Consider the following 53290-nt stretch of genomic DNA (forward strand, 5'->3'; position numbering starts at 1 on the left):
ATGAACGAATCGAGGGCAGCGGCGTGGGCACCGGTCATCCATGATCGGAGCGCCGTGGAAGCGGCGCGACGGCAAGGCATGTGCCCGGCGGGAAGGCCGGAAATCAGGCATGCGCTCATGCTTTTAGCCCTTGGTTCTTGTCGGCTGAGGGGGCTGTCCCGGCGAAGCAGAAAGCACTTGGCGGCGGGTCGATGGGTGTGAGTATATGTAGGCATCCATCCACTAAAGAACAGACAAATAATCCTGATGGACATGCAAAAAAGTTCCAGTCCCGAGCCGGTCAAATGGGACGATCTTCGATTTTTCCTGGAAGTCGCCCGTACTCGCACGGCAACCGGTGCCGCGCGACGCCTCGGTGTCGACTACACCACGGTATCGCGGCGCGTCCGCGCCCTGGAGCAGGCGCTGGGTGCGTTGCTGTTCGAGAAGTCGCGAGCGGCGGGTTTCGTTCTCACGGTGGAAGGCCAGCGTCTGCTGGGCCACGCCGAGACCCTGGAAAGCACATTGCAGGCGGCCTGCGAGCAGGTGTCGGGCACGCGCCTGGGGCTCTCCGGCCATGTGCGTATCGGCTGTACCGAGGGTTTCGGGTCCTATTTCGTGACGGCGCAGATGAGCCGCTTCCTCGAGCACTATCCGCACATCTCCGCGGATATCCTGCCCGTGCCGCACTTCGTCAGCCTGTCCCGCCGCGAAGCGGATATCGCCATCACCCTGGAACGCCCCGAGCGCGGGCCCTATGTCTGTTCCAAGCTCGCCGATTACCGCCTGCGCCTTTACGCATCGCCGGAATACCTGGCCAAGCATCCGCCAATCGAGACGCGCGAGGACCTGGCCGGGCACCCGTTCATCACCTACGTCGAAGACCTGGCGTTCAGCCCCAAGCTGCTCTATCTGAACGACCTGCTGCCAGGTGCCATGAGCCAGTTGCGCAGCACCAGCGTCATCGCTCAGTACCAGGCTGCGTTGCAGGGGCAGGCGCTGGCCATCCTGCCGTGTTTCCTGGTTGCAGGTGACCCCAGGTTGCAGGCCGTGCTGCCGGGCGAGGTGGAAGTGACTCGGCAGTTCTGGATCTACTACAGCGAGGATTTGCGGCGCCTCAAGCGCATTACGCTGATTGCCGAGTACCTGCATGCCTGCGCCGACCTCAACGCCGAATGGCTGATGGGCGAAACCCGTTCGTTGCGCTTCCCGTCGCTCGATTAGCGCGTGGCGGGATTTCCCTGGGGCTATCAGGTCCGTCCCGCTTTTCCGTTCACCCAGAGCATCAGCCCGCCCGGTTGCTCATCAACTGCCGGTACTGGCGTGTGCGGCGCAGGGTACTCCACTGCTCCTGCAGCAATGCGCGCAGTGGCGAGGCGTTCGGTTCCGGCTGGCTGCCGCTTGCCAGGCGGCGCATCTGGAGCTTCACCAGGGACATGTAGGCCAGCGCGGCCAGGGCTTTGCGTTTCCAGCGGATCGGCGGCAGTTCAGCGCTGGCCTGGGCCTGGCCGGCTTGCCAGAGGCCCGGCAGCGACGGATTGACCGCCAGCGCGGTAGCGATGCCGGCCATGGCCACGCCACCGGACAGCACCTGTTCCACCACCGGCAGGCGGCGGATACCGCCGGTGACCATCACCGGCATGGGCGCGACGCTGGCGATCTCCTGGGCGAACTCGAGGAAGTAGGCTTCGCGGGCCAGGGTACGGCCATCACGAGCATCGCCCTGCATGGCCGGTGCTTCGTAGCTGCCGCCGGACAGCTCCACCAGGTCTACGGCCAGTTCGCCGAGCCAGAGCACCACCTGGCGTGCGTCGCTCGGCTCGAAGCCGCCGCGCTGGAAGTCGGCCGAGTTCAGCTTCACGGCCACGCAGAAGCTCGGCGATACCTGGGCGCGCACTGCCTTGACCACCTCGAGCAGCAGGCGCGCGCGGTTCTCGATGGGGCCGCCCCAGCGGTCCTCGCGGCGGTTGCTCAGGGGCGAGAGGAACTGGCTCAGCAGGTAGCCGTGGGCGGCATGCACCTGCACCCCGCTGAAACCGGCCTGTTCGGCCAGCGCCGCAGTGCGGGCGAAGCGCTCGATCAGTTCGGCGATCTCTGCCTCGTCCAGCGCCTTGGGCAGCGGGAACAGCTTCGACAGACCGCCCATGTCCAGCGCTACGGCGGAGGGGGCGACAGTGGGCTGGCCGAGGTTGGCCTGCATCTGCCGGCCAGGGTGGTTGATCTGCATCCAGAATTGCGCCCCGTGCGCACGGCCGATGCGCGCCCATTCGCGGAAACGCTCCAACGGTTGCCCCTCCTCCAGCACCACGCCGCCTGGGCCGGTCATGGCGCGGGCGTCCACCATCACGTTGCCGGTCAGCAACAGCCCGGCGCCACCCTTGGCCCAGGCCTGGTAGAGGCGCAGCAGCGGGTCCGAAGGGGTCTGGTCCTGATTGGCGAGGTTCTCCTCCATCGCCGCCTTGGCGATGCGGTTGGGAATGACGGCGCCATTGGGCAACTGCAGAGTTTGGAAGGGCGACATGGGGCTCTCCGGGAGGTGGGCGCCGTGCGTCGGTTGGTGGATCATCCGACGACGGCGGGGCTGTGTCGCGGCAAAGCCTAAGGTTAAAGTCAGCCTTAAGGTCAATAGGGGAGATCCACTCAATGAAAATCGGCGAACTCGCCCGGCGTAGCGGCTTGACCGCTTCGCGCATCCGTTTCTATGAAGCCAGTGGACTCATCAACGCCCAGCGCCTGGGCAATGGCTATCGCGATTATCCCGAGCAGGCCTTGCACACGCTGGAAATCATCACCTGCGGGCAGCAGGCCGGCTTCAGCCTGGAGGAAATGCGCAACCTCATGCCTGATCCGACCCTGCGGGCCGGCCACCACGACCGCCTGCTGGAAAGCCTTCAGCGCAAGGTCACCGAAATCGACGCCATGCAACAGCGGCTGGCACAGAACCGTGCGCAACTGCTGGCAATCATCGCCGGTATCGAAGGCAAGCCCGAGGGGATGGGCTGCGAGGAAAACGCCCAGCGCATGCTCGCCGGGTGGCGGGAGCGGGGAGGGGCGGGGGCGAACGGGGTCGACCCAACACTTGACCGTGCGACGAAGCCGGCCAGGTAGGGTGCGCCGCGCACACCAGCGGTTGTGCGCAAGGGCTTGGAACGTGGATGTTTACCCAACCGACGACCAGGGGCGTTCCATGCTGTGCCTTACCGATTCGAGCTGACGAAACCTGCTGGTGGTGAACCGCGCGAAACTATAGTCTGCGCGCCTTGGCCCTTACCCGATTGACCGCTATGGATGATCTTGACCTCCCCGAACCCGAGCACGATCACCTGCTCGACAACGACGACGATCTGGACGACGAGTTCTTCGACGATGAGGACGCCGACCCGCTCGATGCGCCCGAGGGGGCGTGTGATTACTGCGGCGAGCTGACCGAGCGGACGGACCGTCGCGGTCAGTTCGTGTGCGGGGATTGCGCTGAGTTCGACTGAGCTCAGGCGAACTCAGCGGCCTGGTCGAGCACGGCCAGGGCCCATGCCTCCTGCCCGGGTTCCACCAGTTCGGCTACGCGCCAGGTCCTGACACGACCGACGTCGATGTGGATGAAACCCTTCGACGGATAGAACCCCACGCCGCCTGCGCCGATGGCGCGGACCAGTTTCCCCAGTCGTTCGACACTGACGCCAGGAATCCGGATGTCGGCAGCCATGCCGCGGATGTGCAGGGACTGTCGGGCGGCGCCTTCCAGGGTGGCGTTGTGTTTCGGGGTGCGGTAGCCACTGTTGACGAGGATGCGCGTGGGCAACTGGTTGATGCGCAGCCAGGCCTGGATGAGGAAGAGCAGGTCCAGCAGCTTGACGTTGATCTTCACCGTGCTCTTGTACTTCACGTCGCGGAGTATGCGGCAGCCCTGGCGATAGCCTTCGAGGTCCCAACCCTTGCCTTTGCGGAAGTAGCAGAAGGTGGCGACTTCACCGGATGCCGGGCGTTCCAGGCGCAGGTAGCGGTCGCGATTGAGGAGGCGGGCGTGGAGGTTGCGCGGCCGCAGGGTCACTTCGATCCGGTTGGCGGCGGCTTCGCCCGTGACCAGGACGGCGGCAAGGGCAGCGAATGCCTTGAGCACCTGGCGTCTGGACAGGCCGGGGGTGGAAGCTGCCATGGATCACCGCTCTTCGGGGGCGGGCCTTCGACTATACACCTGGCAGCGGGCTTCTCATGCGTTGTTCAGCGCACCTCGCAGCCCGGCAGGAATCCGGGAGCAGCGGTTGGACTCTCCCCCGGATTTCATCCGGGCTACCAAGCTGAAGGCCCCGTAGGAGGGATAGATGCCTCGGACAAACAGCTTTTGATGATGCAAAACCAAACACGCCGCCCTCCTGCTGACGGAAAGGCGGCGTTTTTTCTTATGTGAACAGCATTAGGATCAGGCTTCCGGCTTTTCCAGGCGCCGGGCGATCTGCTCGAGCAGGATGAGGTCCTGTTCGACCAGGCGGCCCTGGCTGGCCGCCAGGGTGATTCGATCGAGCACCTGACGCGAGCGGGCGCTGAGCTTCTGGTCGGTGGCGTAACGGCCATCTTTGGATTCGGCGATCTGCATAACGGGGTTCAGCAGGTCGTTGAGCGTCACGCTCAATGCCTTGGCGATTCGGCGAAGGTCCTCGAACGAGGGTTCGCGCGTGTCCCGCTCGTAGTTGCCGATGCGGGACTGCGATTCCCAACCGCACTCACTGGCCAGGGCCTGCTGTGAGAGTCCTTTCAGTTTTCTGTAATGCGCAATGCGCGATCCAAGCGTATTCATGCCGCGAATCTTAATGACGGAATGAATCGTCCTTGGTTCACTTATCGTGTTTGCATATCGTGCAAAGCGTGATTATGGTAGTCGACAATCGACGGATTGCCAAGCGTATTCAAGGACGATGAGGAAGACCTGCATGGCCGAGCTGGATTCGCTGCCAACGGGAAGGTCGAGACACTGGAAGGTTCCAGGCCGGGTTTCTTGCGGGCGTGGCGCCGCATGTCGCGATGCGGCGTGGCGGGTCTGGCGATTGGGGTGTGACTGGTGGGGGCCACGAGCCAATGGGCCGCCGCCGTGATACCGCTGTCCTGTCTTTGGTTGGCCCCTGTCCGCGCGAGTGGACAGGGGGTCTCTACGTTCAGGCCAGGCGAAAGCGATTGACCTCGGTCTGCAGTTCGCCCCCGAGCCGTGCGAGGTCGACACTGGCGGTGGAGGTTTCTTCCGTGGCGGCAGCGGACTGTTCGGCGACATCGCGGATGCTGGTGACGCTGCGATTGATCTCTTCGGCCACGGCGCTCTGCTGCTCGGCAGCGGTGGCGATCTGCTGATTGAGCTGCTGGATGCTGGAGACCGAGCTGTTGATGGCCTGGAGCGCGTCGCCGGCCTCCTTGGCTGCGTCGACGGTGTGGCCCGCCTCGTTGCGACTGCGGCCCATCATGTCGACTGCGCCCTGGGCGCCCTCCTGCAGGGTGCTGACCAATTGCTCGATCTGTGTCGTGGATTCCTGGGTGCGGCGGGCGAGGGCGCGTACTTCGTCTGCGACGACTGCGAAGCCGCGTCCCGCATCGCCTGCCCGCGCCGCCTCGATGGCCGCATTGAGGGCAAGCAGGTTGGTCTGCTCGGCGATGCTCTTGATCACGTCCAGCACGGTGCCGATGTTGGTGCTGTCGTGCTTGAGGCGTTCGATGGCACCGGCGGACTGTTCGATGGCGTGGGCCAGGCTTTCGATGCGTTCGATGGCCTGCTGGACAACGGCGGTGCCCTGTTGCGCCTGCCGGTCGGCTTCGCCAGCGGAATCGGCGGCAGACTCGGCGTTGCGGGCGACGTCCTGCACGGTGGCGACCATTTCGTTCATGGCCGTGGCCACCTGCTCGGTTTCCATTTTCTGCTGGTTGACGCCGGCGCTGGTCTGCTCGGTGACAGCGGACATTTCTTCGGCTGCGGTGGCCAGTTGCTCGATGCCACTGCTCAAGCGCCTGAGCAGGCTGCGTAGGCTTTCGGTCATGTCCTGCATGGCCTGCATCAGTTGGCCCAGTTCATCCTTGCGCTCGCTGCGGATATCCGCAGAGAGGTCCCCGGCCGCTACCTTGCGGGCCTGATGTACGGCCAGGCGCAATGGCGTCACGATCAGTTGGGCGATCAGCAGGGCCGAAACCAGTCCCACCACGAAACCGATGGCGGCGGCGACGGCTAACAGGGTCTTGGCCTGGCTGGCCTCGGCTTCCAGCAGCTGCAGTTGCACGTTGAGGGCGTCGGTGGAGGCGGCGGAAATGCCCGAAGCACGGCTGGACATATCGGCCTCCGATCGCGCGTGAAGCTGGATGCTCTGGCGCAGATTGGAGAACTCGTTGCGGTAGCGCTCGATCTGTCGGCGCGCGGAATCCAGATCTTCGCGGGCGCCGGCGTCGTCGATCCGGTTGGTCAGTTCCCGGGTTTCGCGGTCAAGGTGCTCGAACAGACTGGTCAACTGGTCGGCATACTGCTGCTCGCCGCGCATGATGAAGTCCTTCTCGCGACGCCGTGCGTTGAGTACGTCCTTGGCCATCTCGGAGGCATGGTTGGCATTTTCCAGGGCGCGGATACCGGCTTCATCGCCGGTGGCGCGGATCTGTTCCACCGCTGCCTGGTTGAGGCGCTGTTCCAGTTCGTCGAACTGCTTGAGCGCCTCGCGGGCCGCCTGCTCCATGTTCTGCTGGGTGGCGCGCTTGTTCTTCTCGGTTTCCCCAAGGCCCACCAGGTTGTCCCGGTACTGGCCGAGGTCGGCCTGGATCTGCTTCATCAGATCGATGGTTTTCGGAATGGTCATCACCTTCAGCGTGTCGCTGGCGATGCCTTCGATCTCGCTGATGATGTCCAGGGCTTCGCGGATGGACTGCTCATCGCCGCGGATGACGAAATCCTTCTCGTGCTGGCGGACCTGATAGAGCTTGGTGTCGATGTCATTGACCCGTAGCAGGATGTCGAAGCGGTGCAGGGTGCCTTCCAGCGCACCCCAGCTGGTCCAGGCCACCAGCAGGGTGATGGCCAGAACGAGGCCGAAGCCGGTGAGGAGTTTTTGCCGAACGCTGAGGTCATTGAGGAAGCGTGTGATTGGGCCGTTCATGAGGACGACCTCGCAGCGTGCGGGCGTGGCGTTTCGGGTGCGGCTGATCGGGAGGGGAGGGGCATGGGAAGACTTCCTGTCAGGATGCCATCAACACTGATGGCTATGGGCCATAGGTTATAGCTGCACGACTTCGGTGCTGTCCAGCCTGGTGACGGACAGTCGATTAGTGAAACGGATAGCCACTATTGACCGAACTGATTTCTATTGATCGGGCCCGATCCATAGTCTTGCACCCATGCAAAGCGATGGAGGTGAGGCCATGACCCACGTTGATGTCGTGTCCCTGGTCGGGACCGCGGTTCCGGAAGCGCTCCGTGCGAATGGTCATATGGCCTGCTGGTTCGTGGTGGTGGAAGGCGTGATGCGCTCCGGCCCTTTCACCTCCCGGGAAGCCGCCGGCGCCAGCCAGGCGATCTGGCTACTGGAACTGGCCCGCCGTCAGCGTTCCCCCCACAGTCTGGTGGCCTGAGGCACCTCGTTCACCGCTCAACCTGTTCTGCTCCATGCTCCCTTGGCCCGCCTTCATGGCGGGCATTTTGTTTCTGCATTCGGTGTCTTGGGTAAACTGCGTTTTTTACCGGGAAGCCGCATCGTGAAGTGGGACATTTTCTGCAACGTCGTCGATAACTTCGGCGACATCGGCGTGACCTGGCGCCTGGCCCGCCAACTGGTGGCCGAGCACGGCCAGGCGGTACGTCTCTGGGTGGACGAGCCGGCGATGTTTGCGCCGCTTTGCCCGCAGGCAGACCCCGAAGCGGAACGCCAGTGGCAGCACGGCGTGGAAATCCGCCATTGGCGCCAGGACTGGCAGCCCGTTGAAGCGGCGGATGTGGTGATCGAGGCCTTCGCCTGCCAACTGCCGGAACACTACCTGGGCGCCATGGCGGCGCGGGCCGACAAGCCCTTCTGGCTCAATCTGGAATACCTCAGTGCTGAGGATTGGGTGGCGGGCTGCCATGGCCTGCCGTCCTTCCAGCCCAACGGCTTGCAGAAGTCGTTTTTCTTTCCCGGTTTCACCGATGGCACGGGTGGCCTGTTGCGGGAGGGCGCCCTGATGTCGCGGCGCCTGGCCTTCCAGGCCGATCCTGACGCGCGCCAGGCGTTCTTCGATGACCTGGGCGTCGACCTGGAGGCGGGCGCACTGCTGATCTCCCTCTTCGCCTACGAGAACGCTGCGCTGGCCGGTTGGCTTGATGCCCTGGCGGCCAGCCCCACGACCGTGCAACTGTTGGTGCCGGTCGGCCGGGTGCTGCCCGACCTGGCTCGCTGGTTGGGCGCGGACAGGCTCACGGCGGGAGCCCGACTGCGCCGGGGCAACCTGGTGATCCAGATGCTGCCATTCGTCAGCCAGGACGACTATGACCGGATTCTCTGGAGCTGCGATTTCAACGCGGTGCGCGGTGAGGACTCGTTCATCCGCGCCCAGTGGGCCGGGCGGCCATTGCTCTGGCATATCTATCAGCAGGAGGAAGAGGCGCATTGGGATAAGCTCGAGGCGTTTCTCGCCCTCTACTGCCAGGCGCTATCCCCGGCTGCAGCGGCTGCGCTGGCCGAAAGCTGGCGGGCCTGGAACCGTGGCGAAGGCATGGACGCTGCCTGGCCAGCGCTCACCGAGCACTGGGCGGAGTTGAAAGCGCATGCCGAGCGCTGGTGCGAGGTCCAGGCCGGTCGAACCGACCTTGCGACGGGTCTGGTGCAGTTTTGTACAAAACCGCTATGATACGCGGCCTGTTTTTTGTCACCCATCCACATCGGATATTCGTATGAAAACCGCTCAAGAGTTCCGCGCCGGCCAAGTCGCCAACATCAATGGCGCTCCCTGGGTCATCCAAAAGGCCGAGTTCAACAAATCCGGCCGTAACAGCGCTGTCGTCAAGATGAAGCTGAAGAACCTGCTGACCGGCGCCGGCACCGAGACTGTGTTCAAGGCCGACGACAAGCTGGAGCCGATCATCCTTGAACGCAAGGAAGTGACCTACTCCTACTTCGCCGATCCGCTGTACGTGTTCATGGACCCCGAGTTCAACCAGTACGAGATCGAAAAGGCTGACCTGGAAGGCGTCCTGACCTTCATCGAAGACGGCATGACCGACGTTTGCGAAGCTGTGTTCTACAACGATCGCGTGATCTCCGTCGAACTGCCGACCACCATCGTTCGCCAGATCGCCTACACCGAGCCGTCCGTCCGTGGCGACACTTCCGGCAAGGTGATGAAGACTGCTCGTCTGAACAACGGTGCCGAGCTGCAAGTATCCGCCTTCTGCGAAATCGGTGACTCCATCGAGATCGACACCCGTACCGGCGAGTACAAGTCCCGCGTCAAGGCCTGAGCCTTTTAGCGAGACAGGAAAAAGCCCGCGAAAGCGGGCTTTTTCGTTTCTGTCGTTCTTACTTCAGGTGCTCTTTCAGCGCCTCCCCCGCTTGCTGCATCGCGGCGCGGGTGCCCGGAACCCTGGCCAGCACATTGAGCAGGCCGAAGTCGTGGATCATGCCGTTGAAGCGTACCGCGGTGACCTCCACGCCGGCGGCGTCCAGCTTGCGGGCGTAGGCTTCGCCTTCGTCACGCAGTACGTCGAACTCTGCGGTCTGCACCAGGGCCGGTGGCAGGCCTTTGAGCTGTTCGGTCGAGGCTTGCAGCGGGGAGGCGTAGATCTCTGCACGCTGGCGCGGGTCGGTGGTGTAGCTGTCCCAGAACCACTTCATCATGTTGCGGGTGAGGAAGTGGCCATTCTCGAACTGGTTGTAGGACGCGTTGTTGAAGTTGGCGTCCGTTACCGGCCAGAGCAGGGCCTGGAAGCGGATCTTCGGCGTGCCCTTGTCCTTGGCCATCAGGCTGACTACCGCCGCCATGTTGCCGCCGACGCTGTTGCCGGCCACTGCCAGGCGCTTGCCGTCCACACCGATTTCCTTGCCATGTTCGGCCACCCACTGGGTGGCGGCGTAAGCCTGGTTGATGGCGGTCGGGTACCTGGCTTCCGGGGAAGGCGTGTAGTTCACATAGACCGCGACGGCACCGGAATTGGCCACCAGGTCGCGGATCAGGCGCTCGTGAGTCGGGTAGTCACCCAGCACCCAGCCGCCACCGTGGAAGAACATGAAGACCGGCAGCGTGCCTTTCACGTCGGCCGGGCGGACGATGGTCAGGTCGATTTTCTGGCCGTTGGCGTCGATGGTCTTCTGGCTCACTTCGGCTTTCGGCAGTTCCAGTTTCACACCCGCCTGGGCGCCCACAAGCACCGCACGGGCATCCTTGGGAGCCAGGGTTTCAAGTGGCTTGCCGCCACCAGCGGCCAGGGCTTCGAGGAAGGCCTGGGTGTTGCGTTCGACGCCGGGGCTGCCCGCGGCGAAGGCCTGGCCAACGGAAAGGGCGAGCAAGCTGCTGGCGACAAAGGTGCTGATCGGTTTCATGGCGGGTTCCTCTATCTGGTATCTGTTTGCTGTCTAAAATATTGCGCGCTAACTAAGTGCGTGGAGCAGACATTAGGCATGTTTTATTTAGCGCGCAAGATATTTGTTGGAGAGATTTGAAATAGCGCTCAGAGGGTTAGGGAATAAGGCCGTCAGACGGCCTTTCCCAGGCTGCCGCGCAGCGAGACCAGTTCGTTCTTGAGGCTGCCGAGCTGTTCGATGGACAGCTCGGTCGCGGCGAGGATGCAGGCCGGCACAGACTTGGCCTTTTCGTACAAGGCGCGGCCCGAATCGGTGAGGTACAGCTCCACCACGCGCTCATCCTTGCTGCTGCGAGTGCGCGTGATCAGGCCTTCGGCTTCCAGGCGCTTGAGCAGGGGGGTGAGCGAGCCGGGGTCGGTGAGCAGGCGGGTGCTGATCTCGCCGACGGTAATGCCATCTCCCTCCCAGAGCACCATCATGGCGAGGTACTGCGGGTAGGTCAGTCCCAGCTCCTGGAGCAGGGGCTTGTAGACCTTGGTCATCAACAGCGAGGTGGAATAGAGGGCGAAGCAGAGCTGGTTGTCGAGCAGCAGCTCCTTGCAGGGGGGGGTGGACATGGCGGGACTCCAGGACGGTGATGCTGACTAATTTAGCGCGCAAGCCTTTCGTGGGCAAAACTCATTCTTTTCGTCATCCTGCGTGGCGTGCTTGCGTTGGCCGGGCCAGCGGCCACAATTTCCCGGTCAATTACTGCAAGGACTGCATCATGGACAACCTGCAAAACCCCTATCAGGCGCCCCAGGCGGAGCTCACGACCCACAGCGCCGTAGAGCCCCTGCTGGCTTCCCGCTGGACGCGCCTGGGCGCCGCGCTGATCGATGGCCTGATCATGAGCGTTGTAACGGTGCCGGTGGCGTACTTCTCCGGCACCTTCGAAGCGGCGCAGCAAGGGATCGAACCCAGCCTGGGCCAGCAGTTGCTGAGCCTGGTGGTGGGGGTGGCGGTCTTCTTGCTGGTCAACGGCCACTTCCTCAAGACATACGGCCAGACGCTCGGCAAGCGGCTGCTGAAGATCGCCATCGTCGACCTCAACGGCCAGGTGCCGGAGCTGGGCAACCTGTTGCTCAAGCGCTACCTGGTCTGGTGGCTGCTGGCCTACGTCCCGATCGTCGGCATGTTCCTGGTGCTGGTGGATTACCTGTTCATCTTCCGTGCCGACCGCCGTTGCCTGCATGACCTGTTGGCCGGCACCCGCGTGGTTCAGCCGCCGCGCTGATCAGGTCCGACCCAGGCCGCCCAGGGGAAGGTCCCAGGGCGGCACTGGGCCGAAGCGGTTCTTCAGGAATTCCAGCAGCAACCGGCTCCGTGAGCGGGCTTCTCCTTCCAGGCGCAAGGCATAGATGCCGCTGGGCTCAGGCGGTGGCAGGCCGTCTTCGCAGAACAGGGGCACCAGTTCGCCGCGTACCAGGTACTCGCTGATCAGCCAGGTCGGCAGGTGGGCGATGCCCAGCCCGGCCAGGGCGCTGAACAGCAGGGTTTCGGCATTGTTGGCGCTCATGCGCATGCGTCCTGGCCGGATCAGCTGCAGTTTGCCTTCCACATCGAAGCGCCAGGCGTAGGGCGGGGCCAGGGCATCCCAGTCCAGGCCATCATGGTTGGGCAGTTCGCGCACATCGCGGGGGATGCCGCGGCGGCGCAGGTACTCAGGGCTGGCGCAGAGTACCCGCACCATCGGCGCCAGCGGGGTGGCTACCAGGCGGGTGTCGGCGAGCGGGCCGACGCGCAGCACCAGGTCCACCTGGCCCAGGTTTTCGCCCTGCATGTCGATGAAGCTGTCGATCAGCCGCAATTGCACGTCGAGGCCGGGATAGGCCACCAGGAATTCGGCGATTGCCGGGGCCAGGTGGCGGCGCCCGAAGGGCGCTGGCGCATCGATGCGGATCAGGCCCTCCGGGGCGCTGCTCAGGGAAACCGCTTCGGCGCGGGCCAAACGCAGCTCAGCCAGTACCCGCTTCGCCCGTTCGGCGAAGGCCAGGCCGGCAGCGGTTGGCTTCACCGCGTGCGTGCTGCGTACGAACAGCGTGCTGCCGAGTGCGCGTTCCAGGGCGTCGATGCGTCGCGCCACGGCAGAGGGTGTGAGGGGGTGGCGGCGCGCGGCGGCGGAAAAGCTGCCAGCGTCCAGCACGTCGAGAAACAGCGCCAGTTGTTCGGTCAGGGCATCGGGATTCATGAGGCGTTCCTGTGCGTATTGCGCAAAGCCATTGTGCATAGCTATGCGTTTTCGTTGCAGCCGGGCAAGCGTAGCATTCGCACCATCCTGTCTGGAGGTGGTATGGATTTGTTGGCTTTCGTGATGAACCTGGTGCTCGGCGCGTTGTTGGGCACCGTGGGCGGGTTGTTTGGCATCGGAGGCGGGTTGATCGCTATTCCCGCCCTGGGCGTGCTTTTTGGCCTCGATCAACAATTGGCCCAGGGCACGGCACTGGTCATGGTGGTGCCCAACGTGTTGCTGGCCCTATGGCGCTATCACCAGCGCAACCGCATCGACCCGCGCTACGCACTGCTGCTGGCCATCAGCGCCTTCAGCTTTGCCTGGCTGGCCTCGCTCTTTGCGGTGGGGGTGGATGCGGGCAGCATGCGCCTGGCATTCGTCGGCTTCCTGCTGGCGCTGGCCGTCTACAACGTCGCACGGATGTTCATGGCCAAGGCTCAGACCAGCGCTGAGCTGCGCCAGCCCTGGCCGTGGCTGGGGGCGCTGGGGGGCGTGGCGGGGGCCGCAGGCGGATTGTTCGGTGTCGGCGGCGCGGTGATCGCAACGCCCGTCCTGACCAGTGTGTTCGGTACCAGCCAGGTCATGGCCCAGGGGCTGTCCCTGGCCCTGGCGGCGCCAAGTACCGCGGTGACCCTGGCCACCTACGGCCTTCACCATCATGTGAACTGGGCCATGGGCCTGCCCCTGGCGATAGGCGGTCTGCTCAGCATCAGCTGGGGCGTGCGCCTGGCCCACGCCCTGCCGGAGAAGGTGTTGCGTTCGCTGTTCTGCGTCTTCCTGCTGGTGTGTGCAGCGATGCTCGGCCTCGAGTGAGGACGATCAGTTCCGGAAACCTTCGACGATATGCTCGGCCAGGGTATCGGTCACCGGTGACAGATTGCGCTCGTTGCGCAGCAGCATGATGTTGCACAGCGGTAGCTGTGGCAGGCCGTCCGCTTCACCGAGGATGCGCATGTCGGGGGTGATCAGGCTCTGCAGTTGCGCAGTCACCGCCAGACCGGCGCTGACCACTGCCATCAGCGCCGACAGGCTTGGGCTGGTGTAGGCCAGGCGGTATTCCCTGCCCAGGGAATCCAGGGCATTGCAGGCCCAGGCGCGGCAGAAACAGTCGCTGTTGAACATGGCCAGCGGCATGGGCGACTGTTCATGGGGACTGAAGCCGACGGCCTCGGCCCAGACGAAGCGCTCCTGGCGCAGCAACTCACCGATGTCATGCCCTGGCATGCGGGTCACGATGGTCAGGTCCAGGTCCTGACGCTGGAGCAGCTGGGACGTTGAATCGCAATGCACTTCCACCTGCACCAGCGGATACGCCTGGGCGAAGCGCGAGAGGATGCCCGGCAGGAAGCGCATCACGTAATCATCAGGCGTGCCGATGCGCACCGAGCCCACCATGTGCGGCTGGCGCAGGGTATTCATCACTTCGCCGTGCAGCTTGAGGATGCGCCGCGCGTAGCCCAGCAGGATCTGCCCTTCGGCGGTAAGCCGGACCTGGCGGCCGTCGCGCTCGAATACGGCGCGTTGCAGCACGTCTTCCTCCAGCCGCTTCATCTGCATGCTCACGGCCGACTGGGTGCGGTTGACCATTTCCGCTGCGCGGGTGAAGCCACCGTAGTCGGCAATGGCGACGAATGTGCGCAGCAGTTCGGTATCGATGGCGGGATAGTTCATTCATCAAATCCTGAGATGCAATGCATAAGAAACATTCGTTGGATTGATCTTATTCCTGGCCGGAAACTGGCGCCATCCCCACAGGGAGGGCGATACGATGAAAGGTCAACGCGGTTATATCGGCACCTTGCAACAGACTGGTTTCCAGGCGTCGCGGCACCGGGAAAGCTGGCTTGTCCTGGTCTGGAAGCAGCTCAGGCGCTGGGAGCAACTGGCACGCCAGCGGGGCCAGCTGGCGCGGATGAGTGACGAGATGCTCAAGGACATCGGCATGTCCCGCGCCGATGTGATGGAAGAAAGCGAGCGCCACTTCTGGGAAGACCCGCTGAAGAAGTAACGCGACGTGCGGCCCGCCACCGGTGAAGCGCAGGGCGGGCCGCAACCTTGATGGATGGACTCACAGGAACGGAACCAAATGTCGAACACCCACGAACTGGCCCAGTTGAACATCGCCTCGATGCAGGCGCCCCTGGACTCCCCGGTCATGGCCGATTTCGTCGCCAACCTGGCGCCGATCAATGCCCTGGCCGACCGTGCGCCGGGTTTTGTCTGGCGTCTGCAGGACGAGGAGGGCGACGCCACCGCCATCCGTCCCTTCGGCCCGGACGTGCTGGTCAATCTTTCCGTCTGGCGCGATGTGGCCAGCCTCAATGAATTCGTCTACCGCTCCGCCCATGTGGAGATGCTGCGTCGGCGCAAGGAGTGGTTCGAGCGCATGTCCGGCGTCCACCAGGTGCTCTGGTGGGTTCCCAGGGGACATCGGCCTGATGTCCTGGAAGCAGCGGAGCGACTGGCGCGCTTGCGCAATGGCGGTCCCACTCCGGAAGCCTTCACCTTCCGTCAGACATTCCTCGCGCCGGACCAGTCCGTGCCCTTCGCGACCTTTGAGCCGGAGCGCGAAAGCCAAACCGGCTGATGCTACTGTGAGGCGTCATCCCCCTGCCGGCTTGGAGCCCTATGACGCTGACCCTTTCCCTGCCCGAAGCTCGCCGCCTGTCCCTGGCGGCCCAGGGTTTCGCGCGTGTGCCACGCGGCGCGATCCGTCACCGGCAACTGCTGGCGCAGCTGGATGCTCTGGGGGTGGTGCAGATCGACTCGGTGAACGCCCTGGTGCGTTCGCATTACCTGCCGGCCTTTTCCCGCCTGGGTCACTACGACCGTGAATTGCTGGATGACCTCGCCTGGGGCAAGCCCCGGCGCCGGGCACTGTTCGAGTACTGGGGGCACGAGGCGTCGCTGCTGCCGCTTGCGTTGTATCCGCTGATGCGCTGGCGCATGCAGCGGGCTGCCAGTGGCCAGGGTATCTACCAGCAACTGGCGCGCTTTGGCTTCGAGCGGCAGGACGTGATCCAGCGCGTTCTGCAGGCCTTGCGAGAGCAGGGCGCCCTGGGGGCTGGCGCGCTGAGCACGCGGGAAGAACGCGCTGGCCCCTGGTGGGACTGGAGTGCGGAGAAGCATGCGATGGAGTGGTTGTTCGCCGCCGGAGAAGTGACGGTGGCCGGGCGACGCGGTTTCGAGCGGCTATATGACCTGCCGGAACGGGTGATTCCGGCCGATATCCTGAACCAGCCCGAGCCGACGGAGGCCGATGCGCAGCGCCAACTGCTGCTGCGCGCCACTGCGGCCCTCGGCGTCGCCACCGAGCGCGATCTAAGGGACTACTACCGGCTGGATACCGGCGATAGCCAGGCGCGCCTGGCCGAGCTGGTGGAGGAGGGCGCGGTGTTGCCGGTACAGGTCGATGGCTGGAAGCAGTCGGCCTACTGCCTGGGCGACTTCCGTGTACCGCGCAAGATCAGGGCGAGTGCCTTGCTGTCGCCTTTCGACTCGCTGATCTGGGAGCGGGCGCGCACGGAGCGGCTGTTCGACTTCCGCTACCGCCTGGAGATCTACACGCCCCAGCACAAGCGCCAGTATGGCTATTACGTGCTGCCGTTCCTGCACGATGAACGCCTGGCCGCGCGGGTCGATCTGCGTGCTGAACGCGCTCAGGACCGCCTGGCGGTGCATGCCCTGCATGAGGAAGACCGCGGCCTCAGTGAGGCGGGCGTGCAGGCGTTGGCGGAGAACCTTCAGCGCATGGCCGCATGGCTGGGGTTGGGCGAGGTGGCGGTCACCTGCCGGCGGCCGGGGACGGTGCGGTTGCAGGCGTGCCTGGGCTGAAACCCGGTGTGGGCGTGTGGGAGATTCCATGTCAATCAGCCGTGCAGCGGCCCCGTAGGTTGGTCCGAGCCTGCGAGGCCCAACATGGCCATGTATCGACCTCGCACGTTGGGCTTCGCGGAGCTCAGGCACAACCTACAAAAGCCGCCCCCCGGAGTTCCGGGCAGGCCTTCGACCTGCATCGCGATTGAAATCGCTCCCACAGGGCCCCGACGCCTAAGGAAGGGCTTCAGCCGGGTGGACCACGCTTCATCGGTCCACCATTCGAGGTCCGGCAGAGCGCCGCTGGTGGATGGAAAAGCGCCATCCACCCAACGTGGCTAAGGCGTTGACATGGAATCTCCCATAAGAGCGACACGGCCGTCAGCGGCGAATCTGCTTCAGCGTTTCGGCGATCAGGAAGGCCAGTTCCAGGGACTGGTCGGCATTCAAGCGCGGGTCGCAGTGGGTGTGGTAGCGGTCGGAGAGCGCGTCCTCGGTGATCGGGCGGGCGCCGCCGATGCACTCGGTGACGTTCTGCCCGGTCATCTCGATGTGAATGCCGCCCGCATGGCTGCCCTCTGCCTGGTGGACGTCGAAGAACTGTTTCACTTCGCCGAGGATGCTGGCGAAGTCGCGGGTCTTGTAGCCACTGGACGCCTTGATGGTGTTGCCATGCATGGGGTCGGAGCTCCACAGCACCTTGCGGCCTTCACCCTGTACGGTACGAATCATGCGCGGCAGGTGTTCGCCGACCTTCTCGGCGCCCATGCGCACGATGAGGTTGAGGCGGCCCGGATCGTTATCGGGGTTGAGGATGTCGATCAGGCGGATCAGTTCTTCGCTGTCCATGCTGGGGCCGACCTTGACCCCGATGGGGTTACCGACGCCGCGCAGGAACTCCACGTGGGCGCCGTCCAGCTGACGGGTGCGGTCACCAATCCAGAGCATGTGCGCCGAGCAGTCGTACCAGCCGCCAGTGAGGCTGTCACGGCGTACGAACGCTTGCTCATAGTTCAGCAGCAGGGCTTCGTGGGCGGTGAAGAAACTGGCTTCGCGCAGTTGCGGTGCGCTGTCCAGGCCGCAGGCGCGCATGAAGGCGAGGGCTTCGTCGATACGACCGGCCAGTTGGCTGTACTTCTCGGTCAGCGCCGAGTTGGCGATGAAATCGAGGTTCCACTGATGCACCTGGTGCACGTCGGCGAAGCCGCCCTGGGCAAAGGCGCGCAGCAGGTTGAGGGTGGCGGTGGCCTGGTGGTAGGCCTGCAGCAGGCGTTCCGGGTCCGGTACGCGGCTGGCAGCGTCGAAGCCGATGCCGTTGACGATATCGCCACGGTAGGCTGGCAGGGTGATGTCGCCCTGGGTTTCGTTGCCGGAGGAGCGCGGCTTGGCGAACTGGCCGGCCATGCGGCCCACTTTCACCACCGGGCAGCCGGCGGCGAAGGTCATGACGATGGCCATCTGCAGCAGCACTTTGAAGGTGTCGCGGATCTTCGCGGCCGAGAACTCGACGAAGCTCTCCGCGCAGTCGCCGCCCTGGAGCAGGAAGGCGCGGCCTTCGGTAACCTCGGCGAACTGGCGGCGCAGCTCGCGTGCTTCGCCAGCGAAGACCAGCGGCGGGAAGCTCGCCAGGGTCTGCTCGACATGTGCCAGTTTGGTGGCGTCCGGGTACTCGGGCTGTTGCTGGATGGGTTTTTCCCTCCAGCTTTCAGGGCTCCATTCTTGGCTGCTCATCAGGGTCTCGACAGGGCTGCTTGCGGTAGATGAGCCATGGTAACCGAATGGCCGGAAAGCAGCGCTAGGCGCGCCAGCAGAGGAGTATGCCGCAGAGGCAGAGCAGCAGGTGGATGCCGGTGTGTAAACGCGTCGTCGTGCAGCTCGAAGCCGACGAAGGGGATGCCGTGTTTCTGCAACTGACGGGTGCTGCACAGGCCCATGGGGCCGGCGCCGATGATGGCGTACATGCTGGATTCGACCTCTGCGCTGTTATTCTTGTGCCGTTTTCGCCCCGTGGGGCGCGCAGTCTGGATTATGCCGGGAGCATGGGCTCCGGCTTCAATGGCAATAGGCGCCTGCGTGGCGTCGGGCTGGTGCGAAATGTCAGCACCGCCCTTGAAGGAGTGAAGAGTTGATGTCCGAAGAGCGCCTGCTCGCGGAAGTGCATGATGATTTCGGCGTGATTCGTGTCTACGAGGTCGGTCCTTACCGCATCCTCGAGTTCGGTGACGCGGTGGAGCAGAGCTGCGTGTTCACGGCCGATCCGGCCTGGCTGGAGTACGACTACACCCGCGCCATGCTGCTGGGCGCGCTCTGTCCGGAAGCACCAGAGAATGCCCTGTTCCTCGGCCTGGGCGCCGGTACCCTGACCCAGGCTTGCCTGAAGTTCCTGCCGCTGGAAGATGTGGAAGTGATCGAGCTGCGCCCGGACGTGCCTCGGCTGGCCATGGAGTACCTGGGCCTGGCCGACGACCCGCGACTTTACGTACGCATCGGCGATGCCCTGGAGCTTCTCGACAGCACTGAGCCGGCGGACCTGATCTTCGTCGATCTGTACACCGACCAGGGGCCGGGTGTCGGCCACCTGGCCTGGAACTTCCTCGGCGCCTGCCAGAAGCGCCTGAGCCCCGGCGGCTGGCTGGTGATCAACCAGTGGGCGGCGGACGACGGCAAGCCCCTGGGCGCGGCGCTGCTGCGCGGACTGTTCCATCGGCATTACTGGGAATGCCCGGTGAAGGAGGGAAATGTGGTGCTCTTCGTACCGGCCAGCCTGGACCAGACGCTGGACATCGCCGCGCTCAAGGCCCGGGCCGATACCCTGGCGCCGAGCCTGGGCTATTCGCTGCAATCGTTGCTGGATGTCGTGCGGCCGGCGAGCTAGGCCGAGTAGGTGCTTGCCGCTACCGGCCCTTGAAATGCCCATCCCGCCGCTCCAGCATCGCCCGCAACCCTTCCTTGGCGTCTTCGGTCGCCAGCAGTTGCTGCGCCATGGCCGGGAGTGCTGCCGCTGCGGCCTTTTCGCCCTCATCCAGGGTCTGGTGCGCCGAGGCCAGGGTGGCGCGAATGCCCAGGGGCGCCTGGGCAGCAACCCGTTCGGCCAGCCATATGGCGCGTGGCAGCAGGTCTTCAGTGGCCAGTACTTCCTGGACCAGGCCGAGGCGACAGGCTTCATGTGCGTCGAACTCATCGCCCGTGAGCAGCCAGCGCATGGCGTTGCCCCAGCCCGCTATCTGGTGCAGGCGAAGGGTGGCGCCGGCGAATGGGAAAATGCCGCGCTGCACTTCCATCTGGGCGAAGCGGGTGTTGCTGGCGCAGAGGTTGATGTCCGCCGCGAGCATCAGCTCGATCCCGATGGTGTAGCAGAACCCCTTTGCCGCGACGATCAGCGGCTTGGTCAGTCGCGGGCCGCCGAAGGTGCCCCAGGGGTCGATGGCGCCGGTTGGTAGCTTCCAGCCCTGCCGGAAGGTATCGCCGACGCTGGCCAGGTCGAGCCCGGCGGTGAAATGTTCGCCATGGGCGAAAATCAACGCGCAGCGTGCATTGTCGTCCCGTTCGTACTCGCCCAGGGCCAGCACCAGATCGTCCAGCATGGATTGGTCGAATGCATTGCGCTTGGGCGCGCGATCAAGGCCGATCAGCATGATGTGGCCACGTTTCTCACGACTGACACAGCCGGCGGAACTCGGGGACATAGCGGGCTTTCCTTCGTAGGAATGGCGAGAGGGCAGGTGGGATATAGACCCGCGCAGAGGGCTTGTCCATTGCGCCGCACCGTCTGGCGGAGAGGAAATAGGGGCGCCGAAAAAGCTGCACGCGTGCCAGAAATTTCCTGTATGATGCGCGCCGGCCAACTGACGGCCCCGTTCAAGTACTGCGCTTTCCCCGAGGCTCTTTGCCTTCGGCTGCAAGTCCGCGCTGCGGACTACCCTTGACGTTTCATCCATTCCCAATAAAGCGATCACGCAAATTCTCTACCAGGCTGCCAGGGTGACCCACAAGGTCCTTCATGGCATGTGCAGCCATGGAACAAGGGTCTTTGCGGATGCACACGAGGCAGACCCATGACCCAGGAACTCGGCACTTTCGCCGCGCTCGGCATTCATCCCAATGTACTGGCCGCAATCTCTGCGGTCGGCTATGAAGAGCCGTCCCCCATCCAGGCCCAATCGATTCCGGTGATCCTCGCCGGTCACGACATGATTGGCCAGGCCCAGACCGGTACCGGCAAGACTGCAGCCTTCGCGCTGCCGATCCTGTCGCGCATCGATCCGGCCAAACGAGAGCCGCAGGCGCTGATCCTGGCACCGACCCGCGAGCTCGCACTGCAAGTCGCCACCGCTTTTGAAACCTACGCCAAGCAGATACCCGGCCTGAGCGTGGTCGCCGTCTACGGTGGCGCGCCCATGGGCCCGCAGCTCAAGGCCCTGCGCCAGGGCGCCCAGGTGATCGTGGCCACCCCCGGCCGTCTCTGCGACCACCTGCGTCGCGATGACAAGGTGCTCGCTACCGTGCAGCAGCTGGTGCTGGACGAAGCGGACGAGATGCTCAAGCTCGGCTTCATGGACGACCTCGAAGTGATCTTCGAAGCCCTCCCGGAAAGCCGTCAGAGCGTGCTGTTCTCTGCCACCCTGCCGCCGTCGATCCGCTCGATCGCCGAGCGTCACCTGCGGAACCCGCAGCACGTCAAGATTGCTGCCAAGACCCAGACCGTAGCGCGCATCGAGCAGGCCCACCTGATGGTCCATGCCGACCAGAAGACTGCCGCAGTCCTGCGCCTGCTGGAAGTCGAGGAATTCGACGCGCTGATCGCGTTCGTGCGCACCAAGCAGGCCACCCTGGATCTGGCCAGCGCGCTGGAAGCCAAGGGCTACAAGGCTGCCGCACTGAACGGTGACATCGCCCAGAACCAGCGTGAACGTGTGATCGAGTCCCTGAAGGATGGTCGCCTGGATATCGTGGTTGCCACCGACGTTGCCGCTCGCGGCATCGACGTACCGCGCATCACCCACGTGTTCAACGTGGATATGCCCTACGACCCGGAATCCTACGTGCACCGTATCGGCCGTACCGGCCGTGCCGGTCGCGATGGCCGCGCACTGCTGCTGGTGACTCCGCGTGAGCGCCGCATGCTGCAGGTGATCGAGCGTGTCACCGGCCAGAAGGTTGCCGAGGTGCGCTTGCCCAATGCCCAGCAGGTGCTGGATGCGCGCATCAAGAAACTGACCACTAGCCTCACTCCGCTGGTGACCGAGGCCGATGCCAAGTACGGCGATCTGCTGGACCGCCTGGTTGCCGATATCGGTTGCACCCCGCGTGCCCTGGCCGCCGCGCTGCTGCAGCGTGCCACCAACGGCCAGGCCCTGAACCTGGCGGACGTGGAGCGCGAGCAGCCGCTGGTGCCGAGCTTCCAGCAGCGTGAGCGCCGTGAGCGTGATGGCGGTGAGCGCGGTGAGCGTGGCGAACGTGGTGAGTACCGCGAGCGTCGTGCGCCGATGCCGTTGGCCGAAGGCCGCGTGCGCTGCCGCACTGCCTTGGGTACTCGCGACGGTATCGCCGCGAAGAACCTGCTGGGCGCCATCCTCAACGAGGGCGGTATCGCCCGTGAGGCCATCGGTCGTATCCAGATCCGCGAAACCTTCAGCCTGATCGAGCTGCCGGAAGAAGGCCTCGACCGCCTGCTGGGCAAGCTTAAAGACACTCGCGTCGCCGGCAAGCAGCTGAAGCTGCGCCGCTATCGCGAGGACTGACGCGCGCCGTGGTAAACGAGAGAGCCCCGCATTGCGGGGCTTTTTTGTGGGTGCGTGCTTGGCTGACTTGGCCCTGTGGGAGCGAATTCATTCGCGAATGAATTCGCTCCCACAGCCCCCTCGGCTGCAAGCTTCTAGTCGAAACGATAGATATCCATCCCCAGCGCACCCAGGGTGAAGCCGCTGTGCACCAGGCCGAACCGGTCGCCGGCGCCACGGGCGAAGTAGAGTGGCAGCAGGTGTTCGTCCCGGGGGTGATTGCGCGCGGCATGAGGTGCCTGTGTGCGGTAGGCATGCAGCGCAGCCTCGTCGCCTGCTTCGAGGCGCTCCACCATCCAGTCGCGAAACTCCTTCGCCCAGGGCGTCACGGTTTCCGGGCCGGCGCGCCAGTCCAGTTCGCCCAGGTTGTGCGTGATGCTGCCGGAGCCGATCAGCAGGATGCCCTGTTGACGCAGGCCGGCCAGGGCCTGGCCGACGCGGGTCTGGAACGCCGGCCCGAGTCGGGTGGGTAGCGATAGCTGGATGACCGGGATGTCGGCATCCGGATACATCAGCGACAGCGGCACCCAGGTGCCATGGTCGAAGGGGCGCTCCGGATCGACGTCTGCGGGAAGCCCGGCTTCGGTCAACAGCTTGGCGATCCCCCTGGCCAGTTCAGGCTCGCCCGGTGCGGGGTACTGCACGGCGTATAGCGGTGGCGGAAATCCGTAGAAGTCGTGCCAGGTCTCTGGGTGGGCGTTGCCGCTTAGCAGCAGGCGGTCGCTTTCCCAGTGGGCGGTCACCACCAGGATCGCTTTGGGGCGCGGAAGGGTATCGGCCAGGGTCTTGAGCGCCGGGCCACTTTCGCCGGGCTCCAGGGCAAGCATTGGGGAGCCATGGGAGATGTACAGGCTGGGTAGCATTTCGGAATTCCTCCGGTAGGATTCCGGCATCATCCGGGCTGGATATATCGATTTCCAGCATAAATATTTGAGCGTTTTGATCGAATTGATGGAGGCGTCATGGACGAACAGTTCTGGCAGGCGCGCTGGGCGCAGAACCAGATCGGTTTCCACCAGCGGGAGGTCAATCCTTACCTGGAGCGCTACTGGCCGCAGTTGGAACTACCGCAAGGCTGCCAGGTGCTGGTGCCGCTTTGCGGCAAGACCCTGGACCTGATCTGGCTGGCGGGGCAGGGGTACAAGGTGCTGGTTGTCGAACTGGCCGAGCAGGCGGTGAGGGACTTCTTCGCTGAGCAGGGGTTAATCCCCGAGGTGGCGCAGCAGGGCGCCTTGCGTCGGTACAGTGCGGGCACCATCGAGATTCTCCAGGGAGATTTCTTCGCCGTTACCGCCGACGATGTCGCTGATTGCCGCGCACTCTACGATCGCGCGGCGATCATCGCCTTACCGCCGGCGATGCAGGATGACTACGTTGCCCATCTGGAACGCATCCTGTCACGGCCCTGCGACGGGCTGATGGTCACCCTCGATTACGAGCAGGCGCGCCTTGAGGGGCCGCCGTTTTCGGTGCCCGAAACCGAGGTGCGGCGGCACCTGGAGGCCGGCTGGGAGGTGGCAATGCTGGAGCGCCACGACGTGTTGGAGCAGAACTGGAAATTCGCCTCTCGCGGGCTGGATAGCCTGCATGAGCCGGTGTTCCGCCTGAAGCGACGCTGGGGCGTATCCGGCGGTGAGGTCTGGCCGGGTTGCTCAGCTGGGTAGGATGGCGTAGAGCGAAGCGAAACCCATCAAGACCCTGCACCGCCGCCTACGGTGACGTCTTTGCTGCGCAAAAAAAGGCGGCCAGTTGGCCGCCCAAGTCAGTGTGAGTCGTTTCAGCCGCGGCGGCGCAGGGCCTCGATACGGTCTTCCAGCGGCGGGTGGCTCATCAGCAGGCCGGCGAGGCCGTGCTTCAGGCCGCCATTGATGCCGAAGGCGGTCAGGCTGTCGGGCATCTGCACCGGCACGCCCTGTTCGGCACGCAGGCGCTGCAGGGCGCCGATCATGGCGTTGGTGCCGGCCAGGTCGGCGCCGGCTTCGTCGGCACGGAATTCCCGGCGGCGTGAGAACCACATGACGATGATGCTGGCGAGGATGCCCAGGACCAGTTCGGCGAAGATGGTCGCGATGAAGTAGCCGATGCCTGGGCCTTCTTCGTTCTTCAGGATCACCTTGTCGACGAAGTTGCCGAAGATACGCGCGAAGAACATCACGAAAGTGTTCACCACGCCCTGGATCAACGCCAGGGTGACCATGTCGCCATTGGCCACGTGGCCGATCTCGTGGGCCAGAACGGCCTTCACTTCATCCGCGGAGAAGCGCTCCAGCAGACCCTGGCTCACGGCCACCAGTGCGTCGTTCTTGTTCCAGCCGGTGGCGAAGGCGTTGGCTTCGTACGCGGGGAAGATGCCCACTTCCGGCATCTTGATGCCGGCTTCGCGGGACAGTTGCTCGACGGTCTGCAGCAGCCACTGCTCATGGCGGGTGCGCGGTTGGGTGATGATTTCGGTGCCGGTGCTCATTTTCGCCATCCATTTGGAGATGAACAGCGAGACCAGCGAGCCGGCGAAGCCGAACACGGCGCAGAAGACCAGCAGGCTGCCGTAGTTCTGGCCGGTGAAACGGTCCACGCCCAGCAGCTTCAGGGTGATGCTGGCAATCACCAGGACTGCAAGGTTTGTGGCCAGGAACAACAGGATGCGCATCATGATTGGAACAGTCTCCTCACGGCGGAAAGCGTTTTGGTATGCGGGGGTATATAAGGGGCCGCCCTGGCGTATTCAACCAGGGACTATTTCAAACTATGTCGCCTGACGCGTCTGCACTGCTTTCGAAGATTAGCCGAGTCAGTTGCACGAGTCGTTCGCTGTCGGCGCCGCGCAAGGCTTCACGCAGTTGCTGCGCGAGGCTGGAATGAACTCGCAGGACGCTGGGCGGCAGGGTTTCAGCGGTGGCAGGAGCGCCCGGCAGGGCGCGTGACAGCCGCAGGAAGCCCTTTTCGGTCAGTACCGCCTGGTCCAGCGCTTCGAAGCGGATGGTGCTGTCGAAGCGCAGGTAGCCTTCGTCGGCCAGCCAGAGCAGGGCGCCCAGGCAGCTTTCGTGGCGCTGGCTGGGCAGGCCGAATTGGTCCGGCTCGGACGGGCCGATCAGATCGTCCACATACAGGGCGATGCGTCGCGGAAAGGCCTGGTACAGCTGTATCAGGCCGGCGGCGCAATCCTTGTAGAAATCGTCGATCTGGAGGTCCATGCGGGGTTACTGGCGGTACGACTTGAGGAAGCTACCGATGCGGCCGATGGCCTGTTCCAGGTCGTCGACGCGGGGCAGGGTGACCACGCGGAAGTGGTCCGGCCACGGCCAGTTGAAGGCGGTGCCCTGGACGATCAGCAACTTCTCGGACAGCAGCAGGTCGAGGACGAACTTCTCGTCGTTGTGGATCGGGCAGACCTTAGGGTCGATCTTCGGGAAGGCGTAGAGCGCGCCCATGGGCTTCACGCAGCTGACGCCGGGAATGTCGTTGAGCAGTTCCCAGGCGCGGTTGCGCTGTTCCAGCAGGCGGCCATTGGGTAGCACCAGGTCGTTGATGCTCTGGTAGCCGCCCAGGGCGGTCTGGATGGCATGCTGGCTCGGGACGTTGGCGCACAGGCGCATGTTGGCCAGGATGTCCAGGCCTTCGATGTAGCTCTGGGCCTTGTGCTTGGGGCCGGAGATGGCCAGCCAGCCGGAACGGAAGCCGGCCACGCGGTAGGACTTGGACAGGCCGTTGAACGTCAGGCAGAGCACGTCCGGCGCCAAGGAAGCGGTGGAGATGTGCTTGGCCTCGTCGTAGAGGATCTTGTCGTAGATCTCGTCGGAGAACAGTACCAGGTTGTGCTGGCGGGCCAGCTCGACGATGTCCAGCAGCACTTCGCGGGAATACACGGCGCCGGTGGGGTTGTTCGGGTTGATCAGCACCAGGGCCTTGGTGTTCGGGGTGATCTTCGCCTTCATGTCGGCGATGTCCGGGAACCAGCCGGCCTGCTCGTCGCACAGGTAATGCACCGGCTTGCCGCCTCCCAGGGCCACCGAGGCGGTCCACAGCGGGTAGTCGGGCGCCGGGATCAGAACTTCATCGCCGTTGTTGAGCAGGGCCTGCATGGCCATCACGATCAGCTCGGAGACGCCATTGCCCAGGTAGATGTCTTCGATGCCGACGCCTTCCACCTGCTTCTGCTGGTAGTACTGCATCACCGCCTTGCGCGCGCTGAACAGGCCCTTGGAATCGCTGTAGCCCTGGGCGGTAGGCAGGTTGCGGATCACGTCCTGGAGGATTTCTTCCGGGGCTTCGAAACCGAACGGCGCCGGGTTGCCGATGTTCAGCTTGAGGATGCGGTGGCCTTCCTCTTCCAGGCGTTTGGCGTGCTTGAGCACCGGTCCGCGGATGTCATAGCAGACGTTGGCGAGCTTGTTCGATTTGCTGACCTGCATGATGCGTTACTGTCCCGAGGTGAAAAGAGTCGCACCGGGCGACGGGGATCGATGCGCCTTGGCAGCCTGTAACGCCGCTGCCAGACTGGCGTCTGATGAATCGCGCATGATACGTGCGGCCCGATGACCCGAAAAGGTCGGGACCGGGCTTTTTTACTACTGCCGAGGACTGTCATGGACAAGCTTGAGAAACCCCTGGAAGCCTGGCGCGAGGAGCTTTCCGACGCCCAGTTCCACGTCTGCCGCCTGGGCGGCACTGAGCGTGCCTTCACCGGCGAGTACTACGCCACCAAGACGCCGGGCACTTATCACTGCGCCTGCTGCGGCGAGGCGCTGTTCGATTCCGATGCCAAGTACGACTCCGGCAGCGGTTGGCCGAGTTACTTCCAGCCGGTGAGCAAGGAGGTCATTGCCGAGCGCGAGGACTTCAGCCACGGCATGCACCGCATCGAAGTGCGTTGCGGTCGCTGCGATGCTCATCTGGGGCATGTCTTCCCCGATGGCCCGCGACCCACTGGCCTGCGCTACTGCATCAATTCGTTGTCGCTGAAGCTCGAACCGCGCTGAGTCGTCCATCCGGAAAGGCTCGCCGAGAGGCGGGCCTTTTAATGGAGTAATTAGATTGCATGCAATTTAATTGAGCGCTATTTTTAGCTGACTCTCTTACCGGAACAGGTTTCAGCCATGAGCGACAAGATTCTCGATATCCCCGTGACCACCATCAAAGGCGAGCAGAAGACCCTCGCGGATTTCGGCGGCAAGGCGTTGCTGGTGGTCAACACCGCCAGCAAATGTGGCTTCACGCCGCAGTACAAGGGGCTGGAAAGCCTCTGGCAGCAGTACAAGGACAAGGGCCTGGTGGTACTGGGCTTCCCCTGCAACCAGTTCGGCAAGCAGGAGCCCGGTGACGAAGGCGCTATCAGCGAGTTCTGTGAGCTCAACTTCGGCGTCAGCTTCCCGCTGTTCAAGAAGATCGACGTCAACGGCAGCGAGGCGCATCCGCTGTATGTGCAGCTGAAAAAGCGCGCGCCGGGCCTGCTGGGCAGCCAGGGCATCAAGTGGAACTTCACCAAGTTCCTGATCAGCCAGGACGGCGGTTCGATCAAGCGCTTCGCACCGACCACTAAGCCGGAAGAGATCAGCGCCGAGATCGAAGCCCTGTTGAAATGAACACTCCGTCGATCGAACCGGAGCTGCTGCTGGACAACCAGCTCTGCTTCAAACTCTACGCCGCGTCCCGGGCCGTGACCCGGGGCTACCGGCCGCTACTCGAACCCCTGGGTCTGACCTATCCGCAGTACCTGGTCATGCTGGTGCTGTGGGAATGGCATGCGCGCCCGCCTGAGCAGCCCACGGTGAAGGCGCTGGGTGAGCGCCTGCTGCTGGACTCCGGCACCCTGACGCCCCTGCTCAAGCGGCTGGACCAGCTCGGCCTGGTGCTGCGTCGGCGCGCTGCCCATGACGAGCGCGAAGTTCACCTGGCACTGACGGAAGAAGGGGCCGCCCTGCGGGACAAGGTAATGCCCCTGCGCAACGAACTGATCTGCTCCAGCGGCCTGGACCTCAACGAGATGGCCGAACTGCGCTCGCGCCTTGGCGAGCTGCTGGGGCGACTCATGGGGTCGCTTTAGCGGGTAGCCAGGTGTCCAGCAGGGCCACCAGCTCCTCGCGGCGGAAGGGTTTGGCCAGGTAGTCGTCCATGCCGGCAGCACGGCAGCGCTCACGTTCGTCCGGCAGGGCGTTCGCGGTCAGGGCGATGATGGGCAGGTCAGGCCAGCGACCGCTCTGGCGAATGCGCCGGGTCGCCTCGTAGCCGTCCATCACAGGCATGTTGCAGTCCATCAGCACCAGGTCGACGGCGGTCTGCTCCAGGCGGCTCAGGGCTTCGGCGCCGTGGCCTGCCAGCAAGACCTCGCAGCCCAGCTTGGCCAGCATGCCCTTGGCCACGAGTTGGTTGACAGCATTGTCTTCCACAAGCAACACCCGTGCGTTGCGGATCTCTGGCTCGACGGGGGCCGGCGCCGGGCTGGGCGACTCCTCGGGGAGCTGCATCAGTACCCGCTGCAGCGCCTGGTAGAGCGCCGCACGCGACAAGGGACGAGCCAGCTGGTGAAGCGGCGTCAGGGTGGCCGCCCGCGGTGGCGGCAGGAAGCTGCCGTAGCCGGTGACCAGCAGGATGGGGAGCAGGGCGGTCCTGCGCACGTTCTCCAGGCAATCGGGGCTGTCGCTGATCAGCACGTCGGCCTGAGCGCCGCTGAGGTCGGCGTCCTGGTCGCGCCGCTCGAATTCCAGGCCCCAAAGCGGCAGCCAGGTGCCGAGCATTTGGGCCAGGCCGCTCTTGGCGCCGCACAGTGCGATGACCTTGCCTTTCATGGGCGCGCGCGGCTCCGGTGGGCTGTGTTCGACCAGCGGCAGTTCGGCGCTGAACTGGCTACCCAGACCCTCCTGTGACTTGACGTCCAGCTGGCCCTGCATGGCTTCGCACAGGTGTCGGGTGAGCGCGAGGCCGAGGCCGGTGCCGCCGAACTGGCGGGTAATTCCTGCGCTGCCCTGGGAAAAGGGCTGGAACAGCTTGGGCAGGGCTTCGGCGGAGATGCCGATGCCGGTGTCGCGGATGGTGATCAGTACGCCGCCGGGGCTGGGCGCGGCGCGCACGTCGACGCGCCCGGAGCGGGTGAACTTGAGGGCGTTGGACAGAAGGTTGCTGATCACCTGGCGCACCCGCGTCGGGTCGCCGACAACCAGTGATGGCAGTTGCGGGTCGATCAGGCAGGTCAGTTCGACGCCCGCGGCGGTGTTCTGCGAAAGCAGGTTGGCGGTGTCTTCCACCAGGGTGCCCAGGTCAAAGGGGATCTGTTCCAGCTCCAGTTGGCCGGCTTCGAATTTGGACAGGTCGAGGATGTCGTTGAGCAGCTCCACCAGCACGCTGCCCGAGTCGTGGGCGATCTGCAGCTGGCGGCGCTGTTCGCCGTTCAACGGACCGTCCAGCGCCAGGTCCAGCATGCCCAGCAGGCCGTTGAGCGGGGTGCGGATTTCATGGCTCATGTTGGCGAGGAAAGCGGCGCGCGCCTTGGCCATTTCCAATGCGGTGCTACGCGCTACTTCCAGTTCCTGGTTATAGCGGCTGAGCCGGCTGTTGACGGCCTTCAGTTCGGCGGTGCGCGCCGAGACGATATTCTCCAGCTCGGCCAGGTACTGGTTGAGTCGTTGATCCGCCTCGCGGCGCTGCTGCATCTCGACAGACAGGCTGGCCAGTTGGCGGTTGATCACTTCCACCAGCACCCCGATTTCATCCTGCTCGTGGCCGGGGGGACAGGGCAGCTTGGCGTCCGGCGCCGCGCGTGGGTCCCGTTCGCTGAGGTTGCGGATCAGTTGCACCAGGGGCTTGGTCAGCATGCTGTAGAACAGCACCAGCAGGATCAGCGACAGCAGCAGGCTGCGTACGAAGCCGCTGAGCAGGGTGAACATGGCACGACGGAGGAAGTGGCTGCCGAAGGCGAAGGTGTCCACTTCCAGGCGCAGGACGCCGAGGGTTTCGTTGGGTGCATGGACGATGTAAAGCGGGTCTTCGAACTCGCGGCGTTCACCGAACAGGTAGTCGCTGAAGATGCGGAAGTCGCTTTCGGTGCGTGGACGGCTGACGCTGGCCAGCACCGCGCCGTTGTTGTCGATGATCTCGGCGCGAATCACCGCCGGCGAGCGCAGGAGGCCCAGCACCAGCTCCTGGGCCAGTTCGGCGTCGATGTTGTAAGCGATGCGCGCGGCAGGGCTGTGGGCGATTTCGAGGAGGGCCTTGATCTCGCGATCGATCGAGGCGTTCTCATTGAAATAGTCGCTGGCGACCTGGACGAAACTGAGTACGGTGCCGAGGATGAATGCCACCAGCACGGTCAGGCTGGCCTGCTTGAACGACAGCCGTTGTGTCAGCGGAATATCCATGGGCACGTGGGATTTGGCCTTGTTCCGAGGGCCTGCCAAGCATAGCCTATCCGGTCTGCCGGCAGCGTCTGGTGACTGTGGCTGAGCAAGGAGTTGAACGTGGATTCCCGTTTGTTTGAAATTCTGGAGCGTGCCGACGCGGTGCTGGCCCGTCTCGACCCCCTTTTGCCGGTGCCTCGCCCGGTAATCGACTGGCAGGCGAGCCTTGCCGCACGCTGGCACCGTGACGGCCGCAGTGGCTACCTGCAGCCGCTGGTCGTGAGCCTGGACCTGTCACTGGCTGACCTGATCGGCGTCGATGCTCAGCGTGAGCAACTGGCGCGCAATACCCGCCAGTTCGTCGATGGCTTGCCGGCCAACCACGCGCTGCTCTGGGGTGCCCGTGGTACGGGCAAGTCCTCCCTGGTTCGCGCTCTGCTGGCCGAGCACGCCCGCGCCGGTCTGCGCCTGATCGAAATCGAGCGTGATCACTTGGCCGACCTGCCACGCGTGGTGGAGCAACTGGCCAGCCTGCCGCAGCGTTTCGTGCTGTTCTGTGACGACCTGTCCTTCGAGGCGGGCGAGGGCGACTACCGCGTGCTGAAGAGCGTGCTCGATGGTTCCCTGGAGCGCGCGCCGGACAATGTGCTCCTGTATGCCACCTCCAACCGGCGGCACCTGGTGCCGGAAAAACAGAGCGACAACGAGCATTGGCAGATGGTTGACGGTGAACTGCACCCGAACGAGGCGGTGGAAGACAAGATCGCCCTGTCTGATCGCTTTGGCCTCTGGCTGTCGTTCTATCCCTTTACCCAAGAGCACTTCCTGGCAGTGGTGCGTCACTGGATCAGCGTGTTGGCTACGCCCGCTGCGCTGGACTGGGCGTGGACCGAAGAACTGGAAAAGCAGGCGATTCGCTGGGCCCTGGGGCGCGGCAATCGCAATGGCCGTTGTGCCTATCAATTCGCCCGCCAATGGGTCGGGCTTGCGTTACTGGAGTCGCGTAAATGATCGAGCTGCAACAAGCCGGCGCCGGCCTTTCCGGTTATTCGCTGCTGGCTGCCCAGCTGGAATCCCTGTTGGCCGATGAACGTGATTTCATCGCCAACAGCTCGCAGTTCTCCGCGTTTCTCTTCAACGAACTGTCGGACCTGAACTGGGCCGGTTTCTACCTCAATCGCGATGAGCAGCTGGTGCTCGGCCCATTCCAGGGCAAGGTTGCCTGCGTGCGCATTCCGTTCGGCAAGGGCGTCTGCGGCGCCGCGGCACGCACCCGGGAAACCCAGCGGGTGGAAGACGTGCATGCCTTCCCGGGCCATATCGCCTGTGACAGCGCGTCCAATAGCGAGCTGGTGGTGCCCCTGGTGAAGGAGGGGCGTCTGATCGGTGTGCTGGACCTGGACAGTCCGAAGCTGGCGCGTTTCACGGAAGTGGATCAGGCTGGCATCGAGCAACTGGCGGCGATCTTCCTGCGCCTGACCGACTGCTGATTGCGCGGTAACGAAAAAGCCCGGACTTGTCCGTAATGCTGTTCACATAAGAAAAAACGCCGCTTTTCCTTGAGCAGGAGGGCGGCGTTTTTGGTTTTGCATCATCAAAAGCTGTTTGTCCGGGGTATCTATCCCTCGTAGGAGCGAGCTCTGCTCGCGAACCCGCCTCCTTCGCGAGCAGAGCTCGCTCCTACGCTTTTGCGGGGTGTTCAGGGGCGCCCGGCGAGTTTCGCGAGGATTTTCTGTTCCCCAGGCATGACGGCCTGCACGGATTCCCGCGCGGAGATTCGCTCATAGTGCGCGGCCAGGCGTGGCCAGCGTGAGCTGTCCAGGCGTTCCCCGCCATGCTCCATGTTGACCAGTTGGGTCGCGAGGGCGAGGTCGGCCATGGTCAGGCGTTCGCCAACGAAGTACTCGGCACTGCCGAGGGTTTTTTCCAGGTAATCGAAATGGGGCGGCAGCTTGTCGACCAGGGCTGCCTGGACCGTGGCTTCGTCGCAGGGCTGGCCCATGGACGGTTTCAGGGTCCGGTTGCGGAACACGCCGAAGGTGGCCAGCGGCGCCAGCTCGTAATCGGCGTATTTCTCCAGCCAGCGCACTTGCGCATTCTCGCTGGCGTCACGGCCATAAAGCGGGGCGAGTTCCGGGTGTTTCTCTTCCAGGTACTGGCAGATCACGCTGGAGTCGGCGAGCGTCGTGTCGCCATCGCGCAGGGCGGGAATCCGGCCCAGCGGACTCAGTTCGCGGAACCAGGCCGGCTGGCTGAAGGGTGAGACGATTTCGAGCTGGTAGTCCAGGCCCTTCTCCAGCAGGTACAGGCGCACCTTGCGCACGAACGGAGAGAGCGGGGCGCCATAGAGGGTCAGGCTCATCGGGAGGTCCTCGTCTGAGCGGGTCAGTCGTAGATGTTCTTCTTCTTCCAGATGTCTTCGTCATCCAGTGACTTCAGACCTTCGGTGAGCTCGCTGGGTTCATCGGCGCTGGGCTGGGCGTTCTCCAGTACCAGGGCGTTGGCTCGGGCGAGTTGTGCCTTCAGCTGTTGCAGGCGGTCCTGGTAGCGGGCCGGGTCAGGTTGCTTCTGTAGGTACTGGACCCCCCGCTCGAAGGCCAGGCGAGCCTGGCGTGGCTGGTTTTCCTGCAGCGCCTGCAGGCCGAGGCTGGTGAAGAACTCGACATGCAGTTGCACCAGCATGTCGCGGATTTCCTTGACCCAGTTCTTCGCTTCGTTGGCGGGCAGCAGGCCTTCCTGGGCGGCACGGGTGATCTGGCCGTGGAGGCTTTCAAGCTGGAAGCGGATTTCCTTGGCCTTGGCCTCGGACTGGATCTTCTGCGGCGGGTTGGCCACCGGGATCGACTCGCCCTGGCTTGCCAGCGAGCGCAGTTGATCGAGGCGCCCCTTGAGGTCGCCATCATTCTTGTCCAGTTGCTGCAGGCGTTCCCCCAACTGCAGTTGCAGGCGGGTCAGCAGTAGCTTGAGGCCGGGGGAAACCATCTGGCCGGGGAGGGTTTCGGAAAGGTCGCCACAGCGGCGGAGACGGTCGTTGAGGTCGGCCTTGAGACGGGCCCTCTCCAGCTTGCTGTTCTCCATCATGTGGTTGACGTAGCCAATGACGATAAGGATGACGATACCGACGACGATCAGCAGGGTGATCACGAGTGGCGACATCTGCTGGGCTCCGATGTTCTTTTAAGGTGCGGCTGAGTGTAGAGACTTGACTCTAGCGCTGATAGGGGGGGATCAAATTTTGAGCAGAAGTCTTTGATTTTAAAAAGTTTTTGATAGAGGGTTGACGGGTGTTGAATCCCTCCATAGAATGCGCGCCACTTCGACGCGATGCCGGTGGCAAAGCAGAGAAGCCGGAAGCAGGCGTCAAAGCTGTTGTAAGTTCCGGGCCGCGTCCCCTTCGTCTAGTGGCCTAGGACACCGCCCTTTCACGGCGGTAACAGGGGTTCGAGTCCCCTAGGGGACGCCACTTTAATTGTTGCACGCGGGAATAGCTCAGTTGGTAGAGCACGACCTTGCCAAGGTCGGGGTCGCGAGTTCGAGTCTCGTTTCCCGCTCCAAGTTCTAAAGCAGGGCCAAGGCCTTGTTTGCCGAGACCCTCAGGGTTGAGGGACGCATCTTTCAGGATGCAGGCTGTAAAGGTTGTATGCGGGAATAGCTCAGTTGGTAGAGCACGACCTTGCCAAGGTCGGGGTCGCGAGTTCGAGTCTCGTTTCCCGCTCCAATTTCAGTCCCCTTCGTCTAGTGGCCTAGGACACCGCCCTTTCACGGCGGTAACAGGGGTTCGAGTCCCCTAGGGGACGCCACTTCAAATGTTGTACGCGGGAATAGCTCAGTTGGTAGAGCACGACCTTGCCAAGGTCGGGGTCGCGAGTTCGAGTCTCGTTTCCCGCTCCAGATAAACAAGAACGCCGCTCATTCGAGCGGCGTTCTTGTTTCTGCGTTTCGGACTCAGGCCAGGTCGTGCTGGCGGGCCGCAGCGCCTTCTTCTATGGCGCTCTCAGCCCGCTCCTTCAATTGCCGCATGGATTCTGCCGACTCCCGGTCGATCTTGTTGCGCATCACGAGCCAGTTCGCGATCTGCATGGTCAGCCCGGAGAAACCGTACTCCAGGGTGCGGACGAACCGTGTCCTACTATCCGTGCTTTCGCATTCATAGGTCAGCACCAATTCCAGCCCGTGGGTGCCTCGGGCGGTGGCACGCCAGCGGCGGCCAGGGCTGTACTCGGTTACGTCCCAGCTGAGGTGACCGGCGCGCCCGCCCGCGTGGATGTCTTCCTCGAAATGGCTACCGGCCGGCAGCGGCCCGGACGGGCCATCCACGCGCAGGGAGGAGGGGTGCCACTCCGGCCAGCGGGTGGCGGTGCTGGCATAGGCCAGCACCTGTTCCGGGCTGCGGGCGATATCCACTTCGTGTTGCATGCGGGTCATGGCGCTCTCCTGTTCCAGTGGTTCCCAGTGCAGGCTGCCCTTGAGCCAGTCCATCAGTGGGAAGACGAGGTTGAAGTTGTGGGTCTGCATCAGGTCGCGGCGGTGGTGAAGCTCGTGCAGCTGGCGCATGTGACTGATCCATGGCAGGCGCGAGATGGGGTGATCGGCGGGCAGGTGTTCGCAGGCGTGGAAGACTTCGTAGCTCAGATAGCCGGCGAGCAGCGTGGTGGAGAAGAGGGCGGCGACGTTGCTGTTGAGGTAGGACAGCAGCCACCAGGCGGCGAACAGCCCCATGCTGAAAAAGATGATCAGCCAGGCCGGGAAGAGGATCACTCGCCAGTCCCGCGTTGTTTCCCAGGTCATCTGCCCGGCCACGAAGAAACTGTGATGATCGCCGCTGTGGCGCTTGTAGAACATCGAGCCGACGCGCGTCTTGTGATGGCCGAGGTTCTTGTGAATGGTGTACTCGCCCCAGTTGAAGAACACCAGGGCGGCCGGCACTACCAGCCACTCCCAGGGTTTCACGTCGCTCAGACTGCCGATGAAGAAGGCCAGGCAGGCCGCGCCGTAAAGCAGCACGAAACCACCATGCAGCCAGACGTTGTAGAGGCGGTGGATGCCCGCGCGATAGCGATCACGGAAGGCCTGGGTGTCGTGGCTCATGGCTGCTCCGGCAGTCTTGTTGGTGTGCCACGCAGTCTAGTGCTCGCTCCCGTGTTTTGAACGCGGGATTCCGGTTTTTCGTGCCTTTTGGCAGAAGTGTCCGCCCCGGACCGGTTGGATCAGCATCGACGGCGCAGCAGCGGCCAGCAGCCGAGCAGGGTGGGTATCCCCAGGCCGAGCCAGGCCAGGGCGTCCCACCCGCCATCGCCCAGCAGTGCGCTGAACAGCCCCAGGGCACAAAGCAGGCCGATGAGCAGGGGCGGGGTAAAGGTGAATTGCTGCCAGTTCATGCGACAGCCTCCACGGGCGCGGGCTGCCCGGCACTGCGGCGCTGGCGGACCCACCAGAGGTACAGGCCGCTGCCGAGGACGATGATGGTAAGGATATCCAGCGCGGCCCAGAGCAACTGCATCGGGCGGCCGCCGTAGTCGCCGAAGTGCAGCGGCTGCGACATGGCCAAGGCGTCCATGTACCAGGGGCGCTGGGCCACGGCGGTGACGTCCAGGGTGCGTGCATCGATCAGCACGGGTGTCCAGAGGTGGGCGGTGAGGTGCGTGCTGCCGACCATGAACACGGTGTAGTGGTGCTCGCTGGAGAAGCGGGTGCCGGGGAAGGCGATGAAGTCCGCCTGCATGCCGGGCAGTGCGGCGGTGGCGATCGCGAGGACGTTGTCTGCCGGGGCGCGCTCGGTCAGCGGCGGTGCATTGCGGTAGGGCTCGACCAGGGCGGTCAGGGCGTCCTGGCGCCAGGCGCTGATCAGCAGGTCGGCGCAGGCGCTGATGACGCCGGTCACGCCGACCACCAGTGCCCACGTCAGAGTGACGATGCCGATCAGGTTGTGCAGATCCAGCCAGCGGGTGCGGGTGGAGCGCTGGTGGCGCACTTCGGCGAACTTCAGGCGCCGCATGAAGGGCGCATACAGCACTGCGCCGGAGACGATGGCGACGACGAACAGCAGGCCCATGAAGGCCAGCAGCAGCTTGCCCGGCAGCCCGGCGAACATGTCGACGTGCAGGCGCAGGATGAACATCAGCACGCCGCCATTGGCGGCCGGCATCGCCAGGGCTTCGCCGGTGCGGGCGTCGAGCATGAAGGTGTGTGATGAATTCGGTTCGGTGCCGGCCGTGGCAGCGGTGATGGCGATCACGCCATTGGGTTCGTCTTTCTCATAGCCCAGGTATTGCACCACTTCGCCGGGGCGATGGCGCCGGGCGGCGTCCACCAGTTGTTGCAGGCCGAGGTGCGGCGTATCCGGGGCCATTTCACGCAGCTCGGGGGCTTCGCCCAGCAGGTGCTCCAGTTCGTGGTGGAAAATAAGCGGCAGCCCGGTGAGGGCCAGCATGAGCAGGAAGAGGGTGCAGATCAGGCTGGTCCAGGTGTGGACCCGGGACCAGCGCCGGATGGTGCGGCTGTGCATGGCAACTCCCTGTGAAAGGGGGGGCGCCCGTGGGCGGCCCTTCTTCGGGGGCGAGGGGCTTAGAACTTGTAGTTCACGCTGGCCACCAAGTTGCGCTCGTCGCCGTAGTAGCACCAGAAGCCGTCGCAGGTGGACAGGTATTCCTTGTTGAACAGGTTCTTCGTGTCCACCGCCACGGAGAGGCCACGCAGCGAACTGTCCAGGCGGCTCAGGTCGTAGTGTGCGGAGGCGTCGTAAACGGTGTAGGAGCCGGTGTGGCCGAGCCAGGTATTGGCGGTGTTGCCGTAGCTGTCACCGACGTAGCGCACGCCGCCGGCGATGCCGAAGCCGTCGAGGAAGCCGCTGTGCCAGGTGTAGTCGGCCCAGGCGGTGGCCTGGTTGCGTGGCATCTGTGCCATGCGGTTGCCCTTGTCGGCGCCTTTCTGGATTTCGCTGTCGGTGTAGCTGTAGGAGGCCACCAGCTTGAGGTTCTCGGTGACGTCGGCGGTGGCTTCAAGTTCCAGGCCGCGCACCTTCAACTCGCCGACCTGCCGGGTCACGCTGCCTTCGGTAACGCTGACGTTGGTCTGGGTCAGGTCGTAGACGGCGGCGGTGAGCAGGGCGTCGCTGCCGGGCGGCTGGTACTTGACCCCTGCCTCGTACTGCTTGCCTTCGGTGGGGTCGAAGGACTGGGTGCTGCTGACGGTGGCGCCCATGGCTGGCTGGAAGGACTCGGCGTAGGAGATGTACGGGGTGACGCCATTGTCGAACACGTAGCTCAGGCCCGCGTTGCCGCTGAAGGCCACGTCGCGTTGGGTGTTGCTGACGCCGTTCTGGTTGTAGAACTCGGTGCTGGTGTGCACCCAGTCCTCGCGGCCGCCGAGGGTCAGGCGCCAGTTGTCGAGGGCGATCTGGTCCTGGGTGTAGAGACCGGTCTGGCGGGTCTTCTGGTTGTAGTCCTGGAGGGTGAAGTAGGTGACGTTGGACAGGTCTGCGCCATACACCGGCCTGGTCACGCTGATCGGCGGTACGCCGAAGCCGTAGAGCCAGCGGTAGTTGCTGTTGGAGCGCTGGTGGTCGAGGCCGAGCAGCAGGGTATGGTCCAGCTCGCCGGTACTGAAGTCGGCCTGGAAGTTGTTGTCCACGGCGAACTGGCTGATGTCCTCATCGACTATGCCGGACTCGCGGCTGACGTTGCCGTCGGCGTCGACGCTGTTGAAGGTGGACACGTTCACCGCCTGGAATTCCAGGTCGCTCTTGGTGTAGCGCAGGTTCTGGTGGAACTGCCAGACATCGTTGAATCGGTGCTCGAAGGCATAGCCCAGGGCGCAGTAGGTGCGGTCGTAGAAGTCCCAGTCCGGTTCGCCCAGGTTCTTGTGGTGGGAGATCTTGCCGAACGGCGAGTCGATCTTGGTGCCCTGCAGCGGCAGGAACTGGCCGGTGATGCCGGTATCGTCGCGGGTGTACTGCGAAAGGAAGGTCAGGCGCGTGTCGTCATTGATGTTCCAGGTCAGGCTCGGCGCCAGGTTGTAGCGCTTGTCCGGGATATGGTCGATGGGCGAGTTGCTGTCACGCACGGTGCCGCTGACGCGGTAGAGGAACTGGCCCTCGCCGTCGAGCTTGCCGGTGTTGTCGAAGTTGATCTGCTTGTGCTCGTTGCTGCCGGCTTGCAGTTCCACTTCGTTGGCCTGCTCGGCCTGCGGGCGGCGGCTGACCATGTCGAGCAGGCCGCCGGGCGGAGTCTGGCCGTAGACGGAGGACGCCGGGCCGCGCAGCACGGCGATACGTTCCAGGTTCCAAGGTTCGATCTTCGGGTTGGCGAAGGAACCCACCGGCAACGGCAGGCCGTCGAGGAACTGGGTCGGTACGAAGCCGCGTACCTTCAGCCAGTCGGCGCGGGAGTCGGCGCCGTAGCCTGGCCAGAAAGCGGCAAGATCAATAGGATGCATGGCGACAGCAGGGCGTGGGGGTTGGTGTGTTTGGCGACTGCCAATTTACCCGCTTCCCTGACTGTCAACTCGCTCTTCCCCCAGACTCCGCGAAGAACCAAAATTTTTCAGCCCCATGCCGTCCGATGTTCAGGGGTGGTTGTCGTGTCGCCGGGCCCGGCATCTCTGTGGGAGCGATTTCAATCGCGAATGAATTCGCTCCCACTGCTTCCGGAGGGGGCTCGGGTGTCAATTCTTCGCCGGCACCACTCGCACCCACCAGCCGCTGAAGCGCTCGATGCGCACTGGCAGGTTGGGCGGCAGGGCGGCGAGTGCCTTGTCGATGTCGTTCAGCGGGAAGACGCCGCTGATGCGCAGGTTGGCCAGGGCCGGATCGAGGCCCAGGTAGCCGCTGCGGTATTCGCCCAGGCTGGCGATGAGTTGCGCGAGTGGCATGTCTTCTGCCACCAGCAGGCCGCGGCTCCAGGCCTCGGCGCCCACCGGTGCCGTTGCCGTCGGGCCCAGGTGCTGCCGCTCGATAAGCACTTGCTCGCCCGCCCGGATCACCCGTTCGCCAGAGGCATTGCGCGGTTCGGCGGCGACAGCCGACTCGAGCACAATCAGGCGCGTGGCTTCGCCCTCGTGGCGCACCAGGAAGCGGGTTCCCAACGGCTGCAGGTGGCCTTGCTCGGTTTCGACGACAAAGGGTCGCGGGTCATCGTGGCCGGTTTTCACCAGAATTTCGCCGCTGCGCAGGTAGAGCCGGCGCTGCGGTCCGTCGAAGTCGATATCCAGCGCGCTGCGGCTGTTGAGCGGGACCACGCTACGGTCGGCCAGGCGCAGCTCGCGGTGTTCGCCGCTGTCCGTCACTTCATCGGCCAGGTAATCCCCCACGGGGCGCTGTTGGCTCAGCAATACGAGGCCAAGCCCCATGGCCAGCACCATTGCCATGGCGCTGCCGCCAATCCGGTGCAGGCTGCGGCGCCGTATGCCGCCGCTGCGCAACAGGGCGCGACGGGCCGTAGCAGGCAAGGCGGCGGACAGCTGCTGGTCGATGCCGGCCAGTTGCTGCCAGACTTGCGTGTGCTCGGGGTGGGCGCCCAGCCAGCGTTTGAACTCATGGCGCTCCAGCTCGGTCGCCTCGCCGGAGTCCAGGCACAGCTGCCAGGCAATGGCTTCGTCCAGGGCGCGCGGATACGCGGCTCATGTCGGCTCCCCATAGAGGGCGATGTAGCACTGGCGCATGCCTTGCGCCAGGTACTGGCGAACGCGCGGCGGGGAGACGTCCAGGCGTTCGGCGATTTCAGCATGGCCGAGGCCGTCCAGGCGGCCATGGAGGAAGGCTGCCCGCGCCTTGCTGGAGAGCTGTCCGAGCAGGCGGTCGATTTCCCGCAGGCTTTCAAGGATCAGGGCCTGTTCTTCCGGGCCGGGATGCAGCGCCTGAGGGGCCAGGGCCAGTTCGTCCAGGTAGGCGCGTTCCAGGTGATTGCGCCGGAACTGATCCACCAGCAGGCCGCGAGCGATGGTGGCCAGCAGGGCACGGGGTTCGCGGGGCGGCTGCAGGTCGGTGCGCGTGAGCAGGCGCAGGAAGGTGTCCTGGCTGACGTCCTCGGCGCGGTGGGGGCATTGCACCGTCCTGCGCAGCCAGCCGTACAGCCAATCGCGATGGTCTCGGTAAGGCAGCCCTACCAGATGCGGATTCGCGGAATCACCGGCCGACACGCTGACCTCGTTGAGAAGAACTATAAAGAGTTATTAATAATTATTCGCGATAATGGCAGGAGCTGGCCCAGTGCCGCAACTGTGCCAGGGGAATGGGCGATGGGTGGTGCTGGGGCGCGTGGCAGGAGGAGGTGGGGCGGCAGGGAGGTGCCGCCCCGGGGGCTCAGTGCTTGCTGCCGTCTTCCGGTAGCGCCAGCAGTTGCTTCTCGCGGTTCCAGTCGAAGGGTTCGCCGTTCTGCTCGGCTTCGTAACGGCGCTCGTCGAGGCGCTGGAAGAGCTCGATCTCTTCGTCCGGCATGAAGTGCAGGCAGTCGCCGCCGAAGAACCAGAGCAGGTCGCGGGGCACCAGGTGGGCGATCTGCGGGTAACGGTGGAAGACCTGGCTGATCAGGTCCTGGCCCAGGTAGAGGCTGCCTTCCGGGTCGCGCGGCAGTTCGCTCATCAGGTCGTCGAAACGCTCGACGAACAGGGCGTGGTTCTCCTCCGGAACCTGTTCGGCCTCGCCCAGGGCGACCAGGATGCTGCGCAGGTGGGCGAGCAGGGCAAGGTGGTGGTCGAGGTAGGGATTGGCCATGCTGGAATTCCTGAAGCTGGATCGGGCGCGGGAGTATAAGGCTCTCGTCGCCTGATGTCCTGCCCAGGGGCTCGGCGGACCTTGCTCAGCGGCAACCTCCACGCAGAAGCCGGCGCAGCGAGCTGACGCACAGTTTCATGAGTAAAGTTTGCCGGGCGCTTTGCCGTTACCCGGCCTGCCAGTAGCATCGTCGCATTGCACAGGGAGCGACGAATGCGAACCAAACTGGATGCCTGTCTACATGCGGTCAATCAGGTACTGCTGGGCAAGGAAGCGCAGGTGCGCCTGGCCCTGACCTGCCTGCTGGCCCGTGGACACCTCTTGATCGAAGACTTGCCCGGCATGGGCAAGACCACGCTGGGCCATGCCCTGGCCAAGGTGTTGGGGCTGAGCTTCCAGCGCATCCAGTTCACGTCCGACCTTCTGCCCGGAGATATCCTCGGTACCTCGGTGTTCGACAAGGACAGCGGCCAGTTCGTCTTCCACCCCGGTCCGGTCTTTGCCGAGCTGGTGCTGGCCGACGAGATCAATCGCGCCACCCCCAAGAGCCAGAGTGCGTTGCTGGAAGCCATGGAGGAGGGCCAGGTGACCATCGAGGGCGCGACCCGCCCGTTGCCGGAGCCTTTCTTCGTCATCGCGACCCAGAACCCGGTCAGCCAGGGTGGTACCTTCGCCTTGCCGGAATCGCAGCTGGACCGCTTCCTCATGCGTCTGTCGCTCGGCTATCCGGCCAAGGCCGCGGAAAAAGCGCTGCTCCAGGGCGAGGCGCGCCGCGAACTGCTGCCGCGCCTGGAACCCGTCTTCACCCATGCCGAACTCGGCCTGATCCAGGCTGAAGTGCCCAAGGTCGTCGCCCGTGATGCGGTGGTGGACTATGTGCTGCGTCTGGTAGACGCCACGCGCAGCCAGCCCCAGTTCGCCTGGGGGCTCTCGCCCCGCGCCAGCCTGGCATTGCTGTCGGCGGCCCGTGCCTGGGCCCTGCTGGCGGGGCGCGACTACGTGATTCCCGAAGACGTCCAGGCCGTGCTGCCTTCGGTGGTCGGTCACCGTTTGCGCGAGCGTGCAGACCCGTCCGGCCATGGTGGTGGCGCGCTGGTGCAGTGGCTGCTGCGCGAAGTGCCGGCGCTCTGATGCTGGACGCTCAGGTCGATCGCTGGCTGACCCGGCGTATCCCGCCGGCCAGTCAGGTGCGCCTCGATCAGCGGCGGATCTTCATCCTGCCCAGCCGTGCCGGAGTCGCCTTCGGGCTGGCGCTGGTGCCCATGTTGCTGGTGGCGATCAATTACCAGAACAGCCTGGCCTATGGGCTAACCTTCCTGCTCCTGTCGGTGTTCCTGGTGTCCATCCTGCACACCTACCGCAATCTGTCGGGTCTCAACCTCAAGGCGGCCGGCGGGGCGCCGGTGTTTCTCGGCGAGCAGGCACATTTTCACGTCACCCTGGAGAGTGGCGGTCGTGAGCACCAGGCCATTGCACTCGGCTGGCCGCCTCTGCCGCTGCACGTGCAGGACGTGCCGGCTGAAGGCGCCTGTGATGTGGCGTTGCACCAGCCCACGACTCGTCGCGGTTGGCTGCGGCCCAGGCGTCTGCGGGTGGAAAGTCGTTTCCCCCTGGGGTTGCTGGTGGCCTGGAGCTGGGTGGATCTGGATCAGGCGCTGCTGGTCTATCCGCGTCCGCTGGAGGGTGATCTGCCGCTGATGCCCGGCCACGGCGAGGATGACGGCGACGATGGCCAGCATGTGCTTGGCGCCGGCGCGGACGACTACCAGGGGCTGCGTGCCTACCAGCCGGGTGACTCGCGCCGCCGCCTGCACTGGAAAGCCTATTCGCGCGGGCAAGGGTTGTTCGTGAAGGACTTCGCGGCCCTCGCCGGGCGTGATCTCTGGCTCGATCTGGAGCCACTGGAGGGCGACCTGGAGCAGCGCCTGGGCCTGCTTTGCCACTGGGTTCTGCAGTTCTCGTCCCGCAGCCAGCCGTTCGGCTTGCGTCTGGGCGGGCAGGAGCTGGCGCCGGACACCGGCGATGCCCACCGGGAAGCCTGCCTGCGCGCCCTGGCGCTGTTCGGGGTGCCGCGATGAAGGCCGCCCCGCCCATCACCCGCATTGGCCTGACTTGGTTGCTGGTCGCCCAGGTGCTGGTGATCCTGCCGCACCTGCCCTATCTGCCGCTATGGATCATCGCCATGTGGTTGGGCTGTGCCGGCTGGCGTATCCAGATCTTCCGTATGCGTGCGCAGTTCCCCGGTGGCGTGGTCAAGGCCGCGCTGATCCTGGCCGTGGCCCTGGGCGTGTTCCTCTCCCGGGGCACTCTGGTGGGGCTGGAGGCGGCCGTGGTGCTGCTGGTGGCCGTGTTCATCCTCAAGCTGGTGGAGTTGCGCAGCCAGCGCGACGCCCTGGTGCTGATCCTGCTGGGCTTCTTCACCCAGGTCACTGCCTACCTGTTCAACGACGGCATGCTCGCCGCCCTGTACAGCCTGCTGCCGCTCTGCGCGTTGCTGGCCGCGCTGGTGGGCTTGCAGCAAAGCCGTTTCGCCGAGCGGCCGCTGGTACCTTTGAAGGCCGCCGGTGGCCTGCTGCTGCAAGCGGTGCCACTGATGCTGCTGCTGTTCCTGTTCTTTCCGCGCCTGGGGCCGCTCTGGTCGTTGCCGTTGCCGAACGACAAGGGGGTGACGGGGTTGTCCGATGCCATGAGTCCAGCGGACATCGCGGAACTCAGCCGCTCCGGTGAACTGGCGTTCCGTGCCAGCTTCGAAGGCCCGGTGCCGCCAATGAGCCAGCTCTACTGGCGTGCGCTGACCCTGGAGCGTTTCGATGGGCGTCGCTGGTCCCAGTCCCTGGCGGCCCATCAGGTGCAGAGCGCCGACTGGTCCAGGCAGGGGGAGCCGTTGCGCTACAGCATCGTCATGCAGCCCAGCGGAAAGCCCTGGCTGTTCGGTCTGGACGTGGCCGAGACGAACGAAGCAGGCGTGCGCGCCATGGCGGACTTCCGTCTGGAGCGCAACCGGCCGGTCGATCGACCCCTGCTCTACCAGGCCACCTCCTGGCCCCAGGCGGTGCGCGAACCTCGGGGCAACCCGGCGGCCTTGCGCCGGGCCTTGCAGCTACCGCCCCAGGGAGATCTGCGGGCGCGGGCCTGGGCCGCCGAGCTCAAGCAGCGTCATGCCGACCCCCAGGAGCTGGTGGATACGCTGCTGGCCCACTTCAATCGCGAACCCTTCGTCTACACCCTGAAGCCGCTGCCGCTCGGCGCGGACAGCGTCGATGCCTTCCTCTTCGATACGCGCCGTGGCTTCTGCGCTCATTTCGCCGGTGCAATGACCTTCGTCCTGCGCGCCGCCGGTATACCCGCACGGGTGGTGGCGGGGTATCAGGGCGGGGAGTTCAACCCGGCAGGCAACTATGTGCTGGTGCATCAGTTCGATGCCCATGCCTGGGTGGAGTATTGGCTGCCAGGGCGTGGCTGGGTCAGCGTCGACCCCACCTTCCAGGTGGCGCCCAACCGCATCGAGTTCGGTCTGGAAGAGGCCCTGGCGGGTGAGCAAAGTTTCCTCGAGGGGTCGCCGCTGTCACCCCTGCGATTCCGCCAGTTGACTTGGCTGAACCGGGTACGGCTGGCCTGGGACAACCTCAACCATGACTGGCAGCGCTGGGTGCTGGGGTATCAGGGCCAGGTCCAGGGCGAGCTGGTACGGCGCTGGTTCGGCAGTCTGGACAGCCGTTTATTGGGCATCGGGCTGGTGGGCGTGGCGGCGGTGCTGATGGGCGTGTTGGCGCTATTCCTGTTTGCCCCCTGGCGGCGTGAGCGGGACCCGCAATTGCGTCAGTTCCAGTCCTTCGAGCGCCTGTTGGCGCGCCAGGGGGTCCTGAGGGGCAAGGGTGAAGGGCCGCGAGCCTTTGCCGAACGGGCCAGTCGCGAACTGCCCCGGCAGGCGGCGCAGATCCGCGCCTTCGTTGGGGCCTTTGAATCCAGCCGCTACGGGAGTCAGCCGGTCGCCGATCCGGCCAGGCTGCTGCGCGCGTTGCGCAGGGCGATGCCTTGGCGCCTGCGGGACGCACGCCGATGAGCCATGCTTGATGAACGCCTTGCCCGCATCCGCGCGTGATGTCTGGAGAAACCGAGAATGGCCAGATTGCTGGACGACCTGATCGCCCAGGTCATTAGCCTGGAAGTTCGTCTGCGTGCCTGTATCGAGCGCATGAGCGCCGGCACCGACGATGAGGCCCTGCATGACCTGCGGGTTGCCACCCGACGCCTGCGCAGCCTGCTGCGCCCGCTGCGTGGCATGCCGGCGGCGGATGTGTTGAGCCAGGCAGCGGCAGACCTGGCGACCTTGAGTGGCCCGCTGCGGGACCTGGAGGTGCTGATCACAGAGCTGAGCAGTCAAGGCCTGGATCGCTTGACCGTAGAGCGAGTGAAGGCGCGCCGGACCGGCTATGCCCAATTGCTCCTGGCGCCCGAGCTGACGCGCCTGTTCCAGGTGCTGGATGCCTGGCCGCACTTGATGCGGGTGTCCTGCCGCGAGGGGCTGCTGCAAGACCTGGGCGAGTCGGTCGAGCAGTCACTGAAGAAAAACCGCCGCAGGCTCGAGCAGGCCCTGCGCGACCCTTCCCATGACCGCCATCGTCTGCGCCTGCTGATCAAGCGCATGCGCTATGGCCTGGAGGCCTACCCGGGAGTTGTCGATCTGTCACCCAGGACCCAGCGCCTGCTGGTCGGGGCCCAATCGGCCCTGGGCAAATGGCATGACAATTTCCAGTGGCTGGCACGGGCGGAACAGGAGCCTGACCTTCGTGCCCTGGTGCGCGCGTGGCAGGTGGCCTTACACGCCGCCGAAGTTCGCTCCGACCGGGTACTGGAAAAGCTGCTCCGCCGCTTCGCCTGAGACCGCCCTGGCGTTTCTCCCCTTGGCCTTGGCGCGGCAGCCCTGCGCTGCGGCTTTCGAGCAGTGCAGGCAATGCCCTAAGATCGCCGGCCAGGGGTTAACTACAGGGACTTCAGATGAACTTTTCCGAATTGATCCGCTCCGCGCGCAACAATCCCGCGGACGTGGTGGTGCCTGGCACCTGGGGGCAGGGGCGGGCGGCCTTCGGCGGCGTGGTGGCAGCGCTGGCGTTCGAGGCCATGCGTGCGAAGGTCGAGCCGGGACGGCCGGTGCGCTCCCTGGCGACCACCTTCGTCGGGCCGTTGGAGCCGGACGTGCCGGCCAACTTCGAGGCGGAACTGCTGCGCGAAGGCAAGGCGGTGAGCCAGGTGTTCTGCCGTGTGCTGCAGAAAGGGCAGGTCGTGGCGATGGTGCAGGGCAGCTTCGGCGGCTCGCGTCAGTCGGTGGTGCAGATGGAGGCCGAACCGGCCCCCGAGATGAAGGCGCCCGAGGCGTGCGTCGAGCTGCCCTACATCCCGAATGTCACCCCGGAATTCACCCGGCATCTGGCCATGCGCTGGAGCATCGGTGGCATGCCGTTCTCCAGCAGCCGTGAGCGCGATATGGGCGGTTGGGTTCGCTTCCGTGGCGAAGTGGAGCGGGAACCGCTTACCGAGGCCCATTTACTGGCCCTGGTGGATGCCTGGCCACCGGCAACTGTGCCGCACCTGCCGGCCCCCGCACCGGGCAGTACCCTGACCTGGACCATCGAGTTCGTCCAGCCGTTGCCCAGGCTGGATACCCACGATTGGTGCAAGTACCGGGCGCGCATCGAGCATGCCCGCGATGGCTATGGCCATGCGGCTTCGGCGCTGTGGACGCCGGAAGGCGAACTGGTGGCCATGAGTCGGCAGACCGTGGTGGTGTTTGGCTGATCGTCCTGTGGCGGGCGCATAAGGAGGATGGGCGTTTGTAGGGTGCGCCGCGCGCATCAGCGGTATTAGGGCCGCGACTGTTTCTCATCTGATGTCGAGCCGGTGCGCATGGCGCACCCTACGGCGAAACAGGCCCCGGTTACAAAGCGCAGGGCTGCTCGGCGGGTAGGCACGGCTGCCTTCAGCGCTTCTTCTTGCGCCAGTTGCGCCACCACTGGCCACTGAGGATAAAGCGCGGGAAGGTGATGAACTGCTCTACCAGCAGCCGGCCGACGGCGTCCTTGCGGTCGCTGAAGGGTTCCGGCTGCACCCCTTCGAGTTTGTGCTCCCGGCCTTGCAGGGCCAGGGAGGCAGCTATGCCGATCAAGCCCAGCACCAGGGGCCGGAAGCTGAAGCTGAACAGGCCATAGACCAGGGTGATCGCCGCGAGGATGAACAGCGGCACGGCGATCACGTGCAGGATCAGGTTGGCCGGGTGCTGGTGGTTGTCCGAATAGGTCCGCCACTGCCAGGCGTGAAGGTTGGGAAGTCGTTTGCCCATGATCGGCTCCTTGAGGGAATGCCGGCAGCATAGTCCGGCCCTGGCGAGCCGGCGAATCGCATCTCGCTATGGAGCGGATAGGTTCGGGCGCGCCAGTCAGGCGCGCAGTTTTAGCTGGCGTATGGCCTGCGACAGCTCGCTGGCCAGCCCCGCCAGCGCGTTGCTGGTCGCGGCCGATTCCACAGTCTGGCTGACGGTCAGTTCGGTGACGTCGCGGATTCCCACCACGGCGCGGGTCATCTCCTCGGCCACCTGGCTCTGCTGTTCGGCCGCCACGGCGATCTGGGTGTTGCTTTCGCGCATCTGTGCCACGGCGCCGGTGATGGCGACCAGGGCCTCGCCGGCCTCGTGGGCGGCCTGCACGCAATCATCCGCCTTGATTGAACTGTCCCGCATGAAATCCACGGCATCCCGCGTACCGGCCTGGAGGGCATTGATCATGCTGGTGATTTCGTCGGTGGAGTCCTGCACCCGTTTGGCCAAGTTGCGCACTTCGTCGGCCACCACCGCGAAGCCTCGGCCCATCTCGCCGGCCCGCGCGGCTTCGATGGCCGCGTTCAGCGCCAGCAGGTTGGTCTGTTCGGCAATGCCATGGATGACATTCACCACGCCGCTGATCTTCTGGCTGTCCTGGGCCAGGCGCTGGATCATCTCGGCGGTCTGTTGCACGCCGGAAGAGAGCCCGGCGATGGAGTGTTCGACGCGCTCGACCACCCGTTGACCGGCGCCAGCCAGTTGGTCGGCATTCTGCGACTGGTCGCGGGTGTCCGCGGCGTGCTGGGCGATGTGGTGGACGGTGGCGGACATTTCATTGATGGCGGTGGCGGCCTGGTCGGTTTCGCTTTGCTGGCCGAGCATGCCCTGGCGCACTTCGCCCATGCTGCCCGCAAGTCGTGCGGCGCCTTCGTCCAGACGGGCGACGGCCTGGGCCACGGTGCTGACCACGCGCTCGTAGCCCGCCTGCATCGCGTTGAAGGCGCTGGCCATCTGGCCCACTTCATCACGGCTGTCCAGCGGAACGCGCGCGGACAGGTCACCGCTGCGCTCGACGTGGAGCATGACGTCCTTGAGGGTATTGAGGTGGCTGAGCAGGAAGCAGATGAGTAATTGCGAAGCCGCCAGCAGGGCGACCATCAACAGGAACACGGATGCGGCGTATTCGACCAGGCGAGTACCGAATAGCTGCACCAGGCTCGGGCTGCTGGCCAGCACCGCAACGCGCTGTCCGTCGTTACGTTCGATCACCTGCGCGCCGATCAGCGGGTCGCGCCCGAACAGGCCGTCATGGGGCAACTCCACCCACCCGTTCGCGTTCGTCAGCGCCTGGCCACCCGTCAGGTCCGGTGCGCTGCCGTTATTGAAGGCGATGATCCGGGGCGAGGAGGGCAGGGCCTGGCCGGTGGGCCAGGAGAGGAGCAACTGCGCCTGGGCGGCTGCCGCGCTGCGAGCATCATCGGAGCGGCCCTGCTGCTCCAGGAAGAGCGCATGCAGGACCAGTAGCAGGGTGGTGAGGAAGGCCACCGCATTGACGGCCCAGAACTTGTATTTCAGCGAGATATCGCGAATCCAGGTACCCATGTTTTTCTTATGCGCTCGATCGATATTGGCAAGGTGCCAGCATCTTCCGACAGAAAATTCCTACGGGATTTGATCCGCATCAAGGGCGTGCTGCATTGCCTGATCAGTCGATGGCCGGAAGCCCGAAAAAGGCTCGGGCGCAGTCGGTGCTGTGTCGGGCCAGGTCTTCCTGACTTTCGCCGCGATGCTGGGCCACTTCCCGCAGCACTTCGGTGAGAAAGGCCGGCTCATTGCGCCCGTGCTTGGGTTTGGGGCGCAGGCTGCGGGGCAGCAGGTAGGGGGCGTCGCTTTCCAGCATCAGGCGGCCACGGGGAATGTCGCGCACCAGGGGGTGCAGGTGGGTGCCGCGGCGTTCATCGCAGATCCAGCCAGTGATGCCGATGTGCAGGTCGAGGTCCAGGTAGCCGTAGAGCGCACGCTTTTCGCCGGTGAAGCAATGCACCACGGCGGCCGGCAGTTGGTCGCGGAACTCCCGCACGATGGCCAGCAGGCGTTCGTCGGCATCGCGCTCGTGGAGGAACACCGGCTTGCCCAGCTCCGCCGCCAGTGCCAGTTGCTCTTCCAGCGCCTTTTCCTGTTGCGGGCGAGGCGAGAAGTCACGGTTGAAGTCCAGGCCACATTCACCTACCGCGCGTACCCGTGCCTCGCCCAGCAGATCGCGCAATTGGCGCTGGCTGTCGCTGTTCCAGTGGCTCGCCTCATGGGGGTGGACACCGGCGGTGCTGAACAGGCGCAGGCCGTCTTCGTCCAGCTGTTCGGCGGCGAGCAGCGCTTTCTCGCTGTCTTCCAGGCTGGTTCCGGTCAGCACCATTTGGCATACGCCAGCGGCCTGGGCGCGTTCCAGCAGCGCGCGAGCGTCATTGGCAAGGCTGGGGTGGGTCAGATTGACGCCGATGTCGATGAGTTGCATGGTGCTACCTCGGGTTGGAGCGGAGCAGCATAACAAAGCTCGAAATAATTCAAAAAAATCAATATTTACAGGAACTTGTCGGCACATGTTGAAGTCGATACCACGCTTTGACTGGCGTCGGGCGCGGAGCTGTGACACGCTCCGCCCCCCCCCTCGCGCGCCAGCCAATGATTCGCGGCGCAGCGGCTCTACATGCAGAGGCGCGCGCTGACGCCACGCCCGGCCCCTGGAGAATCGATGACGCGACCGCTGCTGTTCCTGCTCTGCCTGCTGGCGCTGCTGCCGTATCCGGCCAGTGCTCGTCTGGCAGGGCCGCCGGAAGTCTGGCAGCAGCCGGCCGAAGCCCGCGACCTGGCGCAGATCCGCCGCGGCGGTGTGCTCAAGGTGCTGGTGAACCAGAGCCGCAACAGCTCGGGCGAGGTCAAGGGCGAGTCGGTCGGGGTCGAATACCACCGCATTCGCGCCTTCGAGCAATACCTCAATCGCAACGCCCGAGACGGGCGTGAAATCAGGCTGAAGATCATTCCCAGGGCCAAGGACCAGTTGCTGGCGGCACTGCAGCGCGGCGAGGGCGACCTGGTGGCGCCCGGCGAACTGATCAACCAGGGTGTCGGTGCGGCCGTCAGCGCCAGTGCGCCACTGCGCAAGGATGTGCCGCTGGTGCTGGTCAGTCGCCAGGGGCAGCGCCGCTACCAGCGTCTGGAGCAGCTTTCCGGTCGCAGCATCGCGTTGCCGACGGGCAGCGCGGCCGGTGAGGCGCTGCGGCAGGTGAACGAGAAACTCACGACCCGCAAACTGGCGCCCATCGTCATCGAGTGGGTTGATCCGAGCCTGGCCGTCGAAGATGTGCTGGAAATGGTGCAGGCCGGCATCTTCCCGCTGACTGCCGTGGAGCAACCGATTGCCGAGCGTTGGGCGAAGGTGATGCCCAAGCTGCGCCTGGACAAGCACCTGGTGCTGGATCGCCAGGGCGACATGACCTGGTTCGTGCGCCGTGATGCACCGATGTTGCGGGCCAGCGTCGACCGTTTCCTCGCGGGTTACCGTGCGCCATCCGACCAGGATGCCGCCTTCCAGCGCGTCTACCGCCGCCTTTACAAGGTCCATAACCCCTTGGCACGTGCTGAGCGTCAGCGGCTGGAGCGGGTGCGCCCGGTCCTGCAGCGCTATGCCGAGCAGCATCGTTTCGACTGGCTCAGCCTCGCTGCGCTGGCCTACAAGGAGTCGAGCCTGAACCCGGCCGCCAGGGGCGCCAGCGGCGCTACGGGGCTGATGCAGATCACGCCCGGCGCGGCGCGAAGCGTTGGTGTGGGGAACATCCAGGCGCTCGAGAACAATGTGCAGGCGTCCGCCAAGTACCTGGCCATGTTGCGCCGCAGCTTCTTTTCCAGTGCCCAGCTCAACGAGCGCGAGCGCATGGCCTTCGTGCTCGCGGCCTACAACCTGGGCCCGCAACGGGTCCAGGCGATGCGCGCCGAAGCCCGGCGCCGTGGCTTGAACCCCAACCAGTGGTTCTTCCAGGTCGAGCGCGTTGCCGCTGAGCATGCCGGTATGGGCGTGGTGAGTTACGTGAACAGCGTGAACAAGTACTACTTGGCGTTCGATCGCGAGCGTTATCTATTGGAGCCAACGAAAAGGCTCGGTAAAGCACATAAATAATCGATTAATTCGATTGTGGTGTTGAGGATTTTCCGATTTTAATATCAAAAAATTCCACTAAGCTATTGCTCATCGACTCCCACATCACAAGGAACACCTCGATGAGCAACCCGATTAAATCCATCCTCGCTACTAACGCCGGCTACGGAATCACCCTGCTGCGAATCGTCACTGGCCTGACCTTCATGGCTCACGGTTCGCAAAAGCTGTTTGGCATATTTGGCGGTTATGGACTGGCGGGCACCGGCCAGTGGATGGAGAGCATCGGTCTGACGCCTGGTTACCTCATGGCCCTGATGGCCGGTAGCGCCGAGTTCTTCGGTGGCCTGGCCCTGGTGGTCGGCCTGCTGGTACGCCCAGCAGCCGCCGCCCTGATCGTGGCCATGGTGGTGGCGATATTCAGCGTGCACTGGGCCAGCGGCTTCTTCATCACCAACGGTGGTTACGAGTACGCGATGATCCTTGGCCTGATCAGCGCCATCTTGCTGATCGAAGGCGCCGGCAAGCTGTCCGTCGACCGCAACATCGCCAACTGATCCCGGCCGATTGATGCAGAGGCCCGCTTCGGCGGGCCTTTGTCATTTGAACTTGGGAATCCAGGTTTGTAGGACGTGGTCATGAGTCATCGGCTCTGCCTGTTACGACCTCGAGAGATGTGGAAGGCGCGCAAGGAGGATGGGCGTTGCCGGTAGGGTGCGCCGCGCGCACCAGAGGCATTTGGGCCGCCGACTGTCCCTCTTCTGACGCCGAACCGGTGCGCATGGCGCACCCCACAGTGGGGCGTGCGGTATCCGTAGGTGGACAGCACTTTTCTGTCCACCAGACGGTGCCCGGGAGTACGCATGGTGGATCGATGAAGCGTGGTCCATATATGGACTCCTCCCTCCTGCGGCGTCAGTGCGCCAGAGGAGGGAGGAGTCCATTTCATTGCCCTACGGCGGAGCGAGCACGGGAGTTCGGCTTCAGGGCTGTTTCTTTCGCGCGGCGGCCAGCTCAACGGCTGCCTGAAGCCGCAATCGTTCCTGCGGATTGAAGCCTTCTTCCTCAAGGCGATTGATGGCGGCTGCCTTGTCGCTATCGCTCAGGCCATCGCTGGCCTCGATGTGGGCCTTTTCCTTCAGGTAGGCCTGCAACCGCTGCTGCCATTGCAGGCGCTGCTGATCCAGCGATTCCAGCCGCGTCGTCGCTTCGGCCCCCACCAACTGCTGTCGAAGCTGGCGAACCTGTTCGGGACTGCCACCGGCGGCTTGCAGTGCGCTGACCTGGACCTTGAGTTCGGCCTGGAGCTGGCTGGCGACCATGGTTTGCAGTGCTTCCGGCAGGTTGCTGCGCAACTGGTCGATGGTGGCCGCCTTGGCTGCTGGTGCGAGGCTGGAGTCCCGCTGGATGGCCAGACGCTGCAGCGTGAAGGCGTTGTAC

General features: G+C 64.5%; 54 protein-coding genes, 5 tRNA genes and 2 pseudogenes (1 of these 61 running past the window's edge). 31 read left to right on the forward strand and 30 right to left on the reverse strand.

Going from position 1 to position 53290, the window contains the following annotated elements:
- The first annotated feature begins 252 nt into the window (after positions 1-252).
- The gene (locus THL1_RS11445; protein ID WP_069086486.1) at positions 253-1203 is read left to right on the forward strand and encodes a LysR family transcriptional regulator; all 951 of its coding nucleotides are present in this window, start codon (positions 253-255) and stop codon (positions 1201-1203) included.
- A gap of 61 nt (positions 1204-1264) precedes the next feature.
- Here the strand turns inward: THL1_RS11445 and THL1_RS11450 are convergent, their stop codons facing one another.
- Positions 1265-2500 (reverse strand): NADH:flavin oxidoreductase/NADH oxidase family protein, encoded by a 1236-nt coding sequence (locus THL1_RS11450; protein WP_069083384.1) that lies wholly within the window; start codon positions 2498-2500, stop codon positions 1265-1267.
- A 122-nt stretch (positions 2501-2622) separates the two neighbouring features.
- Between THL1_RS11450 and THL1_RS11455 the strand changes: the two genes are divergently transcribed.
- A complete protein-coding gene (locus THL1_RS11455) occupies positions 2623-3087 on the forward strand; it encodes a MerR family transcriptional regulator (RefSeq protein ID WP_069083385.1) in 465 nt (154 codons plus the stop codon).
- A 176-nt stretch (positions 3088-3263) separates the two neighbouring features.
- Positions 3264-3464, forward strand: coding sequence for a hypothetical protein (locus tag THL1_RS11460; protein ID WP_069083386.1), 201 nt, complete (start codon positions 3264-3266; stop codon positions 3462-3464).
- 2 nt (positions 3465-3466) lie between these two features.
- On the opposite strand, the gene THL1_RS28890 is transcribed toward THL1_RS11460, so the two are convergent.
- The 4 genes and pseudogenes from THL1_RS28890 to THL1_RS31310 form a co-directional block, all read right to left on the reverse strand.
- The gene (locus THL1_RS28890; RefSeq protein ID WP_083245865.1) at positions 3467-4132 is read right to left on the reverse strand and encodes a YcbK family protein; all 666 of its coding nucleotides are present in this window, start codon (positions 4130-4132) and stop codon (positions 3467-3469) included.
- Positions 4133-4396: 264 nt separating this feature from the next.
- A complete protein-coding gene (locus tag THL1_RS11470; protein WP_069083387.1) occupies positions 4397-4771 on the reverse strand; it encodes a helix-turn-helix domain-containing protein in 375 nt (124 codons plus the stop codon).
- A 355-nt stretch (positions 4772-5126) separates the two neighbouring features.
- The gene (locus tag THL1_RS31305; protein ID WP_414703747.1) at positions 5127-6011 is read right to left on the reverse strand and encodes a methyl-accepting chemotaxis protein; all 885 of its coding nucleotides are present in this window, start codon (positions 6009-6011) and stop codon (positions 5127-5129) included.
- Positions 5988-7091, reverse strand: a pseudogene (locus THL1_RS31310) (methyl-accepting chemotaxis protein); the annotation flags it as partial. The pseudogene THL1_RS31310 and the gene THL1_RS31305, both read right to left, overlap by 24 nt.
- A 262-nt stretch (positions 7092-7353) precedes the next feature.
- Between THL1_RS31310 and THL1_RS11480 the strand changes: the two are divergent.
- The 3 genes from THL1_RS11480 (at position 7354) to efp (ending at position 9424) form a co-directional block, all read left to right on the forward strand.
- On the forward strand, positions 7354-7563 hold the full coding sequence (locus tag THL1_RS11480) for a hypothetical protein (RefSeq protein WP_069083389.1): 210 nt from the start codon (positions 7354-7356) through the stop codon (positions 7561-7563).
- Positions 7564-7683: 120 nt separating this feature from the next.
- On the forward strand, positions 7684-8814 hold the full coding sequence (gene earP, locus THL1_RS11485) for an elongation factor P maturation arginine rhamnosyltransferase EarP (protein WP_069086488.1): 1131 nt from the start codon (positions 7684-7686) through the stop codon (positions 8812-8814).
- Between the two features lie 43 nt (positions 8815-8857).
- Positions 8858-9424 (forward strand): elongation factor P, encoded by a 567-nt coding sequence (efp, locus tag THL1_RS11490; protein WP_069083390.1) that lies wholly within the window; start codon positions 8858-8860, stop codon positions 9422-9424.
- A gap of 58 nt (positions 9425-9482) precedes the next feature.
- Here efp and THL1_RS11495 read toward each other — a convergent pair whose 3' ends face one another.
- On the reverse strand, positions 9483-10502 hold the full coding sequence (locus THL1_RS11495) for an alpha/beta hydrolase (protein WP_069083391.1): 1020 nt from the start codon (positions 10500-10502) through the stop codon (positions 9483-9485).
- Between the two features lie 152 nt (positions 10503-10654).
- Complete coding sequence (locus tag THL1_RS11500) at positions 10655-11101, reverse strand: MarR family winged helix-turn-helix transcriptional regulator (RefSeq protein ID WP_069083392.1); 447 nt, start codon at positions 11099-11101, stop codon at positions 10655-10657.
- Positions 11102-11250: 149 nt separating this feature from the next.
- Between THL1_RS11500 and THL1_RS11505 the strand changes: the two genes are divergently transcribed.
- Entirely contained in the window at positions 11251-11760 is a 510-nt protein-coding gene (locus THL1_RS11505; protein ID WP_069083393.1) for an RDD family protein, read from the forward strand.
- Here the strand turns inward: THL1_RS11505 and THL1_RS11510 are convergent, their stop codons facing one another.
- Complete coding sequence (locus THL1_RS11510) at positions 11761-12714, reverse strand: LysR family transcriptional regulator (RefSeq protein WP_069083394.1); 954 nt, start codon at positions 12712-12714, stop codon at positions 11761-11763.
- A 102-nt stretch (positions 12715-12816) separates the two neighbouring features.
- On the opposite strand from THL1_RS11510, the gene THL1_RS11515 reads away from it, so the two are divergent.
- A complete protein-coding gene (locus THL1_RS11515; RefSeq protein WP_177343827.1) occupies positions 12817-13569 on the forward strand; it encodes a sulfite exporter TauE/SafE family protein in 753 nt (250 codons plus the stop codon).
- Between the two features lie 6 nt (positions 13570-13575).
- On the opposite strand, the gene THL1_RS11520 is transcribed toward THL1_RS11515, so the two are convergent.
- On the reverse strand, positions 13576-14427 hold the full coding sequence (locus THL1_RS11520; RefSeq protein WP_069083395.1) for a LysR substrate-binding domain-containing protein: 852 nt from the start codon (positions 14425-14427) through the stop codon (positions 13576-13578).
- A 97-nt stretch (positions 14428-14524) separates the two neighbouring features.
- Here THL1_RS11520 and THL1_RS11525 point away from each other — a divergent pair, with 97 nt between their 5' ends.
- The 3 genes from THL1_RS11525 to THL1_RS11535 all read left to right on the forward strand — a co-directional run bounded on the left by THL1_RS11525 (position 14525) and on the right by THL1_RS11535 (position 16590).
- Complete coding sequence (locus THL1_RS11525; RefSeq protein WP_069083396.1) at positions 14525-14764, forward strand: DUF1127 domain-containing protein; 240 nt, start codon at positions 14525-14527, stop codon at positions 14762-14764.
- A 78-nt stretch (positions 14765-14842) separates the two neighbouring features.
- Complete coding sequence (locus tag THL1_RS11530; RefSeq protein ID WP_069083397.1) at positions 14843-15343, forward strand: DUF3291 domain-containing protein; 501 nt, start codon at positions 14843-14845, stop codon at positions 15341-15343.
- A gap of 41 nt (positions 15344-15384) precedes the next feature.
- A complete protein-coding gene (locus tag THL1_RS11535; RefSeq protein WP_069083398.1) occupies positions 15385-16590 on the forward strand; it encodes a winged helix-turn-helix domain-containing protein in 1206 nt (401 codons plus the stop codon).
- A 363-nt stretch (positions 16591-16953) separates the two neighbouring features.
- On the opposite strand, the gene THL1_RS11540 is transcribed toward THL1_RS11535, so the two are convergent.
- Both THL1_RS11540 and THL1_RS28895 read right to left on the reverse strand, forming a co-directional pair.
- Positions 16954-18303, reverse strand: a complete 1350-nt coding sequence (locus tag THL1_RS11540) for a class II 3-deoxy-7-phosphoheptulonate synthase (protein ID WP_069083399.1) — start codon at positions 18301-18303, stop codon at positions 16954-16956.
- Positions 18303-18533 (reverse strand): hypothetical protein, encoded by a 231-nt coding sequence (locus THL1_RS28895; RefSeq protein ID WP_083245866.1) that lies wholly within the window; start codon positions 18531-18533, stop codon positions 18303-18305. Before THL1_RS28895 ends, THL1_RS11540 begins: the two co-directional genes overlap by 1 nt.
- Before the next feature lie 167 nt (positions 18534-18700).
- On the opposite strand from THL1_RS28895, the gene THL1_RS11550 reads away from it, so the two are divergent.
- A complete protein-coding gene (locus tag THL1_RS11550) occupies positions 18701-19447 on the forward strand; it encodes a spermidine synthase (protein WP_069083401.1) in 747 nt (248 codons plus the stop codon).
- 19 nt (positions 19448-19466) lie between these two features.
- Here the strand turns inward: THL1_RS11550 and THL1_RS11555 are convergent, their stop codons facing one another.
- Entirely contained in the window at positions 19467-20258 is a 792-nt protein-coding gene (locus THL1_RS11555) for a crotonase/enoyl-CoA hydratase family protein (protein WP_069083402.1), read from the reverse strand.
- A gap of 369 nt (positions 20259-20627) precedes the next feature.
- Between THL1_RS11555 and THL1_RS11560 the strand changes: the two genes are divergently transcribed.
- Complete coding sequence (locus THL1_RS11560) at positions 20628-22313, forward strand: DEAD/DEAH box helicase (RefSeq protein ID WP_069083403.1); 1686 nt, start codon at positions 20628-20630, stop codon at positions 22311-22313.
- A 134-nt stretch (positions 22314-22447) separates the two neighbouring features.
- Here the strand turns inward: THL1_RS11560 and THL1_RS11565 are convergent, their stop codons facing one another.
- Complete coding sequence (locus THL1_RS11565; protein WP_069083404.1) at positions 22448-23215, reverse strand: DODA-type extradiol aromatic ring-opening family dioxygenase; 768 nt, start codon at positions 23213-23215, stop codon at positions 22448-22450.
- Positions 23216-23314: 99 nt separating this feature from the next.
- On the opposite strand from THL1_RS11565, the gene THL1_RS11570 reads away from it, so the two are divergent.
- Positions 23315-24016: a thiopurine S-methyltransferase gene (locus THL1_RS11570; protein ID WP_069083405.1), complete on the forward strand. Its 702-nt coding sequence runs from the start codon at positions 23315-23317 to the stop codon at positions 24014-24016.
- Positions 24017-24129: 113 nt separating this feature from the next.
- Here the strand turns inward: THL1_RS11570 and htpX are convergent, their stop codons facing one another.
- The 3 genes from htpX to THL1_RS11585 all read right to left on the reverse strand — a co-directional run bounded on the left by htpX (position 24130) and on the right by THL1_RS11585 (position 26761).
- On the reverse strand, positions 24130-25002 hold the full coding sequence (htpX, locus tag THL1_RS11575; protein WP_069083406.1) for a protease HtpX: 873 nt from the start codon (positions 25000-25002) through the stop codon (positions 24130-24132).
- 88 nt (positions 25003-25090) lie between these two features.
- Positions 25091-25543, reverse strand: a complete 453-nt coding sequence (locus THL1_RS11580) for a hypothetical protein (protein ID WP_069083407.1) — start codon at positions 25541-25543, stop codon at positions 25091-25093.
- 6 nt (positions 25544-25549) lie between these two features.
- Complete coding sequence (locus THL1_RS11585) at positions 25550-26761, reverse strand: pyridoxal phosphate-dependent aminotransferase (protein ID WP_069083408.1); 1212 nt, start codon at positions 26759-26761, stop codon at positions 25550-25552.
- 174 nt (positions 26762-26935) lie between these two features.
- On the opposite strand from THL1_RS11585, the gene msrB reads away from it, so the two are divergent.
- The 3 genes from msrB (at position 26936) to THL1_RS11600 (ending at position 28392) form a co-directional block, all read left to right on the forward strand.
- Positions 26936-27328, forward strand: coding sequence for a peptide-methionine (R)-S-oxide reductase MsrB (msrB, locus tag THL1_RS11590; protein ID WP_069083409.1), 393 nt, complete (start codon positions 26936-26938; stop codon positions 27326-27328).
- A gap of 117 nt (positions 27329-27445) precedes the next feature.
- The gene (locus THL1_RS11595) at positions 27446-27931 is read left to right on the forward strand and encodes a glutathione peroxidase (RefSeq protein ID WP_069083410.1); all 486 of its coding nucleotides are present in this window, start codon (positions 27446-27448) and stop codon (positions 27929-27931) included.
- Positions 27928-28392, forward strand: coding sequence for a MarR family winged helix-turn-helix transcriptional regulator (locus THL1_RS11600; protein ID WP_069083411.1), 465 nt, complete (start codon positions 27928-27930; stop codon positions 28390-28392). Before THL1_RS11595 ends, THL1_RS11600 begins: the two co-directional genes overlap by 4 nt.
- Here the strand turns inward: THL1_RS11600 and THL1_RS11605 are convergent.
- Positions 28376-30700: an ATP-binding protein gene (locus THL1_RS11605; RefSeq protein WP_069083412.1), complete on the reverse strand. Its 2325-nt coding sequence runs from the start codon at positions 30698-30700 to the stop codon at positions 28376-28378. The genes THL1_RS11600 and THL1_RS11605 overlap by 17 nt on opposite strands.
- A gap of 99 nt (positions 30701-30799) precedes the next feature.
- Between THL1_RS11605 and THL1_RS11610 the strand changes: the two genes are divergently transcribed.
- Both THL1_RS11610 and THL1_RS11615 read left to right on the forward strand, forming a co-directional pair.
- Positions 30800-31690: an ATP-binding protein gene (locus tag THL1_RS11610; protein ID WP_069083413.1), complete on the forward strand. Its 891-nt coding sequence runs from the start codon at positions 30800-30802 to the stop codon at positions 31688-31690.
- Entirely contained in the window at positions 31687-32169 is a 483-nt protein-coding gene (locus THL1_RS11615; protein ID WP_069083414.1) for a GAF domain-containing protein, read from the forward strand. The genes THL1_RS11610 and THL1_RS11615 overlap by 4 nt, the downstream gene beginning before the upstream one ends.
- Positions 32170-32378: 209 nt before the next feature.
- Here THL1_RS11615 and THL1_RS11620 read toward each other — a convergent pair whose 3' ends face one another.
- Positions 32379-33041: a glutathione S-transferase family protein gene (locus THL1_RS11620; protein ID WP_069083415.1), complete on the reverse strand. Its 663-nt coding sequence runs from the start codon at positions 33039-33041 to the stop codon at positions 32379-32381.
- A gap of 23 nt (positions 33042-33064) precedes the next feature.
- The gene (locus THL1_RS11625) at positions 33065-33835 is read right to left on the reverse strand and encodes a hypothetical protein (protein ID WP_069083416.1); all 771 of its coding nucleotides are present in this window, start codon (positions 33833-33835) and stop codon (positions 33065-33067) included.
- A 231-nt stretch (positions 33836-34066) separates the two neighbouring features.
- Between THL1_RS11625 and THL1_RS11630 the strand changes: the two genes are divergently transcribed.
- The 5 genes from THL1_RS11630 to THL1_RS11650 all read left to right on the forward strand — a co-directional run bounded on the left by THL1_RS11630 (position 34067) and on the right by THL1_RS11650 (position 34570).
- Positions 34067-34142, forward strand: a tRNA-Glu gene (locus tag THL1_RS11630).
- Positions 34143-34157: 15 nt separating this feature from the next.
- A tRNA-Gly gene (locus tag THL1_RS11635) sits at positions 34158-34233 on the forward strand.
- An 88-nt stretch (positions 34234-34321) separates the two neighbouring features.
- Positions 34322-34397 (forward strand) — tRNA-Gly (locus THL1_RS11640).
- Positions 34398-34403: 6 nt separating this feature from the next.
- Positions 34404-34479, forward strand: a tRNA-Glu gene (locus THL1_RS11645).
- Positions 34480-34494: 15 nt separating this feature from the next.
- A tRNA-Gly gene (locus THL1_RS11650) sits at positions 34495-34570 on the forward strand.
- A 54-nt stretch (positions 34571-34624) separates the two neighbouring features.
- Here the strand turns inward: THL1_RS11650 and THL1_RS11655 are convergent.
- The 7 genes and pseudogenes from THL1_RS11655 to THL1_RS11680 form a co-directional block, all read right to left on the reverse strand.
- Entirely contained in the window at positions 34625-35767 is a 1143-nt protein-coding gene (locus THL1_RS11655) for an SRPBCC family protein (protein WP_069083417.1), read from the reverse strand.
- A 119-nt stretch (positions 35768-35886) separates the two neighbouring features.
- Positions 35887-36057 carry a hypothetical protein gene (locus THL1_RS30300; RefSeq protein WP_177343828.1) on the reverse strand — a complete coding sequence of 57 codons (171 nt, stop codon included), beginning with the start codon at positions 36055-36057 and terminating at the stop codon, positions 35887-35889.
- Positions 36054-37184, reverse strand: a complete 1131-nt coding sequence (locus THL1_RS11660; RefSeq protein WP_069083418.1) for a PepSY-associated TM helix domain-containing protein — start codon at positions 37182-37184, stop codon at positions 36054-36056. The genes THL1_RS30300 and THL1_RS11660 overlap by 4 nt, the downstream gene beginning before the upstream one ends.
- Positions 37185-37243: 59 nt before the next feature.
- Positions 37244-39079 (reverse strand): annotated as a pseudogene (locus THL1_RS11665) (TonB-dependent siderophore receptor); the annotation flags it as partial.
- A gap of 261 nt (positions 39080-39340) precedes the next feature.
- Positions 39341-40276 (reverse strand): FecR domain-containing protein, encoded by a 936-nt coding sequence (locus THL1_RS11670; protein WP_069083419.1) that lies wholly within the window; start codon positions 40274-40276, stop codon positions 39341-39343.
- 18 nt (positions 40277-40294) lie between these two features.
- Positions 40295-40813, reverse strand: a complete 519-nt coding sequence (locus tag THL1_RS11675) for an RNA polymerase sigma factor (protein ID WP_069083420.1) — start codon at positions 40811-40813, stop codon at positions 40295-40297.
- A 163-nt stretch (positions 40814-40976) separates the two neighbouring features.
- Positions 40977-41387 (reverse strand): PA2817 family protein, encoded by a 411-nt coding sequence (locus tag THL1_RS11680; protein ID WP_069083421.1) that lies wholly within the window; start codon positions 41385-41387, stop codon positions 40977-40979.
- Positions 41388-41600: 213 nt separating this feature from the next.
- Between THL1_RS11680 and THL1_RS11685 the strand changes: the two genes are divergently transcribed.
- The 5 genes from THL1_RS11685 (at position 41601) to THL1_RS11705 (ending at position 47183) form a co-directional block, all read left to right on the forward strand.
- Positions 41601-42518 carry an AAA family ATPase gene (locus tag THL1_RS11685; protein ID WP_069083422.1) on the forward strand — a complete coding sequence of 306 codons (918 nt, stop codon included), beginning with the start codon at positions 41601-41603 and terminating at the stop codon, positions 42516-42518.
- Complete coding sequence (locus THL1_RS11690; protein ID WP_069083423.1) at positions 42518-43465, forward strand: DUF58 domain-containing protein; 948 nt, start codon at positions 42518-42520, stop codon at positions 43463-43465. The genes THL1_RS11685 and THL1_RS11690 overlap by 1 nt, the downstream gene beginning before the upstream one ends.
- Positions 43462-45450 (forward strand): transglutaminase TgpA family protein, encoded by a 1989-nt coding sequence (locus THL1_RS11695; RefSeq protein ID WP_069083424.1) that lies wholly within the window; start codon positions 43462-43464, stop codon positions 45448-45450. The genes THL1_RS11690 and THL1_RS11695 overlap by 4 nt, the downstream gene beginning before the upstream one ends.
- A 57-nt stretch (positions 45451-45507) precedes the next feature.
- Complete coding sequence (locus THL1_RS11700; protein ID WP_069083425.1) at positions 45508-46269, forward strand: CHAD domain-containing protein; 762 nt, start codon at positions 45508-45510, stop codon at positions 46267-46269.
- A gap of 116 nt (positions 46270-46385) precedes the next feature.
- Positions 46386-47183, forward strand: coding sequence for an acyl-CoA thioesterase (locus THL1_RS11705; RefSeq protein WP_069083426.1), 798 nt, complete (start codon positions 46386-46388; stop codon positions 47181-47183).
- 181 nt (positions 47184-47364) lie between these two features.
- On the opposite strand, the gene THL1_RS11710 is transcribed toward THL1_RS11705, so the two are convergent.
- From THL1_RS11710 to THL1_RS11720, 3 genes are all read right to left on the reverse strand, one after another.
- Entirely contained in the window at positions 47365-47724 is a 360-nt protein-coding gene (locus THL1_RS11710; RefSeq protein WP_069083427.1) for an Mpo1-like protein, read from the reverse strand.
- A gap of 96 nt (positions 47725-47820) precedes the next feature.
- Positions 47821-49302, reverse strand: a complete 1482-nt coding sequence (locus THL1_RS11715) for a methyl-accepting chemotaxis protein (RefSeq protein WP_069083428.1) — start codon at positions 49300-49302, stop codon at positions 47821-47823.
- 103 nt (positions 49303-49405) lie between these two features.
- On the reverse strand, positions 49406-50212 hold the full coding sequence (locus THL1_RS11720) for a TatD family hydrolase (RefSeq protein ID WP_069083429.1): 807 nt from the start codon (positions 50210-50212) through the stop codon (positions 49406-49408).
- Between the two features lie 237 nt (positions 50213-50449).
- On the opposite strand from THL1_RS11720, the gene THL1_RS11725 reads away from it, so the two are divergent.
- A complete protein-coding gene (locus THL1_RS11725) occupies positions 50450-51871 on the forward strand; it encodes a transglycosylase SLT domain-containing protein (RefSeq protein ID WP_069083430.1) in 1422 nt (473 codons plus the stop codon).
- A gap of 101 nt (positions 51872-51972) precedes the next feature.
- Complete coding sequence (locus tag THL1_RS11730; RefSeq protein ID WP_069083431.1) at positions 51973-52407, forward strand: DoxX family protein; 435 nt, start codon at positions 51973-51975, stop codon at positions 52405-52407.
- A 426-nt stretch (positions 52408-52833) separates the two neighbouring features.
- On the opposite strand, the gene THL1_RS11735 is transcribed toward THL1_RS11730, so the two are convergent.
- Positions 52834-53290, reverse strand: the 3' portion of a protein-coding gene (locus tag THL1_RS11735) for a lipase secretion chaperone (RefSeq protein ID WP_069083432.1). It continues 584 nt past the right edge of the window; only the last 457 of its 1041 coding nucleotides appear in the window; its start codon lies off the right edge, out of view — the gene reads right to left on this strand; it ends in the stop codon at positions 52834-52836.

The sequence above is a fragment of the Pseudomonas sp. TCU-HL1 genome, from assembly GCF_001708505.1.
Taxonomy (GTDB): Bacteria; Pseudomonadota; Gammaproteobacteria; order Pseudomonadales; family Pseudomonadaceae; genus Metapseudomonas.

Excerpts from the sequence above, each read along its gene's own strand:
- THL1_RS11480 (WP_069083389.1), top strand. The coding sequence starts at position 7,354 with ATGACCCACGTTGATGTCGTGTCCCTGGTCGGGACCGCGGTTCCGGAA.
- THL1_RS11655 (WP_069083417.1), bottom strand. The coding sequence starts at position 35,767 with ATGAGCCACGACACCCAGGCCTTCCGTGATCGCTATCGCGCGGGCATC.
- THL1_RS11625 (WP_069083416.1), bottom strand. The coding sequence starts at position 33,835 with ATGTCGCCACTCGTGATCACCCTGCTGATCGTCGTCGGTATCGTCATC.
- THL1_RS11585 (WP_069083408.1), bottom strand. The coding sequence starts at position 26,761 with ATGCAGGTCAGCAAATCGAACAAGCTCGCCAACGTCTGCTATGACATC.
- THL1_RS11520 (WP_069083395.1), bottom strand. The coding sequence starts at position 14,427 with ATGAACTATCCCGCCATCGATACCGAACTGCTGCGCACATTCGTCGCC.
- THL1_RS11495 (WP_069083391.1), bottom strand. The coding sequence starts at position 10,502 with ATGAAACCGATCAGCACCTTTGTCGCCAGCAGCTTGCTCGCCCTTTCC.
- THL1_RS11525 (WP_069083396.1), top strand. The coding sequence starts at position 14,525 with ATGAAAGGTCAACGCGGTTATATCGGCACCTTGCAACAGACTGGTTTC.
- THL1_RS11600 (WP_069083411.1), top strand. The coding sequence starts at position 27,928 with ATGAACACTCCGTCGATCGAACCGGAGCTGCTGCTGGACAACCAGCTC.
- THL1_RS11700 (WP_069083425.1), top strand. The coding sequence starts at position 45,508 with ATGGCCAGATTGCTGGACGACCTGATCGCCCAGGTCATTAGCCTGGAA.
- THL1_RS11510 (WP_069083394.1), bottom strand. The coding sequence starts at position 12,714 with ATGAATCCCGATGCCCTGACCGAACAACTGGCGCTGTTTCTCGACGTG.
- THL1_RS11725 (WP_069083430.1), top strand. The coding sequence starts at position 50,450 with ATGACGCGACCGCTGCTGTTCCTGCTCTGCCTGCTGGCGCTGCTGCCG.
- THL1_RS11530 (WP_069083397.1), top strand. The coding sequence starts at position 14,843 with ATGTCGAACACCCACGAACTGGCCCAGTTGAACATCGCCTCGATGCAG.
- THL1_RS11565 (WP_069083404.1), bottom strand. The coding sequence starts at position 23,215 with ATGCTACCCAGCCTGTACATCTCCCATGGCTCCCCAATGCTTGCCCTG.
- THL1_RS11605 (WP_069083412.1), bottom strand. The coding sequence starts at position 30,700 with ATGGATATTCCGCTGACACAACGGCTGTCGTTCAAGCAGGCCAGCCTG.
- THL1_RS11505 (WP_069083393.1), top strand. The coding sequence starts at position 11,251 with ATGGACAACCTGCAAAACCCCTATCAGGCGCCCCAGGCGGAGCTCACG.
- THL1_RS28890 (WP_083245865.1), bottom strand. The coding sequence starts at position 4,132 with ATGGCAGCTTCCACCCCCGGCCTGTCCAGACGCCAGGTGCTCAAGGCA.
- THL1_RS11730 (WP_069083431.1), top strand. The coding sequence starts at position 51,973 with ATGAGCAACCCGATTAAATCCATCCTCGCTACTAACGCCGGCTACGGA.
- THL1_RS11560 (WP_069083403.1), top strand. The coding sequence starts at position 20,628 with ATGACCCAGGAACTCGGCACTTTCGCCGCGCTCGGCATTCATCCCAAT.
- THL1_RS11500 (WP_069083392.1), bottom strand. The coding sequence starts at position 11,101 with ATGTCCACCCCCCCCTGCAAGGAGCTGCTGCTCGACAACCAGCTCTGC.
- THL1_RS11470 (WP_069083387.1), bottom strand. The coding sequence starts at position 4,771 with ATGAATACGCTTGGATCGCGCATTGCGCATTACAGAAAACTGAAAGGA.
- THL1_RS11690 (WP_069083423.1), top strand. The coding sequence starts at position 42,518 with ATGCTGGACGCTCAGGTCGATCGCTGGCTGACCCGGCGTATCCCGCCG.
- THL1_RS11680 (WP_069083421.1), bottom strand. The coding sequence starts at position 41,387 with ATGGCCAATCCCTACCTCGACCACCACCTTGCCCTGCTCGCCCACCTG.
- htpX (WP_069083406.1), bottom strand. The coding sequence starts at position 25,002 with ATGATGCGCATCCTGTTGTTCCTGGCCACAAACCTTGCAGTCCTGGTG.
- THL1_RS30300 (WP_177343828.1), bottom strand. The coding sequence starts at position 36,057 with ATGAACTGGCAGCAATTCACCTTTACCCCGCCCCTGCTCATCGGCCTG.
- THL1_RS11595 (WP_069083410.1), top strand. The coding sequence starts at position 27,446 with ATGAGCGACAAGATTCTCGATATCCCCGTGACCACCATCAAAGGCGAG.
- efp (WP_069083390.1), top strand. The coding sequence starts at position 8,858 with ATGAAAACCGCTCAAGAGTTCCGCGCCGGCCAAGTCGCCAACATCAAT.
- THL1_RS11705 (WP_069083426.1), top strand. The coding sequence starts at position 46,386 with ATGAACTTTTCCGAATTGATCCGCTCCGCGCGCAACAATCCCGCGGAC.
- THL1_RS31305 (WP_414703747.1), bottom strand. The coding sequence starts at position 6,011 with ATGCAGGCCATGCAGGACATGACCGAAAGCCTACGCAGCCTGCTCAGG.
- THL1_RS11720 (WP_069083429.1), bottom strand. The coding sequence starts at position 50,212 with ATGCAACTCATCGACATCGGCGTCAATCTGACCCACCCCAGCCTTGCC.
- THL1_RS11715 (WP_069083428.1), bottom strand. The coding sequence starts at position 49,302 with ATGGGTACCTGGATTCGCGATATCTCGCTGAAATACAAGTTCTGGGCC.
- THL1_RS11660 (WP_069083418.1), bottom strand. The coding sequence starts at position 37,184 with ATGCACAGCCGCACCATCCGGCGCTGGTCCCGGGTCCACACCTGGACC.
- THL1_RS11550 (WP_069083401.1), top strand. The coding sequence starts at position 18,701 with ATGTCCGAAGAGCGCCTGCTCGCGGAAGTGCATGATGATTTCGGCGTG.
- THL1_RS11580 (WP_069083407.1), bottom strand. The coding sequence starts at position 25,543 with ATGGACCTCCAGATCGACGATTTCTACAAGGATTGCGCCGCCGGCCTG.
- THL1_RS11685 (WP_069083422.1), top strand. The coding sequence starts at position 41,601 with ATGCGAACCAAACTGGATGCCTGTCTACATGCGGTCAATCAGGTACTG.
- THL1_RS11710 (WP_069083427.1), bottom strand. The coding sequence starts at position 47,724 with ATGGGCAAACGACTTCCCAACCTTCACGCCTGGCAGTGGCGGACCTAT.
- msrB (WP_069083409.1), top strand. The coding sequence starts at position 26,936 with ATGGACAAGCTTGAGAAACCCCTGGAAGCCTGGCGCGAGGAGCTTTCC.
- THL1_RS11555 (WP_069083402.1), bottom strand. The coding sequence starts at position 20,258 with ATGTCCCCGAGTTCCGCCGGCTGTGTCAGTCGTGAGAAACGTGGCCAC.
- THL1_RS11455 (WP_069083385.1), top strand. The coding sequence starts at position 2,623 with ATGAAAATCGGCGAACTCGCCCGGCGTAGCGGCTTGACCGCTTCGCGC.
- THL1_RS11540 (WP_069083399.1), bottom strand. The coding sequence starts at position 18,303 with ATGAGCAGCCAAGAATGGAGCCCTGAAAGCTGGAGGGAAAAACCCATC.
- THL1_RS28895 (WP_083245866.1), bottom strand. The coding sequence starts at position 18,533 with ATGTACGCCATCATCGGCGCCGGCCCCATGGGCCTGTGCAGCACCCGT.
- THL1_RS11450 (WP_069083384.1), bottom strand. The coding sequence starts at position 2,500 with ATGTCGCCCTTCCAAACTCTGCAGTTGCCCAATGGCGCCGTCATTCCC.
- THL1_RS11535 (WP_069083398.1), top strand. The coding sequence starts at position 15,385 with ATGACGCTGACCCTTTCCCTGCCCGAAGCTCGCCGCCTGTCCCTGGCG.
- THL1_RS11570 (WP_069083405.1), top strand. The coding sequence starts at position 23,315 with ATGGACGAACAGTTCTGGCAGGCGCGCTGGGCGCAGAACCAGATCGGT.
- THL1_RS11460 (WP_069083386.1), top strand. The coding sequence starts at position 3,264 with ATGGATGATCTTGACCTCCCCGAACCCGAGCACGATCACCTGCTCGAC.
- THL1_RS11695 (WP_069083424.1), top strand. The coding sequence starts at position 43,462 with ATGAAGGCCGCCCCGCCCATCACCCGCATTGGCCTGACTTGGTTGCTG.
- THL1_RS11515 (WP_177343827.1), top strand. The coding sequence starts at position 12,817 with ATGGATTTGTTGGCTTTCGTGATGAACCTGGTGCTCGGCGCGTTGTTG.
- THL1_RS11615 (WP_069083414.1), top strand. The coding sequence starts at position 31,687 with ATGATCGAGCTGCAACAAGCCGGCGCCGGCCTTTCCGGTTATTCGCTG.
- THL1_RS11620 (WP_069083415.1), bottom strand. The coding sequence starts at position 33,041 with ATGAGCCTGACCCTCTATGGCGCCCCGCTCTCTCCGTTCGTGCGCAAG.
- THL1_RS11445 (WP_069086486.1), top strand. The coding sequence starts at position 253 with ATGCAAAAAAGTTCCAGTCCCGAGCCGGTCAAATGGGACGATCTTCGA.